56 protein-coding genes (2 of these 56 only partly in view) are annotated in these 56316 nt (G+C 56.3%); 23 read left to right on the top strand and 33 right to left on the bottom strand.

Annotated elements, in window-relative coordinates; all coding sequences use genetic code 11:
* From H0S68_RS15385 to H0S68_RS15370, 4 genes are all read right to left on the bottom strand, one after another.
* On the bottom strand, nt 1-599 hold the 5' portion of the coding sequence (locus H0S68_RS15385) for a hypothetical protein (protein WP_082144857.1). Its footprint begins 238 nt before the window's first position; the window shows 599 of its 837 coding nt (coding positions 1-599); the start codon lies at nt 597-599; its stop codon lies beyond the left edge, outside the window.
* A complete protein-coding gene (locus tag H0S68_RS15380; protein WP_046375017.1) occupies nt 596-1933 on the bottom strand; it encodes a lipopolysaccharide biosynthesis protein in 1338 nt (445 codons plus the stop codon). Before H0S68_RS15380 ends, H0S68_RS15385 begins: the two co-directional genes overlap by 4 nt.
* Nucleotides 1934-2379: 446 nt before the next feature.
* Nucleotides 2380-3135, bottom strand: coding sequence for a hypothetical protein (locus tag H0S68_RS15375; protein ID WP_020827636.1), 756 nt, complete (start codon nt 3133-3135; stop codon nt 2380-2382).
* Nucleotides 3136-3165: 30 nt separating this feature from the next.
* Nucleotides 3166-3876: a hypothetical protein gene (locus tag H0S68_RS15370; RefSeq protein WP_232807852.1), complete on the bottom strand. Its 711-nt coding sequence runs from the start codon at nt 3874-3876 to the stop codon at nt 3166-3168.
* A 373-nt stretch (nt 3877-4249) separates the two neighbouring features.
* Here H0S68_RS15370 and H0S68_RS15365 point away from each other — a divergent pair, with 373 nt between their 5' ends.
* The gene (locus H0S68_RS15365) at nt 4250-4981 is read left to right on the top strand and encodes a thymidylate kinase (protein ID WP_122079761.1); all 732 of its coding nucleotides are present in this window, start codon (nt 4250-4252) and stop codon (nt 4979-4981) included.
* Nucleotides 4982-5108: 127 nt separating this feature from the next.
* Here the strand turns inward: H0S68_RS15365 and spt are convergent, their stop codons facing one another.
* From spt to H0S68_RS15345, 4 genes are read right to left on the bottom strand one after another with little or no spacing between them, the layout of a single operon-like run.
* Nucleotides 5109-6281, bottom strand: a complete 1173-nt coding sequence (gene spt, locus H0S68_RS15360; protein ID WP_410528823.1) for a serine palmitoyltransferase — start codon at nt 6279-6281, stop codon at nt 5109-5111.
* Entirely contained in the window at nt 6268-6528 is a 261-nt protein-coding gene (locus H0S68_RS15355) for an acyl carrier protein (protein WP_020827632.1), read from the bottom strand. Before H0S68_RS15355 ends, spt begins: the two co-directional genes overlap by 14 nt.
* 32 nt (nt 6529-6560) lie before the next feature.
* The gene (locus H0S68_RS15350; RefSeq protein WP_410528822.1) at nt 6561-7475 is read right to left on the bottom strand and encodes an NAD-dependent epimerase/dehydratase family protein; all 915 of its coding nucleotides are present in this window, start codon (nt 7473-7475) and stop codon (nt 6561-6563) included.
* On the bottom strand, nt 7472-9211 hold the full coding sequence (locus H0S68_RS15345; protein WP_232103194.1) for a fatty acyl-AMP ligase: 1740 nt from the start codon (nt 9209-9211) through the stop codon (nt 7472-7474). The genes H0S68_RS15350 and H0S68_RS15345 overlap by 4 nt, the downstream gene beginning before the upstream one ends.
* 790 nt (nt 9212-10001) lie before the next feature.
* Here H0S68_RS15345 and H0S68_RS15340 point away from each other — a divergent pair.
* The 3 genes from H0S68_RS15340 to H0S68_RS15330 all read left to right on the top strand — a co-directional run bounded on the left by H0S68_RS15340 (nt 10002) and on the right by H0S68_RS15330 (nt 13326).
* Nucleotides 10002-11126, top strand: coding sequence for an N-acetyltransferase (locus H0S68_RS15340; RefSeq protein WP_410528821.1), 1125 nt, complete (start codon nt 10002-10004; stop codon nt 11124-11126).
* Between the two features lie 228 nt (nt 11127-11354).
* On the top strand, nt 11355-11717 hold the full coding sequence (locus H0S68_RS15335; RefSeq protein ID WP_020827628.1) for a diacylglycerol kinase: 363 nt from the start codon (nt 11355-11357) through the stop codon (nt 11715-11717).
* A 145-nt stretch (nt 11718-11862) separates the two neighbouring features.
* Nucleotides 11863-13326 (top strand): EmmdR/YeeO family multidrug/toxin efflux MATE transporter, encoded by a 1464-nt coding sequence (locus H0S68_RS15330; RefSeq protein WP_020827627.1) that lies wholly within the window; start codon nt 11863-11865, stop codon nt 13324-13326.
* 3 nt (nt 13327-13329) lie between these two features.
* On the opposite strand, the gene H0S68_RS15325 is transcribed toward H0S68_RS15330, so the two are convergent.
* Entirely contained in the window at nt 13330-14187 is an 858-nt protein-coding gene (locus H0S68_RS15325; protein WP_020827626.1) for an AraC family transcriptional regulator, read from the bottom strand.
* 200 nt (nt 14188-14387) lie between these two features.
* On the opposite strand from H0S68_RS15325, the gene H0S68_RS15320 reads away from it, so the two are divergent.
* Together H0S68_RS15320 and H0S68_RS15315 are read left to right on the top strand one after the other, a co-directional pair.
* Nucleotides 14388-15695: an alpha-glucosidase/alpha-galactosidase gene (locus H0S68_RS15320; RefSeq protein WP_020827625.1), complete on the top strand. Its 1308-nt coding sequence runs from the start codon at nt 14388-14390 to the stop codon at nt 15693-15695.
* Between the two features lie 81 nt (nt 15696-15776).
* Complete coding sequence (locus H0S68_RS15315) at nt 15777-17033, top strand: MFS transporter (RefSeq protein ID WP_198640076.1); 1257 nt, start codon at nt 15777-15779, stop codon at nt 17031-17033.
* 12 nt (nt 17034-17045) lie between these two features.
* Here the strand turns inward: H0S68_RS15315 and H0S68_RS15310 are convergent, their stop codons facing one another.
* Both H0S68_RS15310 and H0S68_RS15305 read right to left on the bottom strand, forming a co-directional pair.
* Nucleotides 17046-17240, bottom strand: a complete 195-nt coding sequence (locus H0S68_RS15310; protein ID WP_044552266.1) for a hypothetical protein — start codon at nt 17238-17240, stop codon at nt 17046-17048.
* 322 nt (nt 17241-17562) lie between these two features.
* On the bottom strand, nt 17563-19938 hold the full coding sequence (locus H0S68_RS15305) for a glucose/quinate/shikimate family membrane-bound PQQ-dependent dehydrogenase (protein WP_020827622.1): 2376 nt from the start codon (nt 19936-19938) through the stop codon (nt 17563-17565).
* Nucleotides 19939-20397: 459 nt separating this feature from the next.
* Between H0S68_RS15305 and H0S68_RS15300 the strand changes: the two genes are divergently transcribed.
* Both H0S68_RS15300 and H0S68_RS15295 read left to right on the top strand, forming a co-directional pair.
* Nucleotides 20398-21387, top strand: a complete 990-nt coding sequence (locus H0S68_RS15300) for an aldo/keto reductase (RefSeq protein WP_046373192.1) — start codon at nt 20398-20400, stop codon at nt 21385-21387.
* 120 nt (nt 21388-21507) lie between these two features.
* Nucleotides 21508-21918, top strand: coding sequence for a cupin domain-containing protein (locus H0S68_RS15295; protein WP_410528820.1), 411 nt, complete (start codon nt 21508-21510; stop codon nt 21916-21918).
* A 12-nt stretch (nt 21919-21930) separates the two neighbouring features.
* Here the strand turns inward: H0S68_RS15295 and H0S68_RS15290 are convergent, their stop codons facing one another.
* Both H0S68_RS15290 and gabD read right to left on the bottom strand, forming a co-directional pair.
* Nucleotides 21931-22299 carry a glyoxalase superfamily protein gene (locus H0S68_RS15290; RefSeq protein ID WP_020827619.1) on the bottom strand — a complete coding sequence of 123 codons (369 nt, stop codon included), beginning with the start codon at nt 22297-22299 and terminating at the stop codon, nt 21931-21933.
* A gap of 81 nt (nt 22300-22380) precedes the next feature.
* Nucleotides 22381-23856: an NADP-dependent succinate-semialdehyde dehydrogenase gene (gabD, locus tag H0S68_RS15285; protein WP_020827618.1), complete on the bottom strand. Its 1476-nt coding sequence runs from the start codon at nt 23854-23856 to the stop codon at nt 22381-22383.
* Between the two features lie 228 nt (nt 23857-24084).
* Here gabD and H0S68_RS15280 point away from each other — a divergent pair, with 228 nt between their 5' ends.
* Nucleotides 24085-24300 (top strand): glycogen synthase, encoded by a 216-nt coding sequence (locus H0S68_RS15280; RefSeq protein ID WP_020827617.1) that lies wholly within the window; start codon nt 24085-24087, stop codon nt 24298-24300.
* A gap of 30 nt (nt 24301-24330) precedes the next feature.
* Here H0S68_RS15280 and H0S68_RS15275 read toward each other — a convergent pair whose 3' ends face one another.
* Complete coding sequence (locus tag H0S68_RS15275; protein WP_130016374.1) at nt 24331-25251, bottom strand: pyridoxamine 5'-phosphate oxidase family protein; 921 nt, start codon at nt 25249-25251, stop codon at nt 24331-24333.
* A gap of 5 nt (nt 25252-25256) precedes the next feature.
* A complete protein-coding gene (locus H0S68_RS15270; protein ID WP_046373195.1) occupies nt 25257-25874 on the bottom strand; it encodes a glutathione S-transferase in 618 nt (205 codons plus the stop codon).
* A 98-nt stretch (nt 25875-25972) separates the two neighbouring features.
* Here H0S68_RS15270 and H0S68_RS15265 point away from each other — a divergent pair, with 98 nt between their 5' ends.
* From H0S68_RS15265 to H0S68_RS15240, 6 genes are all read left to right on the top strand, one after another.
* On the top strand, nt 25973-26872 hold the full coding sequence (locus H0S68_RS15265) for a LysR family transcriptional regulator (RefSeq protein WP_046373196.1): 900 nt from the start codon (nt 25973-25975) through the stop codon (nt 26870-26872).
* Between the two features lie 161 nt (nt 26873-27033).
* Nucleotides 27034-27828 (top strand): alpha/beta hydrolase, encoded by a 795-nt coding sequence (locus H0S68_RS15260; RefSeq protein WP_410528819.1) that lies wholly within the window; start codon nt 27034-27036, stop codon nt 27826-27828.
* Between the two features lie 3 nt (nt 27829-27831).
* The gene (locus H0S68_RS15255) at nt 27832-28203 is read left to right on the top strand and encodes a RidA family protein (protein ID WP_020827612.1); all 372 of its coding nucleotides are present in this window, start codon (nt 27832-27834) and stop codon (nt 28201-28203) included.
* A gap of 59 nt (nt 28204-28262) precedes the next feature.
* Entirely contained in the window at nt 28263-29450 is a 1188-nt protein-coding gene (locus H0S68_RS15250) for an aromatic amino acid transaminase (protein ID WP_410528818.1), read from the top strand.
* A 17-nt stretch (nt 29451-29467) separates the two neighbouring features.
* Entirely contained in the window at nt 29468-30868 is a 1401-nt protein-coding gene (locus tag H0S68_RS15245; protein WP_020827610.1) for an amino acid permease, read from the top strand.
* A 140-nt stretch (nt 30869-31008) separates the two neighbouring features.
* A complete protein-coding gene (locus H0S68_RS15240) occupies nt 31009-31881 on the top strand; it encodes a DMT family transporter (RefSeq protein ID WP_410529465.1) in 873 nt (290 codons plus the stop codon).
* 25 nt (nt 31882-31906) lie between these two features.
* Here the strand turns inward: H0S68_RS15240 and H0S68_RS15235 are convergent, their stop codons facing one another.
* The 14 genes from H0S68_RS15235 to paaA all read right to left on the bottom strand — a co-directional run bounded on the left by H0S68_RS15235 (nt 31907) and on the right by paaA (nt 44748).
* The gene (locus tag H0S68_RS15235) at nt 31907-33388 is read right to left on the bottom strand and encodes a PLP-dependent aminotransferase family protein (RefSeq protein WP_410528817.1); all 1482 of its coding nucleotides are present in this window, start codon (nt 33386-33388) and stop codon (nt 31907-31909) included.
* Between the two features lie 81 nt (nt 33389-33469).
* On the bottom strand, nt 33470-34066 hold the full coding sequence (gene paaY / locus H0S68_RS15230; protein WP_129940812.1) for a phenylacetic acid degradation protein PaaY: 597 nt from the start codon (nt 34064-34066) through the stop codon (nt 33470-33472).
* Nucleotides 34067-34078: 12 nt separating this feature from the next.
* Nucleotides 34079-35017, bottom strand: coding sequence for a phenylacetic acid degradation operon negative regulatory protein PaaX (gene paaX, locus H0S68_RS15225; protein ID WP_410528816.1), 939 nt, complete (start codon nt 35015-35017; stop codon nt 34079-34081).
* Between the two features lie 78 nt (nt 35018-35095).
* Complete coding sequence (paaK, locus tag H0S68_RS15220) at nt 35096-36403, bottom strand: phenylacetate--CoA ligase PaaK (protein ID WP_041414726.1); 1308 nt, start codon at nt 36401-36403, stop codon at nt 35096-35098.
* A 15-nt stretch (nt 36404-36418) separates the two neighbouring features.
* Nucleotides 36419-37624, bottom strand: coding sequence for a 3-oxoadipyl-CoA thiolase (gene pcaF / locus H0S68_RS15215; protein WP_149572719.1), 1206 nt, complete (start codon nt 37622-37624; stop codon nt 36419-36421).
* Nucleotides 37621-38061: a hydroxyphenylacetyl-CoA thioesterase PaaI gene (gene paaI, locus H0S68_RS15210; protein ID WP_020827603.1), complete on the bottom strand. Its 441-nt coding sequence runs from the start codon at nt 38059-38061 to the stop codon at nt 37621-37623. The genes pcaF and paaI overlap by 4 nt, the downstream gene beginning before the upstream one ends.
* Nucleotides 38061-39581 (bottom strand): 3-hydroxyacyl-CoA dehydrogenase, encoded by a 1521-nt coding sequence (locus tag H0S68_RS15205; RefSeq protein ID WP_410528815.1) that lies wholly within the window; start codon nt 39579-39581, stop codon nt 38061-38063. Before H0S68_RS15205 ends, paaI begins: the two co-directional genes overlap by 1 nt.
* A 2-nt stretch (nt 39582-39583) precedes the next feature.
* Nucleotides 39584-40375, bottom strand: a complete 792-nt coding sequence (paaG, locus tag H0S68_RS15200) for a 2-(1,2-epoxy-1,2-dihydrophenyl)acetyl-CoA isomerase PaaG (protein ID WP_020827601.1) — start codon at nt 40373-40375, stop codon at nt 39584-39586.
* A 3-nt stretch (nt 40376-40378) separates the two neighbouring features.
* Entirely contained in the window at nt 40379-41152 is a 774-nt protein-coding gene (gene paaF, locus H0S68_RS15195; RefSeq protein WP_410528814.1) for a 2,3-dehydroadipyl-CoA hydratase PaaF, read from the bottom strand.
* 9 nt (nt 41153-41161) lie between these two features.
* A complete protein-coding gene (gene paaE / locus H0S68_RS15190) occupies nt 41162-42220 on the bottom strand; it encodes a 1,2-phenylacetyl-CoA epoxidase subunit PaaE (RefSeq protein WP_410528813.1) in 1059 nt (352 codons plus the stop codon).
* Between the two features lie 14 nt (nt 42221-42234).
* Nucleotides 42235-42732, bottom strand: coding sequence for a 1,2-phenylacetyl-CoA epoxidase subunit PaaD (gene paaD, locus H0S68_RS15185; RefSeq protein ID WP_149572721.1), 498 nt, complete (start codon nt 42730-42732; stop codon nt 42235-42237).
* A 9-nt stretch (nt 42733-42741) separates the two neighbouring features.
* Nucleotides 42742-43503: a 1,2-phenylacetyl-CoA epoxidase subunit PaaC gene (paaC, locus tag H0S68_RS15180; protein ID WP_410528812.1), complete on the bottom strand. Its 762-nt coding sequence runs from the start codon at nt 43501-43503 to the stop codon at nt 42742-42744.
* An 8-nt stretch (nt 43504-43511) separates the two neighbouring features.
* A complete protein-coding gene (gene paaB / locus H0S68_RS15175) occupies nt 43512-43799 on the bottom strand; it encodes a 1,2-phenylacetyl-CoA epoxidase subunit PaaB (protein ID WP_020827596.1) in 288 nt (95 codons plus the stop codon).
* A gap of 10 nt (nt 43800-43809) precedes the next feature.
* Nucleotides 43810-44748, bottom strand: coding sequence for a 1,2-phenylacetyl-CoA epoxidase subunit PaaA (gene paaA / locus H0S68_RS15170; protein WP_206186789.1), 939 nt, complete (start codon nt 44746-44748; stop codon nt 43810-43812).
* A gap of 318 nt (nt 44749-45066) precedes the next feature.
* Here paaA and paaZ point away from each other — a divergent pair, with 318 nt between their 5' ends.
* Nucleotides 45067-47139 carry a phenylacetic acid degradation bifunctional protein PaaZ gene (gene paaZ / locus H0S68_RS15165; RefSeq protein ID WP_020827594.1) on the top strand — a complete coding sequence of 691 codons (2073 nt, stop codon included), beginning with the start codon at nt 45067-45069 and terminating at the stop codon, nt 47137-47139.
* Nucleotides 47140-47201: 62 nt separating this feature from the next.
* Nucleotides 47202-48296, top strand: a complete 1095-nt coding sequence (locus H0S68_RS15160) for an AAA family ATPase (protein WP_115058558.1) — start codon at nt 47202-47204, stop codon at nt 48294-48296.
* Here the strand turns inward: H0S68_RS15160 and H0S68_RS15155 are convergent.
* Both H0S68_RS15155 and H0S68_RS15150 read right to left on the bottom strand, forming a co-directional pair.
* On the bottom strand, nt 48293-49195 hold the full coding sequence (locus H0S68_RS15155; protein WP_046373210.1) for a Kdo hydroxylase family protein: 903 nt from the start codon (nt 49193-49195) through the stop codon (nt 48293-48295). The genes H0S68_RS15160 and H0S68_RS15155 overlap by 4 nt on opposite strands.
* Nucleotides 49196-49536: 341 nt before the next feature.
* Nucleotides 49537-51087: a GGDEF domain-containing protein gene (locus tag H0S68_RS15150; protein WP_020827591.1), complete on the bottom strand. Its 1551-nt coding sequence runs from the start codon at nt 51085-51087 to the stop codon at nt 49537-49539.
* Nucleotides 51088-51252: 165 nt separating this feature from the next.
* Between H0S68_RS15150 and H0S68_RS15145 the strand changes: the two genes are divergently transcribed.
* Nucleotides 51253-51447: a hypothetical protein gene (locus tag H0S68_RS15145; protein ID WP_020827590.1), complete on the top strand. Its 195-nt coding sequence runs from the start codon at nt 51253-51255 to the stop codon at nt 51445-51447.
* Between the two features lie 54 nt (nt 51448-51501).
* Here the strand turns inward: H0S68_RS15145 and yjdN are convergent, their stop codons facing one another.
* Nucleotides 51502-51918 carry a VOC family metalloprotein YjdN gene (gene yjdN / locus H0S68_RS15140; protein WP_020827589.1) on the bottom strand — a complete coding sequence of 139 codons (417 nt, stop codon included), beginning with the start codon at nt 51916-51918 and terminating at the stop codon, nt 51502-51504.
* Between the two features lie 267 nt (nt 51919-52185).
* On the opposite strand from yjdN, the gene H0S68_RS15135 reads away from it, so the two are divergent.
* The 4 genes from H0S68_RS15135 (at nt 52186) to H0S68_RS15120 (ending at nt 55167) form a co-directional block, all read left to right on the top strand.
* The gene (locus H0S68_RS15135; protein ID WP_410528811.1) at nt 52186-52959 is read left to right on the top strand and encodes an SDR family oxidoreductase; all 774 of its coding nucleotides are present in this window, start codon (nt 52186-52188) and stop codon (nt 52957-52959) included.
* A 53-nt stretch (nt 52960-53012) separates the two neighbouring features.
* Nucleotides 53013-53915: a LysR family transcriptional regulator gene (locus H0S68_RS15130; protein WP_410528810.1), complete on the top strand. Its 903-nt coding sequence runs from the start codon at nt 53013-53015 to the stop codon at nt 53913-53915.
* Between the two features lie 524 nt (nt 53916-54439).
* A complete protein-coding gene (locus H0S68_RS15125; RefSeq protein WP_017893301.1) occupies nt 54440-54688 on the top strand; it encodes a GlsB/YeaQ/YmgE family stress response membrane protein in 249 nt (82 codons plus the stop codon).
* Nucleotides 54689-54780: 92 nt separating this feature from the next.
* Nucleotides 54781-55167, top strand: a complete 387-nt coding sequence (locus H0S68_RS15120) for a YidB family protein (RefSeq protein ID WP_020827585.1) — start codon at nt 54781-54783, stop codon at nt 55165-55167.
* A gap of 3 nt (nt 55168-55170) precedes the next feature.
* Here the strand turns inward: H0S68_RS15120 and H0S68_RS15115 are convergent, their stop codons facing one another.
* Nucleotides 55171-56103: a LysR family transcriptional regulator gene (locus tag H0S68_RS15115; protein ID WP_046373212.1), complete on the bottom strand. Its 933-nt coding sequence runs from the start codon at nt 56101-56103 to the stop codon at nt 55171-55173.
* A 113-nt stretch (nt 56104-56216) separates the two neighbouring features.
* On the opposite strand from H0S68_RS15115, the gene H0S68_RS15110 reads away from it, so the two are divergent.
* Nucleotides 56217-56316, top strand: the 5' portion of a protein-coding gene (locus H0S68_RS15110) for an SDR family oxidoreductase (protein WP_410528809.1). The gene runs 953 nt beyond the window's last position; only the first 100 of its 1053 coding nucleotides appear in the window; its start codon is at nt 56217-56219; its stop codon lies beyond the right edge, outside the window.

Below are 56316 nucleotides of genomic sequence, written 5' to 3'. Positions count from 1 at the left end.
CGCACGTCGTGGAACTGCTTTCCCGTGAGCTCTGGGTTGACAATGAGCTCCTGGAGCGCGCGCATTTGTTCCTGCCGGTAGGCAATAAAATCACTCTCGGTTTCTAACTGAATATGCCGCAAAGCATAATTCACCAGCGACCAGACCGGCCTGCTGAGCAGCAGCCGAAGAAGATTGCCGTAGAATTTCAGGTTCTGTTGGTTGCCATTGCGAAACGCGTCCTGAAAATGGCCGAGCACCACGGTGGTGGTGTGAAAAAGGCGGCCGGCACTGTGCTTTTTGCTGTAAAGACGCTGGGCAAAGCGTAAATGTTTATAGCGCGCGCGAATATATTTGTAGCGCATGCGCGTCGCGGCGGGTAAGTCTGAATCCTTAAGAAAATCATTCACTAAGCCCAGGAGTTCTCGTCGGGTGAAACCGTCCTCCCAAAATTGCAGGCACAGGGCGTAATTATCCTGAATGCTCTCATAGGAACATTGCAAATCAATATGTTGTGGCAAACTGATATTTGCATCAACAATGTCATCCGTCTCTACGGCAATAAACAGTAACTGCGTAGTTTCAGCAGAGAATTTTTTCCCGTTGCTGCTATTCATCATTGATTACTCTCTCTGGATACATTGAATCCCAGTAAATAGCGATTACGGTAAGCGCCTATCGTCGGTATGAGCGTCAATAAAACGTCCAAACATTGGCCTGCCAGATAAGCGAAGGCCGCACCCTGCACACCAAACAGATGAGACATGCCCACCAGCAGCGCTATATAGGCGATCGCAGAAAAAGTCTGCACAATCAAGAAGGCCCGCTGTTTGCCCGCCATGAACAATAAGGATTCCTGCGGGAAGCCCAGCATGGAAACGATAATGGCGCCCAGCATGATTTGGATTAAATCATAGGCTTGCAAATACTGCTGGCCGAACACAAAGGAAATTAATGGCTTACCTACAACGATGACCAGCAGCGCCACGGCGAGACCTATGCCTCCAGCCAACAACGCCGATCTGAGGCCCAGCATCCAGGGTTTGCTGGTTCGGGGATCCAGACGCATGATCTCAGGGTAGAAGCTTTTTTCCAGCAGCTTGGCCGGGGTCCCCGTGGCGTCAAAGAAGGTCATCGCGATTTTGAACAGCCCGGCGGCTGCCGGCCCCAAAACGACGCCGACTAACACCGTGCTGCACGAGTTACGGGTAGCCCAAATAGTATGGGCAAAATTGGTGGTCCAGACGAAATTCCAGGCGCCTTCGATACGACGTGCGGTTTTGAATAGGCGTGGTTTCAATGCGTTATGGATATCTCTGCGGTGCAGTTCACGCGCGGCGAACCACCAAAATAGCGTGCCGCCGATCAAGTTGGAGGCATACCATGTGACGATGAACCCTGGAAATCCCCAATCAAAATAATAGGACAGCACGCTGCCGACGGCCTGCAGGAAGGGCTTGATGGCCTGCTGAACGGCAATCAGGTCGAAGCGATCAAACGCGCGTAAAATTCCCGTAGGGGTGGACGACGTCATCGACGGAATTAAGGTGCAGTAAAGGATCGCGAGCCAGAAACTTTCGGTATCCAACCCTAAGGCGTGCGAAAGGAAAGGGAGCAGCAACATGCCGCCCAGTACCGCAATGGTGCCGCTGGCAATATCCAGACCGAACGAAAATGAAATGACGTCACGAAAGCGTTGAATGTTTTGGCGTTCCAGCGCCGGAGTCCCAAATTGGACAACGAATTGCCACGTCTGAAACTTGATAAAGTCGCTGACTGCTTTGGTATAGGCTTGAATAACAACCAGAACACCGAACATTTCAGGCGACATGCCTTTGCCGGCGCAAGAAAGCGCAAGCAGCCCGAGCAGGGCGCTGGCTACACTGCCGGAACCTAAATAAGCGGCGTTACGTAAGATGGAACGAAAAGCCCCATCGGAAAACCAATGCTTCATGGTAAAACCAGCCATACTGACCACTTCAGGTTATCAATAGCTCAGCGGACATAAGCTGGCCTTGCATACATATCCGGTACGATGAAACTCAGAGATATGTATCCGTTCATGGAGTGAAAAGTAAAGAATCGCCCGTTTTGCTTGGCGACACTCTCACCAGGATTGATAGCGGCTCAATCCCTATTTTACATTGCGAGCGACAGGCTCGGGTAAAACTTTCACACCTGAAATATAATCATGAAAATCTCTCCGATAATACTTTTCCAGGCTGATAAAATTTTACCATTCAATGCTGTTTAGTCATCCTTCCGGTACTGGCATTCATTTTAAAACATGATCAAAAAGTGCGTTTTCCTGATTTTTTTGGTAATAAACATTAGCGTTGTTTACCCCTGAATCTTAATAGTGAACGATATTATCGACATGTCTGTAGATGAATGAATTCGCTATCCGAGAGAAGCCTGGGGACGCGAAGGGATCATTGCGACGGAGGATATTGCATTCAGCGCTTTTTCCAGTACTTCATCGTAAGGCGCTTTAGCATCCAACTCTATAATTCTGGAACCATTATATTGCAGCCGAACCATGGCAGAGATTTTGTCCTTCAGTTCTTCGTAGCTGTGATCGGGCTTACGTGAAAAGGCGGTATCGACATCAATATCGAGGCGAATGATAAGTTCGGGGCGGCATAAGGCCATTGATTGATATAAACGTTTTTCGCGTGCGGCTAAGCGAGTCATTAACCAGCCTTTTGCCCGCTCTACGCCAATGCCCGGCCCGTCATAATAAAAACCGGAAATCTCGGCCTGCGGAAAACGGTCGCTAATCACCAGCACGCCGCTCTCTGCCAGACGCTGTACTTTGCGTAAATTAGCCGCACGCCACACTGAAAAACCATACATAATCAGGGCTGCCCAGAGTGCCGGCGGTTTATTGCTCATGCGCTGAGTCTTGTCGGACTTCGCGGCCAGGCGGCGTTCAAGCCAGACACCAATAACCGGCAGGCGCTTAATTTTGTCGCCATCTTCACCGGAGATCAGCCCTAAATAACGCCGTTCCGTTGTCCGGTATTTTTGCAGGTTTTTGACCAAATCGGCGGTAAGCGTGGATTTCCCCGTACCGTCACTGCCCACGACCGCAATCAGGCCGGTAATCACGGTCGATGAAGCATCGCTGGCGGTATTTGATTTATCTGTTTGCATTTTTTTCAGTATTAATAAGTTATCGGCAGACTAAACCTTGGGTGTCGCCAGGGAGGTTCGAATGGCACGCAGCGATTCATCAAGAATTTTACCCGCCGGCTCTCGCCCATCTAAATCCAGTATGTTCGCGCCGTTAAAAGTAAGATGCGGAATGACGGCAATCTTTTCGCGCAGCGCAGAAAGTTTATGATCGGGTTTGCGCGAGAATGCGGTTTCTTCATCAATATCCAGACGAATCAATAAGAAAGGCGGATATGATGCCATCCACTGATACAGCCTTTGCTCATGTTTTCTCAACCAGCGTACCCAGCGATTACCGCCATCCGTTTTTGCCAGCTGCGGCCCATCGAAACGAAAACCCGCCACTTCCGCTTGCGGATAGCGATCGGTGACCAGTAATTGCCCTCTGCGGCTTTTTGCCAGCATGCGGCGAAACTTATAAACGCGCCAATATGACAACAAAAAGATCACCAGCGTGGTCAGATTACCCGGCGGCGTTGAAGGATGTTCATGAACGCGATCGGACTTCGCCAGTAAATAACGACCGAAGGGTGCGCCAATAATCGGCAAGTTGCTGATCCATTCCCCAATACGTCCCGAAGACTGGCCGAGATAAAGTAATTCTGTCGGTTCTTGCGATGAGAGATGATTGACCAGACTGGCAGCCAAGGTCGATTTTCCCGAGCCATCACAACCCGTTATTGCAATTACGCGCACGGGGGGATGATTAGCAATGGGCATTGTCTGTTGACTCACAATAATTGGTCCAACTCAAAGAAACTATTGTATTATAACCAGCCTTGGGTTCAAGATATTTATTGAGTATTATCTCAGTGCCATTCAAATTTCTTTATTATTTGTGATTATGTTTTGGTGAGTCCGTCTTGTTTTTTTGTGCTAACCACAGCTGGGATTGTTCTTATAGCTCTTAATGCTAATTAGGCGTTGCCGCACCGGGTAATGGAACAGGTTTCTTCATTGTTTTCTTAATCTTTTGTGTGCTTTGGTCTGGGGTTGGCAATATTTATTCCCCATGGCTTTGATAACGTCATTAAGCGACTTTTCGTTTTCGAAGTGGTACATTTTTACAGGTGTCTTAGAAGAGAATCTTATTATGAATTCAAAATCCCCGCCGCTTATTGCGGTAATTGGCAGCGATGGCTCGGGTAAGTCTACCGTTTGTGAATATCTCATTGAGTATGTGAAAAAATACGGTCCTGCAGTGAAGGTGCATCTGGGTAAGCAGGCAGGAAATGTCGGGCGTGCGGTTTCGCAACTCCCGCTGATGGGAAATTCTGTTGGCAAGGCCATCGAACGCAACACTAAAAAAGTGAAATCCAAAAAATCCAGGGTGGGGCTGTTGCCGGGTTTGGTCATTATCACTTTCGTTTTGCGTCGGCTGCTGCGTTTTCGCCGGATGTTGGCTTTTCGTCGACAAGGTCTGATCGTATTAACCGACCGTTTCCCGCAGGTACAAATCCCCGGCGCCTACGATGGCACCGTATTTCCCGAAAATACTCAAGGCAGCCATTTTGTCAGATGGTTGGCGGGGCGCGAACGCAAAGCTTTTCAATGGATGGCGGATAATAAGCCAGACCTGGTGATCAAGTTGAATGTGGATCTGGACGTCGCTTGCGCACGTAAACCCGATCATCGCAAAGAAGCATTAGCCAAAAAGATTGCCGTTACGCCACTGCTCACTTTTGAAGGTGCGGAAATTGCGGATGTCGATGCCAATAAACCGCTCGATGAAGTGTTATCCGCCGCTGAAAAAGCCGTCGCGGAATTTATGCAAGCGCAGGGATATAGCTTTGTAGTCGAAGGCGAATCGGTAGCGACCCACTGATTATTTCAGTTCTCGCAATCAGAAAGTTTGATTCCAGTGCCGATAACTTTTTCGGCACTGGCAGGCAAGGTGAAGAGTGTTTTTGATGGGAACACTACCCATGAGTTTTATGAGCAGCGGGACGTCATTATTTTTTTAGCGCGGCAAAAGCCCCAATGATCTTATCAATCTCTTCATCACTGTGCGCGGCGTTAACGCTGCATCGCAGCAGCGTTATGCCGGCCGGTGCTGCCGGAGGTAACACCAGATTGACATAAACACCTTTGGCGATCAGGTCGCGCCAGAATTGCAAACCCTCTTCTTTCGAGCCAATCATCACCGGCACCACCGGGCTGATGCGTGGCCCCAGCTCGTAGCCCAGCTTGGCCAGTCCCTGATAGAGCCGATGCGCGTTGCTCCAGAGTTTTTTTCGCAGTTCAGGATGTTGCGCGATCTTTTTCAAAGAAGCGCGCACCGAAGCGATACTGGATGGCGAAGGCGAAGCGGTAAAAATATAAGGACGGCTGCTGTAGCGCAGCACTTCCATATCTTTGCCGCCCACGGCAAAGCCGCCGATAGAGGCCAGGCTTTTACTGAACGTGCCCAGAATAATATCAACATCTTGCTCAACGCCTAGTTCTTCAGCCAGACCCCGTCCGTGAGTCCCCATCACGCCGAATGAATGCGCTTCGTCTACCAGCAAATAACCGCCGAGCCGCCGTTTGATGTCGACGATTTCAACCAGCGGAGCAACGTCGCCCAGCATGCTGTAAATGCCTTCGACGATGATGATCGCGTCTCGGGCACGTTCGCCAAGGCGCACCATGCGACGTTCCAGATCTTTGGCATCGTTGTGGCGGAAGCGAATGATTTCAGCGCCGCCCAGGGCGCAGGCATCATAAATACTGGCGTGGCTGTCCGCGTCGATCAGCACGACCGAGCCGGGGGTTGCCAGAGTACTGATGACCGCCAGGTTCGCGGTATAGCCGGTGGAAAAGACGATGGCGGTAGGGCGATCAAAGAACGCCATCAGCTCTTGCTCTAACTGCAAGTGAGAGCCATAGCTGCCGTTCGCCATGCGTGAGCCGGTTGTGCCGGTGCCCTGAGCGGCTAATGCCGCCTGACCCTCGGCAATAGCCTGCGCATCGAAGGTCAGGCCCAGGTAGTTATTGGTCCCCGCCAGAACAATTTTCTGATTGCCAATGCGCCCTTCGGTTGCCGAATAAACCTCATCGATACAGGTGCCAAAGGGGTTCAGGCCATCGGCCTGGAATTGCTTACGATCCTGGGTAAGCCGCGAAAATTTATCATAAAGACCCATTGGTTTTCTCCAGGCGAGGGAGTAGAGCGTCAAGCAGCTGCTCTGGCGTTCTGACATCAAGCAATATATTGATAGGAATAGAAATATCGAATTCGTCTTCTAACATCATCAGCAGATCCAGGACTCTGATGGACTCCAGGCCAAGATCGTTGACGAGATCGCTATCAGGTTTGATTTCTAATCCGCCTTCGACCAGACCTTGCAGGCAAGTCAGAATATAATTCATAACAGCGTCGCGATTTCGCATAAAAATTTTTGGCAAACCTCTAATTTAGATAATTAAAATAAACCTTCACGCAGTGCGCGCTTCAAACTGACCTTGGGGACCCAATGAGTATCCTCGGACAGGCTTCGATTGTTTGCAGACCAGTCCGGATAGGTTAATTCCCGTATTTTGTTGTGGGTCAGCATCGGTTCTTTGTTGGTCAACCGGCTCAGCAACATGCTGCCATCGGCCAAAATTTTCAGCAGGGGCAGCGGGATCCCCACCAGCCTCACCGGGCCATTGCGTACGGTGGTCCCTATTTCCCGTAATCGCTGCCAGCTATAACCGCCGGCAACCCCGTCGCAAAGTTCATACGTTTGCGTCTGCGGGCCAGGGGCCAATAGCCACTGGCTTACGGCTTCGGCTAAATCGCTCACGTGAAGGAACGTCAGCTTTGCTTCCGCTGCGCCCAGCCGTGGAAGCACGCCGCGCAGAAGCCAGCTGAATATCGGCTTAAGCTCTTTATCGCCGGGCCCGTAAACCGCGGTGGGGCGAAAAATGCCCAGTGAAATATCCGCAGCCATAGCGGTTAGCCGTTGTTCAGCAACGTGTTTTGAATTGGCATACCAGGACAGCTCCGGATGGCGAGCGGCAAGAGAAGAGATAAACAGGAAGCGCTTGCAACTGCCGCTTTGTCTGGCCGCCTGCATCAGGTGTTGGCTGCCGCTGACATTACACCGGGTGAAGGTTTCTTCCGTGCCTCCCCGCACCTGGCCCGCACAATGCACCACGAATTCAGCTCCGCGAACCAGCTCGATGAGCGAGTCCTGATCCTCCAGCGCCCCCTGGATCCAGGTCAGATTAGGGGGGGCGGTTTGACCTGCGCGCCGGGTGAGGGCGCGCACGGTAAAACCACGGGAAAGCAGATTCTGAACGATATGCCGGCCAATAAAGCCGGTTACGCCAGTGACTGCCACGGTGCCTGTCATTGCGCAAAGCCTGCCAGTTGCTGCATCGACGGGCAGATGGAGGTGGTCAGCCAGCGCTTCTTGGCCTCCGCACGGGCAGGTTTCCCCGAAGAGGTGCGGGGAATGCTGTGGGGCGGCAACAGCTCAATATCCACCGCAATGCCGAACTCGCTTTGAATTCGGGCGCTCAGCGTGTGGACGATTTGCTCCCGACGATCTTCAGAGCTCACTCGACACTGGATTTGCAGAATGATTCTGGCGCCGTCACCGTGCTCTTCGGTCACGAAGGCAATGGCGTCGCCAGAGCGGATTTCCGGCTCGGATTCCGCAACATATTCAATATCCTGCGGCCAAATGTTACGACCACGAATGATGATCAAATCTTTCTTGCGGCCGGTGACGTACAGGTAGCCGTCCAGCAGATAGCCCAGGTCACCGGTATCCATCCAGCCGCTTGTCTGGATTTGCTGTTGAGACGCATCGTCGCGGAAATAGCCATTCATCAGACTGGGGCCGGAGATACAAATACGCCCGACCTGCCGCTCTGGCAGCGGGAGCCCGGTTTCGCTGCGAATTTCGATACGGTGACCGGGCAGTGGCTTGCCGCAATTGACAAAGGTCGATGTGACCCGCGTTTTTTTGCCGGGGGCTACCGCCTTACCTTCGTATTCCAAAATGTCGCGGTCGACCTGGTTGATGGGCGCACCGGAAGCTTCGTCATAGAAACTGACCGCCAGGGTGTTCTCGGCCAAACCATAGCAGGGCATCAGCGCCTTGCGGTCAAAGTTAAGATGGCCGAAGTGCTCAGCGAACTGAGAGAGTAAATCTGACGGAATAGGTTCAGCCCCTACGCCGGCCACGCGCCAACTGGAGAGATCCAACTCGGTGATCTCTTTGTTGTTGCTGTAGCGCAGGCATAAATCGTAGCCAAACGGCGGAGCGACCGACACGGTGCCGCGATTTTTGGCGATCAGTTTTAACCATTGCATTGGACGCATGGCAAAATCTTGCGTACGCAAATAGTCGACGGACAGCTGAGTCGCCACTGGGGTAAGCAGGAAACCGACCAGGCCCATATCGTGATAGAAGGGCAGCCAGGAAACACAGCGATCGCCCGCACGCAGTTTGATCCCATCATGGCTAATCACGCGCAGGTTAGACATCACCGCACGCTGGGTAATGATCACCCCGCGTGGAAAGCGAGTGCTGCCCGATGTGTATTGGAGATAGGCAATATCGTTGGGCGACGGTGTCTGCAGCTCCACATCCCGCTCAGGCAGAGCGTTAAAATCTGCGTCGCTGAGAATATGGGTTGGCGGTGCATCCAGGGTCGCAGAGCTGATCAGCGGTACCCATTCTTCGCTGCTGATAATGGCGGCAGGTTTACAGCTGTTGATCAGGCCCTGAAGCTTGATGGTATAAGAGTCCCGTTGCCCGACCCCCATAGGAATGGCCAGGGGCACGGCAACCAAACCGGCATATTGGCAGGCAAAAAAAGCCTCGACGAAACCCGCGCTGGTTTCCGCGATAAGTGCAACCCGATCGCCTTTATTGAGGTTCAGGGATAACAGGCGCCGCGCACCCACTATCGCGCGCTGTTTCAGCGTGCGATATTCCAGTACGGCCACGAGCTGATTACGACGATCGTAAAAGTTCATTCCTGTACTGCCCTGCGCTGCATAATCTAATGCCTCCACCAGAGTGGGGAAATCTGCATAACGCATTGGAAGAGAATGAGTGGAGCTTGTTTCAGACATATACAAATTAGCCATAGAGTAAAAATCACCAAAAGAGATAAACGACTATTGGCGAGAGAGTTAATGTTTTTACAATGAAAATGTTTTGAATATATTTGTTATTCAATCATTTTCTTTCATTCCACAAACAGATCACCCTGGAATTAATAACCAGCATGTCTACTTAGAACTAAAGGCGAGGGATTAGCCGTGGATATTACCTGGTCTTTTTCATGTGAGGACCATGACAGAAGAACGGCGGATATAGGTGCTGTCACAGCCAGCTCCTGATATCTCCATCCTTTGCCCGACAGCCTTGACCGGGTGCCTGTTATCGACACATTTCCGGAAGGCAATAATCGGCGATTCATATGATCTGATCTTGCGCATGGCTATCTCCGTACTTAAACATATCCTAAACAGTATCCGGAAGACGGACAAAAGTGAAAGCCTCATTTAACCCCAGGGATAGAAAAAGCATTTAATGTTAAAATATGCCAATGCGTCTCCAGACCAGAATTAGTAAACTAAAAAACGATTGGTTTTTCTTTGCTGGAAATAGCACGAAATAATAAAAAGCATAATTTGCTCAGATCACTCACGCCTCTGTCTGGCATCACTTTTGATAAAGAACAGCACGTGTCAGTGGAAACTCTGCTCGGGTAACATCCTGCAGGATAATAGGTATTAATTGATTTTTCTTATCTCTTAAAGCGATAAGTCATAACCGAGAGCGGATCTCATTTCAGAAAATATCACTGGCGTTATAACGTTCTTTTTTTGAGCATGTCACTAAATTGTAAGGTTATTTATGATTCATATTGAGCAAGTCCTCGATAAGCGTGATCTTAAGGCATTTATCGCTTTTCCTTCCTCCCTGTTTCGTGACGATCCTAATTGGATTGACCCTTTGTATTTAGAGCGCGAAGAACATCTCTCTAAGAAGAATCCTGGGACTGACCATATAGAATGGCAGGCATGGGTAGCCAAAAAAGAGGGCAAGGTGGTCGGGCGGATAACCGCTCAAATTGACGCTTTGCACCGCGAACGCTACGGCGAGGATACCGGTCACTTTGGCATGATCGATGCCATCGAGGATCCGGCGGTTTTTAGCGCGTTATTTGCCGCGGCAGAAGCTTGGCTGAGGTCTAAGGGCGCATTAAAAATCACCGGTCCCTTCAGTCTTAATATCAATCAGGAAAGTGGCCTGTTGGTCGAAGGGTTTGATACGCCGCCGTCGGCGCTGATGACGCATGCCAAACCCTACTACGCAGCCAATCTGGAGCGCCAGGGATATACGCAGGGCATAGATTTGTTGGCTTATTGGATGAAGCGCACGGACCTGCATTTTTCGCCTTCCCTGGCCAAAATGATGAGTCAGGTGCGTAAAAAAGTGACCCTGCGCCGCCTCAATCGCAAAAGGTTTAGCGAGGAAATGCAGGTGCTGCGCGAAATTTTCAATTCCGGTTGGCAGGATAACTGGGGATTTGTGCCTTTCACCGAGCATGAGTTTGCCACCATGGGCGATCAGCTGAAGTTCCTGGTGCCTGATGACATGATTTATATTGCCGAGGTCGATTCAGTACCCTGCGCTTTCATCGTCGGTTTGCCCAATATCAACGAGGCAATTGCCGATCTCAACGGCAGTTTATTTCCCTTTGGCTGGGCGAAGCTGTTGTGGCGTTTGAAAGTGAGCGGGGTGCGTACCGCGAGGGTGCCGCTGATGGGCGTTCGCCAGGAATATCAATTCAGCCGAATAGGGCCGATTATTGCACTATTGCTGATCGAAGCGTTACATGACCCCTTCGAGAAACGCGCTATTGATGCGCTGGAGATGTCCTGGATATTAGAGTCGAATACCGGCATGCGCACCATCCTGGAGCGAATTGGCGCGGTGCCTTACAAGCGTTATCGCTTATATGAAAAACAACTCTAACCCCTCGGCAAGACGCTGATTTTATCGGCCCTTCACAGGATGTAAAACGCACTGCGCTCAGAGAATACCTATGGCCAAAATTGCCTTTTGGTTGTTGGCGATTCAACGTTGCCGGAAAAACAATGTCACACGGGTGATTATTTAATTTCATTAACCAATTTCGTTATAAGTTACTGTGCGTTATTGATTGGTATTAAAAATCACCCGGTTTTTATAAGAGTAAGATGCATGTCCTTTGAAAAGAAAAAAGGAATAAATCGCTTAATAAGTAGCATAAAAAACTCACTGGCGGGCCTTGTTGATGCCGTTTTTACCGAAGATGCTTTCCGTCAATTGCTGGTGATTAACGTAATATTACTGGTTGTTACATTTACTTTAGATATTACAAAAGTAGAAAGGATGTTATTGATTGCCAGCAGCTTCATTTTACTGGTTGTTGAGTTGCTTAATACTGCCATTGAGAGCGTTGTCGATCGCATTTCTCTGGAGATACATCCCTTATCCAAGCGGGCCAAGGATTTGGGCGGTGCTGCGCAGTTGGTTGCGGTGGTGATGACGATAATGCTTTGGCTGGTGGTCTTGTTGGGCTGATTAATACCCTCGGGGCACCCGGGTTTTCCGGAAGAAACGCCAGCTTTCGGCTGCCTTCATCAAGGAAGCAAAATATTCTTTGCAGGATAACGTTCTGTCGCTCATTATTTGAAATGTTGTTTCACTTTTATCTCATGAGCCGATCTTGAACTTATACGCCGCCCTGCGCCAGCGCGTGGAAAATACGCCCTGGTATCCTAAACGCAAAAGCTATCGCGTGCTGTTTTGGCGTGAGATCACGCCGCTGGCGGTGCCGATCTTTATGGAGAACGCCTGCGTCTTGCTGATGGGGGTGCTGAGCACCTTTTTGGTGAGCTGGATCGGCAAAGAGGCGATGGCCGGGGTGGGGCTGGCGGACAGCTTCAACATGGTAATCATCTCGTTCTTCGCCGCGGTGGATCTGGGCACCACGGTGGTGGTGGCCTTTAGCCTCGGCAAGCGGGACAGAAAAAGAGCGCGAGCGGCTGCACGCCAGTCGCTGGTGCTAATGACCCTGGTGGCCTTTGCCTTGGCGATCGGCATTCATTTGGCGGGCGAACAGATTATTGATGTGATCGCCGGTGCCGCCACGCCGGAGGTAAAGGCGTTGGCGCTGTCTTATCTGCAAACCACGGTGTGGAGCTACCCGGCCGCCGCCATTGCGTTGATTGGCAGCGGGGCGTTGCGCGGTGCAGGCAACACCAAAATCCCGCTGTTGATCAACGGCGGCATGAATATTCTGAATATCATCATCAGCAGCATACTGATTTACGGCATGCTGGGCTGGCACGGGCTGGGGTTTGTCGGGGCCGGGCTGGGGTTAACCATTTCCCGCTATATTGGCGCCATCGCGATCGTTTATGTCCTGATGATCGGCTTTAATCCGGCGCTGCACATCACGCTGAAAAGTTACTTTACCCCGTTGAAGCTGACCATCCTGTGGGAAGTGCTGGGGATAGGTATTCCTGCCAGCATCGAATCGGTGTTGTTCAACGGCGGCAAGTTATTGACCCAAATGTTTGTTGCCGGCATGGGCACCAACGTTATCGCCGGCAATTTCATCGCTTTTTCTGTCGCGTCGTTGATTAACCTTCCGGGCAACGCTCTGGGGTCGGCATCGACCATTATTGTGGGAAAACGGCTGGGCAAAGGGCAAATAGCTCAGGCGGAGCGCCAATTGCGCCACATTTTCTGGCTGGCAACGATAGGGCTGACGGTGATTGCCTGGGGCACGGCGCCCCTGGCGGGGGTATTCGCCTCGTTTTATACCCAACAAGACGACGTGAAGGAGGTGGTAAAGGTGTTGCTCTGGCTCAATGCCGCCTTTATGCCTATCTGGGCGGCGTCATGGGTGTTGCCCGCCGGTTTGAAGGGCGCGCGCGACGCCCGTTTTGCGATGTGGGTGTCGATGCTGGGCATGTGGGGTTGCCGCGTGGTTGCCGGTTATACGCTGGGCATCATGCTGGGCATGGGCGTGGTTGGCGTCTGGCTGGGGATGTTTATGGATTGGGCGGTACGCGGTGTCTTGTTCTACTGGCGTATGGTCAGCGGACGGTGGCTGTGGAAATACCCGCGCATAAAATCGAACTCGCTGGCGGAAAATATCCGCGCAGAGAAAAGCGGCGAGTAAGGATCAGGCGTTCGCTGTTACTTCGCCCGGCACCGATGATGCCTGACTATTCTCCAGACGCCATTTGGCCGGCGAGAGGCCGTGGACCTGTTTAAAGGCCTTGGAGAAGTGCAGTTGGTTTTCATACCCCACCGAAATTCCCACCACCTTGATTGACGTCTGGCTATTGCACAGCAGGCTGGCGGCGATGTTCATGCGGAAGTTCAGCAGATATTCCTTTGGCCCAATGCCGTAAGTGCCTTTAAACAGCCGACACAGGTAACTGCGGTTGATGTTGCAGTAGGCGGCCAGGCGTTCAATGGTGAGGGGTTCATGGTAGCGGTTTTCAATGAGTTTTACCGCCTTGCGCAGATGCTGCGCCTTGTCGCTTGGCGGCTCGGCGATGCTTTGCAAAGCGTTATCAATCAGCGAAGAAAAAAACAGATAGCTCAGGCCCAGCGTTTTTAACCGATGTTCATCACCATGGCTAATGAGTTGCCGCAGATAGCGCAGCGCCAGAGGGGCGTCTTCGTTCTGGCGGGGACGATAAATCGGCAACTGGCGGCTCAGGCGGCACTCTTCAAAAATCTTGCCGGCCACCAGCCCGTCGACTTCCAGCCACATATAATGCCAGGGATCTTTAGAGTCGGCGCGATAGGTGGTCACGTCGTGCGGGTGGATCAAAAAACCTTCTCCGGCCACCACCGGAAAAGAGCCATATTCGCTGCTCAGTACCCCGGTACCGCTTATCACATAATGAAATAAATAGTGTTGGCGTACCGCCGGTCCAAAGCTGTGCCCCTTGTCACAGTTCTCCTCGCCATACTGGTACAGGTTCAGCTCGATATTGTCGGTACGACTCAGAGTAAAACTCTTATGCATCAGTCATGGCCCCTGTGTTTTCGCTTACTGTAGCAGTGTAGTCGTGGCACGGCGGTGGGGCGATCTTCAGATCCAGACCTGGCTCACAGTTTTCATGCTGCGTCATTTTTCGCCATAACAAGGTCACATTTATCCCTATATTGCGAATGCGTTGCCGCGTAGTTTCAGCTTATCGAAAACCACAGCAGCGGAGAAATACGATGATTAAAGTGACTTTTATGGGGGCAGGCAGCACCATTTTCGCCAAGAACGTTCTCGGCGACATCATGGCAACGCCGGCCCTGAAAGAGGTGGATATTGCGCTGTACGACATTGACAGCGCTCGTCTCAATGAATCTTTCGCCATGCTGAGCAATATCAACCGCAATATTAATGCGGGCAGGGCGAAGATCACCCCTTATCTCGGGGTAGAAAACCGCCGGGCGGCACTGAAAAACGCTAATTACGTGGTAAATGCCATTCAGGTCGGCGGCTACGATCCCTGCACCATCACCGATTTCACCATCGCCAGAAAGTACGGCCTGCAGCAGACCATTGCCGATACCCTGGGCATCGGCGGCATCTTCCGCGCGCTGCGTACCATTCCGGTGCTGTTTGATTTTGCCCGGGACATTGAGGCGGTCTGTCCGGATGCCTGGTTGCTGAACTACACCAACCCAATGGCGGCCTTAACCGGAGCCATGCTGCGCCATACCGGGGTGAAAACGGTGGGGTTATGTCACAGCGTTCAGGTGTGTGCGGAGACCTTGCTGAAAAGCGTCGATATGCCTACCGACGACGTACAGTTTCACATTGCCGGCATCAACCACATGGCCTGGCTGCTGGACGTTCGCCGTCACGGCGAGGATCTGTACCCGGAAATCAAACGTCGCGCCAACGCGCTGCAGGGCAAGCATGACGACATGGTACGCCATGAAATCATGAAAACCTTTGGTTATTACGTCACTGAATCTTCCGAGCATAATGCCGAATACATGCCGTATTGGATTAAACGTCATTATCCGGAACTGATTGAGCGCTTCAATATTCCTCTCGACGAGTATCCGCGCCGTTGTATCGAGCAAATCGACCAGTGGCAGCAACGCAAGCTGGCGTTGACCCACGACGCTAACCTGACGCATTCCCGTACCCACGAATATGCCTCATACATTATCGAAGCGATGGAGACCGACCGGCCGTACAAGATTGGCGGCAACGTGCTCAACACCGGTCTCATCACCAACTTGCCGGCAGAGGCCTGCGTAGAAGTGCCTTGTCTGGTGGATGGGCAGGGGATCAGCCCTTGTTACGTTGGCCATTTACCCGAGCAACTGGCGGCGCTGAACCGCACCAATATCAATACCCAGCTATTGACCATTGAAGCGGCGGTGACCGGCAAACGCGACGCGATTTACCATGCGGCGCTGTTGGACCCACATACCTCCGCCGAGCTTTCCATTGATGATATACGTAAGCTGTGCGACGAGCTGATTGAGGCTCACGGCAGTTGGCTCCCTGCCTATCACTGATCGTCGAATTTAACCGTATCTCCTCCTCAAAACGCACAAGGCGCGGGGCTTCCTGCGCCATCAAAAATAGGGTGGTGAGCCATGTTTTATTTGAGAAACAAGAATTTTTGGATCTTTGGGGCCTTCTGTTTTTTCTACTTTTTCATCATGGGGGCGGTGCTGCCGTTCTTTCCTATCTGGCTGCATGACGTCAACCAGCTTGACCAGCAGCAAACCGGGTTGGTGTTTGCCTGTATGGCGCTGTTTGCCCTGGTGTTTCAGCCGATTTTCGGTTTTGTCACCGACAAATTTGGCCTGAAGAAACACCTGCTGTGGATGATCATCTTCCTGCTGCTGTTTCTGGCGCCGCTGTTTATTTATGTGTTTTCGCCGCTGCTGCAAAGCCATTTTGTTTGGGGGGCCTTGCTGTGCGGGGTTTACCTGGGGCTGGTGTGCAGCGGCGGTTCACCGGCCATTGAAGCTTATATCGAAAAAGTGAGCCGACGCAGTCAGTTCGAGTATGGCCGCGCCCGGTTGTTCGGCTGTATCGGCTGGGCCATATGCGCCTCGATCGTCGGCTATATGTTTACCATCAACAACCAGTTCGCGTTTTGGTTAGCCTCCAGCTTTGCGCTGATCCTGGCCGGTTTGCTGTATTTGTTTAAACCCGATCGGAGCAGCACGCTGGCGGTGGCGGACGGCTTGGCGTTAAACCACAAACCCATCAAGTTAAAGTCGGCGTTGAACCTGCTGAAAATGCGCAAATTCTGGTGTCTGGTGATGTATATCGTGGGCGTAGCCTGCGTGTATGACGTCTTTGATCAGCAGTTCGCCAACTTCTTTACGTCGTTTTTCAGCGACCGACATGCGGGAACGCAGGCGTTTGGTTATGTAACGACGCTGGGCGAGTTTCTTAACGCTTTCATCATGTTCTTTGCGCCGTTGATCATTAATCGCATTGGCGGCAAGAACGCGCTGTTGATAGCTGGGGTGATTATGTCGGTGCGGATTATTGGTTCATCGCAGGCGGATTCGGTCGCCGCGGTCATTATCCTCAAAACCCTGCATATGTTTGAGGTGCCGTTCCTGTTGGTGGGCATTTTCAAATACATCACCACCCAGTTTAACGTTAACCTTTCGGCCTCGATATACCTGTGGGGCTTTTGCTTCTTCAAGCAGCTCTCGGCCATCGGTATGTCCTATGCGGCAGGCCTGATGTACGTCAATTACGGTTTCAAAACCTCTTACCTGATCCTCGGCTGCATTGCGTTGCTGTTCACGTTGATTTCAGCCTTTGCCCTTAGCGGTAAGGTCGCGGTAGTCAAGCAGGAGGGCACACTGCCGGTTGCGGCGAATTAGTGCCGGCTCAACTCAATACAGCAGCGTCATAAGGCTAAAAAACAGCAGCGTCAGGACAATGATAAACCCGGTTTGCAGCGTCTTGCGCATCAGGCGACTGTGGCCCCAGCGGGTGGCGCTCAGACGACTATCGATGGCGAACAGTGCCGGAACCATCAGCAGCACGTAAATCAACATCAGCATGGCGGTTAACGGCTGTTGGCTCATTCTGGCGTCTCCGTGCTGAGGTAGACCGGGGGTGCCCGCAGGGGGGCGATGCTGCTTTCTTGCCGGTGTTTGTGCTCGACCATGTGCCTCCAAATAGGGCCGCCCGAAGGCGGCCGCCGGTTACTGCTTGCGATATGAAGATGATTGTCGGCCACTGCCGGGGCCAACGCAGATATAATATTGCGAATGATAATCATTATCAATACTTGGCGTGAAATTTTATTGCAGGACGAGGATGGGCGGTGGGAAAGCTTTTTACTGTGGTTTTAAAATGACAGAGCACGCCATCCGGCGTGCTCTGTGACAAGACTATCCTCTGCGATTATTTCTCGTCTGGCAAGGCGTAAGCGACAATATAGTCACCCAGCTTGGTGCCGAACGAACCATGACCGCCGGCGGAAATCACCACGTACTGCTTGCCGTTGACCTCATAGGTCATTGGCGTTGCCTGGCCACCGGCCGGCAGCCGCGCTTCCCACAGTTTTTCACCGTTGGTCACGCTGAAGGCGCGCAGATAGTTGTCCGCGGTTGCGCCAATGAAGAAGACGTTACCGGCGGTGGACACCGGCCCGCCCAACATCGGCATGCCCATTTTGAACGGTAACGGCAGCGGAGAACTGTCGCGTACGGTACCGATACGTTTTTTCCACACGATGTCGTTGGTTTTCAAGTCCACGGCGGAAATATAGCCCCAGGCCGGCTGTTTGCACGGCAGGCCAAACGGCGACAGGAACGGATTCAGCGTTACGCCGAACGGTACGCCATACTGCGGTTGAACGCCGGACTCGGTGCCGGATCCGCCTTTGTCATTTTCGTCAGGCTCGATCGGGTTGCCCGGACCGCGTGGGATCAGTTTGGAAACAAACGGCAAGGCGATAGGGTTGGCGATAGCCACCTGACGGTCGGTATCTACAGACAGACCACCCCATTCGAACATGCCCAGGTTACCCGGGAACACCAGCGTGCCCTGCTCGGAAGGCGGCGTGAAGGTGCCTTCGTAACGCAGGCTGTGGAACATCACCCGGCAAACCAGTTGGTCATAAATGGTGGCACCCCACATGTCCGCGCCGGTCAGTTTTTTCTCTGGACGGAAAGTCAGCTCAGAGAAAGGCTGGGTCGGTGACAGACGGTCGCCCTTGGCTGGCCCCTGAGGAACCGGTTTTTCCGGAGCCGGGACCACCAACTCGCCATTGGTGCGGTTCAGAACGAAAATGTTACCGGTTTTGGTCGGCACATAAATCACCGGCACCTTGTTACCGTTTTTATCGGTAATGTCCGCCAGCGTCGGTTGTGCCGGTACGTCCATATCCCACAGGTCATGGTGCACCGTCTGATAGAACCAGACCAGTTTGCCGGTGGTGGCGTTCAGTGCCAGCAGGCCGCTGGCATAACGCTCCATTTCCGGCGTGCGATCGCCACCCCAGATGTCCGGCGTGGTGACGCCCATCGGCAGGTAAACGATATCCAGCTTGGCATCGTAGGCTGAAGGGGCCCAGGAGTTAGGGGAGTTCGGGGTGAAGTGGTGCTCGTCCGCCGGAATGGCGTTCGGATCTTTCGCGCCCGGATCGAAGGCCCACAGCAGCTTGCCGCTGTTGACGTCAAAACCGCGGATCACGCCCGAAGGCTCGCGGTTGGAGTAGTTGTCGGTCACTGCACCGGCTATCACAATCACCTTGTCGGTGATCACCGGCGGCGACGTTGGCTCATAATGGCCTGGCGTCGCATACGGCATATTGCTTTGCAGGTTGAGCTCGCCGTTATTGGCGAAGTCGGCGCAAGGCTTGCCGCTATCGGCATCCAGAGCGAACAAACGACCGTCATTTACCGGCAGGATAATGCGTCGTGCACACAGCGCCGGGGAGGCATCTGCGGCTGCACCTGTGGCGGCAGGCGTTTCATGATACGAGACGCCACGGCAGGTGATGTGCTGGAAGGTCGGGTTAAATTTCAACTGAGGATCGAACTGCCACTTTTGCTTGCCGGTGGCGGCGTCCAGTGCGAACAGCTTCTGGTGCGGGGTGCACAGATAGAGCGTGTCGCGGATTTTAATCGGGGTCACTTCGTTGGTGATTTCCCCCGGATCGTTGGCGGTTTTCAGGTCGCCGGTCTGGAAAGTCCAGGCTTCCTTGAGTTTGCCGACGTTTTTATCATTGATTTGGCTCAGTGGAGAGTAACGCGTGCCTTCCTGGGTGCGTCCATAGGCCGGCCAGTCGGCGTCTGACGCCTGAGGTTCGACTTTTACCTGCGCAGGTTCGAGGGTGCCGTTGATCTCTTGTGGATCATTAAACACCGCATAGGCCAGCGCCACCACGGTGACGACCAGCGCCAGGCTCAGCGCGCTGTAGGCCAGTTTGCCCCTGGCGTGCAGCTTGCGATAGATAAAAGGCAGTACCAGCCACAGGCCGAAGAAGAAGGTGACGTCCAGACGCGGCGTCAGTGCCCAGAAGTCGGGCCCCACTTCCCACAGCGCCCAAATTGTGGTGCCGAGTAAAAAGATCGCGTACAGCAACAGAGCGGTTGCACGACGGCGGACCAGTAACCAGGCGGTGATTAGCAGTACCAGGCCGGCGATGATGTAGTACAGCGAACCGCCGAGCTTGGCCAGCCAGATGCCGCCTCCCAGCAGATAGAGCCCACTCAACGCGGCGAACAGTGCCGTGATGATGATGAGCGGCGATGATGACGCTTTATTTTGCATAGTATTATCCTTACCAAAATGAAAAGTCCCCGATTTAGAGATTAAGCCATATCCAAAAAAACACGCGGTTTCTCCCCAAAAATCCATCCCCGGTGTCTGGCATATCCCCCTGTTGCCAAGGCTAAAAGGCAGCGGCAATCAAAAATAAGGCGGACAGTTTTGGACGTTGAATAAACGCTCTCGTCAGAGATAAAGCCCAAACGGGCTGAATCAGGCGTAGCCGTTTCGATGATGTTGCACGGATGTGACGGCGCCGCCCAAAGCGCGGCTAGGTTACTCTAATTATTCTGCTTTTATTGAATACCTTGTGCTTTTTTTTTAGCGCCTTGCGGGTTTATGAATTGAGCTCATAAGCTCATGCATATTCAGCGCGTAGTTATTTGCCCGGTTGCCTCTTACAGTGATCGCACTTGGTCGCCCCGCACAAGCGGTGACCCATTCGTACACATCGGAGGAAAAATGCAAAAACGTAAGCTGGGTAACAGTGGGCTGGAGGTATCAGCGTTGGGACTGGGCTGCATGGGGCTTAGCTTTGGCTATGGCCCGGCCACCGACAAACAGCAGGCGATTGGCTTGATCCGAGCCGCTGTGGATCAGGGCGTGACCTTTTTCGATACCGCAGAAGTTTATGGCCCCTTCACCAATGAGTCACTGGTGGGCGAGGCGCTGGCGCCGGTACGTGATCGGGTGGTAATAGCCACCAAGTTTGGTTTCGAACTGCCGCAGCCGGATGGCAAACAGGTGCTCAACAGCCGGCCGGAACATATCCGCCAGGCGGTGGAAGGGTCGTTAAAGCGTCTTAACGTCGAAACGATCGATCTGCTTTATCAGCACCGGGTGGATCCCAATGTGCCGATTGAAGACGTCGCCGGTACGGTGAAGGCGCTGATCCAGGAAGGGAAGGTGAAGCACTTTGGCCTGTCCGAGGCGGGGGCACAGACGCTGCGCCGTGCCCATGCGGTGCAGCCGGTGACGGCGTTGCAAAGTGAATATTCGCTGTGGTGGCGGGAGCCCGAGCAGGAAATCTTGCCGACGCTGCAAGAGTTAGGCATTGGATTTGTTCCTTTCAGCCCTTTGGGGAAAGGTTTTCTCACCGGGGCGATCAACGAAAATACCACCTTCGACAGCAGCGATTTCCGCAATGTGGTGCCGCGTTTCAGCGAGCAGGCGCGCAGGGCCAACCAGGGGCTGGTGGACGTGCTGGGTCAGATAGCTCAGCAAAAAGGGGTCACCCCGGCACAGATAGCGCTGGCCTGGCTGCTGGCACAGCAACCCTGGATTGTGCCGATCCCGGGGACCACCAAACAGCATCGCCTGCAGGAAAATCTCGGGGCCGCGTCGCTGTCATTGTCGTCGGAAGAACTGCGCAGCATTGAAGCGGCACTCGCGGTTATTGAGGTTCAGGGCGATCGCTATCCGGCGCATTTGCAACAAAACGTCGGACGTTGATGCGGCCGTTGCCCGCGGTAGCTTTTGAACCGCCGTCACTGACCGGCGAAAAGGCGCGCACGCTCTACAATTATCCTGTCAATGTTAACGTCGGCAGCCTCTGCCGAACTGGAGAAACAAGTGAAAATTCAACGCAGCGGTTCCCAACCTTCTCGTCCGGGGCCAGAAGAGTACTTTACCGGCAAAGTTCGCATCGATGCGCCTTTTGCCGGTAGCGAACCGGCCCGCGTGGGCGGCGCCACCGTGACCTTTGAGCCCGGAGCCCGTACCGCCTGGCACACCCATCCGCTCGGCCAGACGCTGATCGTGACTCAGGGGCGCGGTTGGATCCAGCTGTGGGGTGAAGAGATCCAGGAAATGAACCAGGGCGATATTGTGCGGATCCCGGAAGACGTCAAACACTGGCACGGTGCGACGCCGGACACCGCCATGACCCACATCGCCATCGCCGAATCGTTAAACGGCAGCCCGGTAGACTGGATGGAGAAGGTCAGCGACGCGCAGTACCACAAGCCAGCCCTGAACGGCTAGCCGCCAAAAGGGTCAGGCGTCGCCGATTTGCTGGCAAAAACGCAGCCGGTTGCCAAAGGGGTCGGTGAGGTTCAGCTCTTTCCCCCAGTCGAGGGTTTCAACGCCTGGCCGGGCATAGCGGTACTGCCTGGCTGATAGCTCCTGGTGCAGCGCGTCGATATCCTCGGTGGGAATAAACACCGCGGAACCCGGCGTGCTGTCACCATAGTGCTCACTGAGATGCAATCTCAGACCGGAACGCGTGATCTGCATGTACAGCGGCAGATCTTCACTGAAACGGTGCTCCCAATCCAACGTGAAACCGAGAAAATCCAGATAAAACTCCCGGGCCTTTTCAACCGAAAAGATGCGAAGAATGGGAACGGCAGGGGATAACTCCATTGTTGACCTCGTTTGATCGGCTGCTAAAGGTAATCGGGCTTTACCGGCCCGCGTGAGCGGGCCGCATAAAAGCGTCGGGGGCTAGATCCCTAATCCGCCCAGGCACAGATACTTTATCTCGAGATAATCTTCGATACCGTACTTCGATCCTTCACGCCCCAGTCCGGAGTTTTTAACCCCGCCGAAGGGGGCCACTTCGGTGGAAATCAGCCCTTCATTGATGCCTACTATGCCGTATTCCAGCGCTTCGGCAACCCGCATTACCCGGCCAATGTCGCGACTGTAGAAATAAGAAGCCAGACCGAAAGGAGTATCGTTGGCCAACTCAATGGCTTCGGCTTCGCTGTCGAAGCGGATCAGCGGCGCTACCGGGCCAAAGGTTTCTTCATGGAAGATTTTGGCCTGCCGCGGCACGTTGGTCAGAATGGTCGGCGTAAAGAAGTTATTGCCCAGCTCATGGGGCTTGCCGCCCAGCAGTATCGAGGCGCCGTGCTGCACCGCGTCTGCGATATGCTCGCTGACTTTTTCCACGGCGGCCGGATTAATCAACGGGCCGATGGTGACGCCATCATCCATGCCATTACCGACTTTCAGCTTGGCCACTGCCACCTTCAGCTTTTCGGCAAAGGCGTCGTAAATACCGTCCTGTACCAGGAAGCGGTTGGTGCAAACGCAGGTCTGGCCGGCGTTGCGATATTTGGACGCGACGGCACCGGCGACGGCGGCGTCCAGATCGGCATCGTCAAACACGATAAACGGCGCATTGCCGCCCAGTTCCATACTGGTTTTTTTGATGGTCGGGGCACACTGCGCCAGCAGTTGCGCACCCACTTCGGTGCTGCCGGTAAAGGAGAGTTTGCGTACGTCCGGGTTGGCGGTCAGTTCGCCACCGATAGCCTGGCTTGGACCGGTGATCACATTGCACACGCCGGCCGGTAAACCTGCACGTTCGGCCAGCACGGCGAGCGCCAACGCCGAGAAGGGGGTCTGACTGGCGGGACGGATCACCCCGGTACAGCCCGCCGCCCAGCCGGGACCGGCCTTGCGGGTGATCATTGCCGCCGGGAAATTCCACGGCGTAATGGCGGCGAAAACGCCAATCGGCTCTTTCTGCACGATAATGCGGCGACCGGACAGATTCTGCGGGATGGTGTCGCCGTAAACCCGCTTGCCTTCTTCGGCGAACCACTCGATGAAGGAGGCGGCGTAGGCAATTTCGCCCCGGCTTTCTGCCAACGGCTTGCCTTGCTCGGCGGTCATGATAATGGCCAGATCCTCCTGGTTTTCCATCATCAGTTCGAACAGTTTGCGCAGCTTGCCGGCACGCTCTTTGGCCGTCAGCGCCCGCCAACCAGGCTGGGCTTTTTTGGCGGCGGCGATCGCCTGCGCGGTTTCTTTGGCACCCAAAGCCGGCACCTGACCGACCAGCTCGCCGGTGGCGGGGTTGTGGATCTTGATAGTTTGGTCGCCTTTGGCCGCCAACCACTGTCCATCGATGTAGTTGGCTTCGCGGAACAGCGTGGGATCTTTCAGGCGGGCGGAGAAGTTAGTGCTCATCGGTTATCTTCCTTTTTCAGAATTCAACACGGGTTGACCTACCCCAAACGGCTACCCTTTACCCTAGCAAATTTTTCCGCCTTCATTTGCCCGATCCTTGGCAACCGATCAATTTATCGCCATTCGCACCTTCTGTACAAAAAACGCCCGCGCTCAGGCCGATACTGAAATCAGCAGGCATATGACCCTTTTTGAAATGACCCTAAGACCCTGAAAGGAGCGTGCAGCATGATGACTTCAGTGAGTCGGCACCTTGCGGCCTACAGCAGCAACATGGATTTTTTGGCTTCCAGCATTGCGCTGATGGAGTGGCAGGGGCGTGAGATCGACGCCGGCAAGGTGGCGGGCAACATGTCCGAAGCGCAAAGCCGCTTGTTCTTTGAACGCCTGAGCTATTTCCGCCAGCTTTATCAGGCCGCCGCGACGGCGGAACACAGCGTATAAATTTACCTAACCCCGCCTCTGCGGGGTTTTTTATGCCGGCTGTGACCACACGCCGGTGCTCAGCGTGGCCGGCGAATACGTCAGATTGCGCTCGCGCCACGGCAGGGCCTGTGAAAAACGCCACGCGCTGCGGATATCGAAGCGCCAGTAACGTTCCGCCCCCGTGACTCCCTGGCCGATTTGCGCCTGCCAGAGTATCTGCGTTTCTCCCTGCAAGTGCAGAACATCACCGCGCTCAAAATCGATAAACAGCAGCGCAGCCCTGGGTTCCGCCAGCAGGTTCCCCAGCGTGTTCATATAGCGGTTGCCGCGAAAATCCGGTATCCACAGGCTGCGATCCTGAAGATGGATAAATCCCGGTTTGCCACCCCGGTGTGAGATATCCACGCCACCTTGTTCCAGTGAGCTGTGGGCGCAGCTGGCGACGAAGCAGGTATCCGCCTGGCGAATCAATGCCTGGGCCGCCGCGTCCAGCGTCGCGAGATGCTCAATCGGCGCGGGATGGGTGGCTACCGGATACAGCTCGCGTTGCTGGATATACTGCGGACAATTGCCGAAGCTCTGACTGACGGCAATTTCCAGGCGGTTTTTATCGGTCCGCGTAATGTGCCCGTTGGCTCGGTTGCGTCGGCGGTTGCTGAAGTCCAGCCCTAACGCTCCCACCAGACTCCCGGTTTGCAAGGCCGCCTGCGCCGGGTCGTCCTGGCGACGCGGGGCGCTGATGCGCAGGTGGTTGCTGTCCGGCGTGCGTAAAAATCCAGGGGGGCCGTTGAACAGCGTGGCCACCGGCCAGCCCTGCTCGTCCAGGGTGGCGACGAACAGGTAAGGCAGCGCGGCGAAAAATTCGCGGTGCTGCTCGGGCATGCTGGTGTAAATGTTGCCGCCGACGCGGTCAAAACCGGCCAATGCCTGGGCGCGCAGTTCGTCAGGGTGAAACATCGGCTGGGTCATAGGATTTACCTTTGCGCAGGGTGCGGCAATGCGGGCATCGCAAAGAAACCGGGCAGTGCGGCGATGCGCGCCACCCAGCGCCGGATGGCCGGATAGGGCGCCAGGGAGATACCGCCCTCCGGTGCCACCGCCACATAGCTGTAGCAGGCCAGATCGGCGATGGTGGGCTGCTCTGTCGCCAGGTAATCACGGTCGCTCAGATGCTGCTCCATCTGCGGCAAGAAGCGCGCGCTAATCGCCAACGCAACCCTGTCGTCCTCCGGTGCGGAAAATTGGGCGATCAGGCGGCAGGACGCCGGACCGTAGCGTACTTCTCCGGCCGCTTTGGACAACCACGCCTGCACCTGCGCCGCCGCCAGTGGCGTCTCCGGCAGCCAGTGGCTGCCCGGCGCGTAGTTTTTCGCCAGATAAACCAGAATGGCATTGCTGTCGGCCAGCGTTAAATCGCCGTCCACCAGTACCGGGATCTGGCCGAGAGGATTAAGTCGGCGAAACGCTTCGCTTTGGCGAACCTCGGCCGGGGATTCAATAAATTCGTAGGGCAGCTCCAGCATGCTTAGCAGTAATGCCACGCGGTGGACGTGGCCGGAAAGCGGGGTGCCGTACAGTTTGAGCTTGTGCATGGTCAGACTCCTGAAGAATTTTTACCAGCATACTCTTGCAGTCAGCGAGCGGAATCCGGCAATGTAGAAATTGATAATTTCACTTTTTGGAACAGTCTATGGATCGCCTGGACGAATTGGCTATTTTTGTGGCGGTAGTCCAGCACGGCAGCCTGGCGGCGGCGGGGCGCAAGCTGCGACGCTCCGCACCTGCCGTCACCCGGGCTATCGCTTCGCTGGAACAGCGCTTTGGTGCCCGATTGGTCGAACGCACCACCCGAAGGTTAGCGCCGACAGAGGCAGGGTTGCGGTTGGCGGAGCGTGCGCACTTGCTGCTTACTGACTATCAGGCCGCGGTGCTGGACACGGCGGACACTCAGCTCACCGGATTATTGCGTATTACCTCGCCGGTGCAGTTCGGGCGTAAGCATGTGGCACCGGTGGTGATGGCGTTTCTTGACCGGTATCCGCAGATGCAGATTGAAATGGTCCTCAACGATCGCAACCTGGACTTGATTGACGAGGGGCTGGACGTCGCGGTGCGCATTGGTCATTTGCAGGATTCTTCGCGGGTGGCGCGCCGGTTGGGGCAGGTGTCCCGGGTGACCGTCGCCAGCCCGGACTATCTGGCGCGGCGCGGCGAACCGCAGGAGCCGGCGCAACTGGCGGAGCATGACACCATCGTGGGTACCCAGCGGGCATCGCTGCGCGAATGGCGCTTTGGCCCGCAGGAGAATGGCGAGCGGGTGAGGCTAACGCCACGTTTGTTGCTCAATGACGTCGAAACGCAGTTACTGGCGGTGCGAGCGGGCAAGGGCATCGCCCGGCTATTGTCGTATCAGGTGGCAGACGATTTGGCCGCGGGGACGTTGGTACGCCTGTTACCGGCGTTTGAACCTTTGCCGATGCCGGTGCAGTTGGTGGCGCAAAACATGCAGCGCATGCCGCTCAAGGTACGCACCTTCTGGGATTATGCCTGGCAGGAATTAAGCCAATTAGCGCAAATTCAGGCGCGATAAAAATAGGTATTGACGCCAAATAAGTTTCACTGGTTAAACTTATTTGGCGCGAAAAAAGATTTATATTACCGGGCGCGCATTGCTGTAACGCCTCTCTTGACAATATTTTGACGACTGCTAATAGTTAACGCATATCTTAAATAATAAACGAAGTTTAATATATGAAACTTGTTGCGGGAAGTTACGACAACGGTAGCACGGTGGATAATGAAGATGAGATCCTCAACTCATTTCAAATCCGCAGTCAGGCGGTTTATCAAAAAACTCGCAATGAGTGCAATATTGCCTATGGAAATTCACCGCGAGAAGTTTTTGACTGGTTATATTCCGACAAGCCGGGTAAAGGGACCTTAATATTTATTCATGGTGGCTATTGGCAGTTTTGTCGTAAGGATGATTTTGCTTTTATTGCGCAGGTGCCGTTGTCGTTAGGTTTTGACGTCGTGCTGGTGGAATATACGTTGGCGCCCGAGGCCCGGCTTGACGATATTTGCCGGCAAACCGGTGCGGCGCTGGACGCCATTCAACAACGGCTTTCCGTCTGTCAGCCGGCGCCAGTGTATCTGTGCGGACACTCTGCCGGCGGGCATCTGGCCAGCGTCTGGCAGCATCACCCGGTGGTCGACGCGACCTTACCGATCAGCGGCATTTTCGAACTGGAGCCGCTATTAAACAGCTACGTTAACCGACGACTGCAGTTGACCAAGCAACAAATTAGCCAACTGAGTCCGGTGCGGCATATTCCGCAGCGTATCAAGCCGATGACGCTGTTTTACGGTGCCAATGAGCTGCCGGAATTGATTGGTCAGTCAAGGCACTATTACGCTGCGCTGAAGGAAAAAGGCCAGCCTGTCACCCTGGTCACCGTCGCCGGCGCCAACCATTATAACGTGCTGGATGCCTTGTTCGCCTGGGATGGCGCCCTGACTCACCTGCTAACCACTACGGGGAAATAAACCATGCGCACCATCATTGACACCGGCCTGCCGGAAATCGGTCAACCTTTTTCCTGGGCCACCCAGGGCGGCGGCATGTTGTTCACCGCCCATGGCCCGGTCAGAGCCGACGGCAGTATTGAAACCGGCGCGCCGGAAAAGCAGATCGCCCTGACATTCGATAATTTGGCTCAAACCCTGAAAGCGGCAAATAGCCACAGCGATAAGGTATTACAGGTCATTATTTATCTGACCGATGTCAATGATGTTAAATTACTCGATGAAATTTACAAAAAATACTTTAACTTCCCTTACCCCAATCGTTCAACGGTGATAGTCGATAAACTGGTGGTGCCAGGAATGAAAATAGAAATAACCGTTAGCGCCACCGTCTGATTTATCTATTACTTAATTCCCACCTGCTCATTCATTCAATAATGAATAAAGGAATCGCTATGTTTAATCACATTGGCCGTTCGGCGGCCGATCCTATTATGTCGTTGATGGAAGCTTATTTACAGGATGGAAATAGCCAGAAAGTGAATCTGGGCATTGGTCTTTATTACGATCGGCAGGGCAGGATCCCGCTGATGCAGGCGGTGGAGGCGGCGGAGCAGCGCCTGCTTGAGCGGCGCAGCCCGCACGGCTATCCGCCAATCGAAGGTTCAGCGCTGTTTGCCCAACAGGTGCAGGCATTGTTGTTTGGCGAGGCGCCAACAGCGTCGATAGCTACGGTACAAACCGTCGGCGGCTCCGGTGCACTGAAGCTGGCGGCGGATTTTATTCATCACTTTCTGTCGCGCCGTGACATCTGGGTCTCTGATCCCACCTGGGCCAATCACTGGGCCATCTTTGAGGGGGCCGGGCTGACGGTGCACACCTATCCGTACTTCGATGAGGCCAACGGCGGGCTGCGCTTTGACGCGATGCTGGATACGTTAGGCAGTCTGCCGGAAGGCAGCGTGGTGCTGCTGCACCCCTGCTGCCATAACCCGACCGGCACCGATCTCAGCCAGGCACAGTGGCGTTCCACCCTCGAAGTGCTGCAGCGCCGTCGCCTGCTGCCGTTGTTCGATATTGCCTACCAAGGGTTTGGCGAGGGGCTGGATGAAGACTGCTTTGCCCTGCGTGAGGCGCTGAAAACGGATCTGGAATTTATGGTCGCCAACTCATTTTCGAAAAATGTCGCCCTCTATGGTCAACGGCTGGGTGGGCTTTCGGTTCGTTGCGCCGGCCCAGAGAGTGCGGAGAACGTCAAAGGCGCATTAAAAACGCTGATCCGCCGCAGTTACTCCTGCCCGCCGACCCATGGCAGCCAGATTGTGGAAACCCTGCTGACGGACCCCGATTTGCGTCAACAGTGGGAGAGCGAACTGGCAGGCATGCGTCAACGCATTCAACAGATGCGTCAAATTCTTTCCGCCGGCTTGGAGCAGGGGGGATCGCAACTGGACTACCGTCGCATCCGTGACCAAAAAGGGATGTTCAGCTACACCGGCCTGAACCCCCAGCAGCTTGAACGACTGCGGCAACATTACGCCATCTATCTGGTGGCGCCTGGCCGCATGTGCCTGCCGGGCCTGAACCAAAACAATGTCGACTACGTTACTGCCGCCATTCTGGACGTCACCCGCACTGCATGAAAAGGTAGGAGACTGCTATGAAACAGATAAAAGGTTTTGACGAAATCGCCCGGCGGCAAGGCGGGTTGCAGAAACAGCTCACCGCCGGGCAGATGTCGATGCTGGCGATCGGCGGCGCTATCGGTACCGGGCTGTTTCTCGGCAGCGCCTATGCCATTCAGATGGCCGGGCCCAGCGTATTGCTGAGCTATTTTATCGGCGGCATCGTGGCGTTATTACTGATGGGATGCCTGGCGGAAATGACCTCAGAACACCCGACGCCGGGCTCGTTTGGCGACTATGCCGAATTTTACATCAGCCCGCTGTTTGGTTTTCTGGTGCGTTATTCTTACTGGTCCTGCGTGGTATTGGCGGTGGGGACCGAGGTGACAGCCATCGGCATGTATATGCAGTTCTGGTTCCCGACCACGCCAATCTGGCCCTGGGTGCTGTTGTTCTCTGCGGCGGTGATCCTGATTAACGTGATTGGCGTTAAATCGTTCGGTCAGGTGGAATATGCGCTGTCGACCATCAAGGTGGTGGCCATTGCCGCCTTTATCGCCATCGGCATCGGTATTCTGATGTTTTCTGCCAACCCGGCCTTTGGTCTGCAAAACTTTACTGCCAACGGTGGCTTCTTCCCGTTTGGCGTGAAAGGCATGTGGTTTGCGGTGATCGTGTCGATTTTCAGCTACCTGAGCATTGAGATGATCGCCGTCGCCGCCGGTGAGGCCAAGAACCCGGTAATTGCGGTAAAAACCGCGTTCAAGGGCACCATTTTACGACTGTTCATTTTCTACATGCTGTCGATTGCGCTGATGCTGGCGATCGTTCCCTGGCGGCAGTCCGGTACCGGCGAAAGCCCGTTCCTGGTGGCGATGAACGTCATCCACCTGCCTGCCGCCGCCGGTATCTTCAACTTTATCGTTCTGGTGGCCGCGCTGTCGGCGATGAACAGTCAACTGTATATCACCACCCGCATGATGTTCTCGCTGTCACGCGCTGGGCAAGCTCCGGCTGCGCTGGGCCGGGTCAGTAAACGCGGCATCCCGGTAAGCGCGCTGGCGATGTCCTGCATCGGCATCGTGGTGTCGATCGTGTTGAGTCTGGTCTACCCGCAAAAATCCTTTGCCGCCATGATGTCTATTTCGGTGTACGGTGCCTGCTTTACCTGGCTGATGATTTTTGTCACGCACCTGTTTTTCCGCCGTCAGCACCGGCAAACCCACCTTAAATTTCGCATGTGGGGCTTTCCTTACACCACGCTGGCCGGTGCCGGTTTGATGGCCGCGTTGCTGATCTCGACGGCGTTCACCGAATTTTTCAGGATGACGCTGTGGTTTGGCATTCCGTTTACCCTGCTGTTGGTGGCTATCTACTTCTTCTACAGCCGTCATCAGCCCGTACCCGCGGTAATGGAAACACCGAGCGTGGAGTAAACCGGTTCACTGAAAATGTGAATATGTGGCTCTGGCGATAAACCACTTTATCCGGAGAATAAGCCTTTTCTGGGGTTATGGAGTGGTTTGCAATGAGCAGTGGGACAGAAAAACGGCGCCTTATTGGCTGTAGCAACAGTATGCCGGTGGCCAGGCATTCGGCGCAGGGATGGATCAACGGCTTTCTGGGCATGTTGATTTTCAGCGGTTCTTTGCCTGCCACTCGCGTGGCGGTGCAAGAGTTTGATCCCATGTTTCTCACCGCGATGCGCGCGGTGCTAGCGGCCTTGCTGGCTCTGAGTGCATTGACGCTGATGCGCCAGCGTTGGCCTCAGCGCCGCGATCTGGCGCCGTTGGTACTCACCGCGCTCGGGGTGGTGATCGGTTTTCCTTTGCTCACGGCGCTAGCCTTGCAGCACACCACCTCGGCGCATGCGCTGGTGTATATCGGGCTGTTACCGCTGGCTACCGCCTGCTTCGGTGTACTGCGGGGCGGTGAGCGGCCCAAAGCCGCTTTCTGGCTGTTTTCGGTGTTGGGGAGCCTGCTGGTTGGCGCTTTTGCGTTAAGCCAGGGGGCGACTGGCTCCTGGCTTGGCGATCTGCTGATGGTGGTCGCAGTGCTGCTTTGTGGCCTGGGCTATGCGGAAGGCGCCGTGCTGACGCGCAAGCTTGGCGGCTGGCAGGTGATCTCCTGGGCGCTGGTGGTGGCTTTGCCGTTGACGGCAGCGGCGGCCGTGGTGACGGCCCCGCCAGCCTGGCCACAGGTCAGCGTCGGCGCCTGGTGTTCTCTGGGCTACATTTCGCTGTTCAGCATGTGGATTGGCTTTATCTTTTGGTATCGCGGTTTGGCGCAGGGGGGCATCGCCGCCGTGGGACAGCTGCAATTGCTGCAGCCGTTTTTTGGTCTGGCGCTGGCCGGGCTGGTGCTGCATGAAAGCATTCAACCTTCAATGATTGCGGTAATGGTCGGCGTATTGGTTTGCGTATACGGCGCGAAGCGTTTTTCGCGGTAAGTAATAAGACGGGGTAAGGCCTGCCTTACCCCGTCGCCAAGGCCGCCAGCACCCGGTTCAGCTTTTGGGCCGCCTGGTGGATCTGCTGTTCCGTGTAGCCTCCCAGCCCGAGTATCAATCCGTTTTTCCCGCTGCCGGGGCTATACATCGGCGAAAGTGCACCGACGGCTATCCCGGCCTCGGCGGCTTTGCGGGCAACCTGCCGATCGTCCAAATCCGCTTTTAACCACAGCAGCATATGCATGCCTTGATCGCTGGGGTGCAGAGTGGCCAGCTCGGCAGAAACCTGCGCGTTGATGGCGTCGGTCAGCACTCGCCTTTTTTCCGCATACACGCCGCGCATTTTACGAATGTGGCGATCCAGATGCCCCTGCGCCATAAAACTGGCCAGAACGTATTGATCGGCACTGGGGGGATGGCGATCCATCAGCACTCGCGCACCGCAGAAGGCATTCACCAGGGGCTGAGGAACGATGGCGTAGCCCAGGCGCAGCGAAGGGAACAGCACCTTGCTGAAGGTTCCCAGGTAGATAACCCTGGCCGGATCCAACCCCTGCAACGAAGGAAACGGGTGGCCGGAATAACGCATTTCACTGTCGTAATCGTCTTCGACGATCCAGGCCTGCTGCGCTTTGGCCCATGCCAGCAGCTCAAGCCGGCGCGACATGCTCATGGGCATACACAAGGGGTACTGATGCGAGGGAGTGACAAAGGCGGCTCTGGCCTGTGGCGCGATTTTCCTGCCTGCGGCGACCGCTATGCCTTCGCTGTCCACCGGCACTCTGGCCATTTTCCGGTCTCTGAAGACGGTGTTAAAAATGGCGGTAATGCCGTGATAAGCGGGATCTTCAACCCAGGCGGTCTCACCGGCATCCAGCAGAATCTGCGTGGCGAGATAGAGCCCCTGCTGTGTGCCGGAGGTGATGATCACCTGTTCCGGCGTGCAGTGCACCGAACGGGACTTGCGAACGTATTCGCATATCGCCTCACGCAGCGGCAATGCGCCCTGCGGTTCGCCATAACCGGCGGGAGCGCCGGGGCCTCTGGCGCGGATACGGTTGCCTAGCCTGCGCCAAACGTCGTCGGGCGCGGTATCGTTGATCGGTACCGAGACGGTGAAGGGGACCGGTGGCAGAGGGCGCAACTGGGCGGCAAAGTGTTCCAGGGCCAGCGCCTGATCGGAAAGCGGCATATCGCCGGCGTCCAGGTGTTTGACCGGCGCGAGGGCCGGGCGGGTGAGCGACAACGCCACCCGAGTGCCCGAACCGGGCTGCGCTTCGAGAAATCCTTCCGCCGTCAGTTGCTCGAAGGCGGCCAGCACCGTTCCTCTGGCAAGCTGTAATGCGCCCGCCAGTACGCGGGTTGAGGGCAGCAGATCGCCCGGTTTAAGTTCGCCTTTGCCTATGGCAGCGCGCAGCGCCTGGGCAAGTTGCAGGCTAAGCTGCCCCGCATGGCGATCAAGCTCGCCGATAGCGGGGACTTCAACCGTTTTGGCCGTTCTGGGCATCTATTCCGGTCCAGATAAAAGTGGGTTAACAGGGAGTTTACTGTAAACCACTTTTGGCCTGAATAGCGGTTTTCGACAGGATTAAAGCTGGCTTTTCGGGATCAGGTGGTCGCCAAAGCTCAGGCGTTGACGGCCCGGTTCAATGGCGGTCAGTGGCGTAACCTCCTGCAGCGAGGATTTACAGCGTTCAACCAGATCGTGGTATTCGCGCGTACCGGCGACTTTCCACGCCAACTCCTGTTCGGTCAGGTCACGCAATACCCGCGCCGGGCTGCCGACCACCAGCTTATTGGCCTCGATCACCGCGGCGGCCTTGACGAATGCCATGGCACCGACGATGGTGTTTTCGCCGATCTCTGCACCGTCCATGATCACCGCGTTCATGCCGACCATGGCGTTACGCCGGATGCGGCAACCGTGCAAGATGGCGCCGTGGCCGATGTGCCCGTCCTGCTCCACCACGGTGTCCTGCTGCGGAAAACCGTGCATCACGCAGTTGTCCTGAATATTGGCGCCATCGCTAATCACCAGCCGGCCAAAATCGCCGCGCAGGCTGGCGTTGGGGCCGATATAAACCCGTTTGCCGACGATCACATCGCCAATCAGTACGGCGGTAGGGTGTACGTAACTGCTGGGATCGATCACTGGCGTCAGGCCGTCAATCTGATACACGGGCATAGCAAAGTTTCCTTATACTGTAGGGTCGCGCGGCAGGCCGCCGAAACGTCGATAATAGCCGGCTGCCGGGGCAGGCAGAGCACCGATAGTGGTCTCGGCCATGGCGCTGACATACTCGGTCGCTGCGCGGTCTACCCGCTGATAAATATTGATGCACAGGTTACGGGCAATCTGTCCTTCCCACTGCGCCGGCAGCAGGGCGTCCGGCAGCAGAGGATCTTTGAGCACCACGCGCCGGAAGAAGTGGATCAATAATAGCTTAATCTGGAAACAGCGCTGGGGCGTCAGCAGCGCTTCATCGGCTTCGCGCAGCAGCGCCATCAGCGGGCGGAAAGAGACGATAAATTCGTGATAATCGGCAGCGACGTCAGCCAGCGCCCAGCAGTTGGCCACCAGCTGTTGCAGGGTTTTCTCCGAGCGGTTATAGGGATAGTCGGCGCGGAAGTAGATCACCTGTTCGCTGGCGTTAAGTTCGCCGAGCAGGGCGGTGACGTCGGTTTGCGCGTGGGTGGGGGCCGCCATCAGATTGCTGGCTATTTGGCCGAAGCCCAGCCAACACAGCTCTTTTTTCAACCGTGCCCGCTCCTCCTTTTCCGCGCTTTCCAGCAACAGCAAATCCCATTTCCCGTCCCAGGCGGGCGGTTCGCTGAGATAGATTTTCGACTCGGCATGGCGGAACTGACGCATACCCTGATCGGTCACCCGATAGAAGCTGCGACGGCCGATTTTTTCAACCTCCAGCCAGCCCTCTTTCTGCAGGCGAAATACCGAGGTACGCACGAAGCGGTCACCAAAACCCAGGGCCTCCAGCAGCGCGCTCAGGCTGCCAAGCCAGACTTCGCCGCCCCGGTGGCTCAGCGCATCGCCGTAGAGGGAGATAATCAGCGAGGTGCCGCTGATCGGCTGAGCCTCTATAGCATGGCGGATAAACTCATCCAGTTTATGTTCCATATTTTTCCATGGGTTAGCCGACGGTGAAGCACAACATTACCACAAATCATTCGGGCGTCATCCGTGACGCCGGGGCAATCAGCGAGGCCGCAGATCGACCACGCGCTGGGCCTTGCCTTCTGAACGCGGGATATCGCCGCAGTTGGCGATGCTGACATCGGTGCTGACGCCGATAATCGACTTGATATGGTGGCGTAACTGGTGGCAAATCTCACAGCGTTGCTGGTGGCTGAGGCTGAGCGCCGCTTCCTTCAATTCAACGCGCACCGCCAGGGTATCCAGGTGCCCGCTGCGGCTGACCTGTAGCTGATAGTGTGGCGACAGCTGTTCGAACTGCATGATTTGCTCTTCCACCTGCGACGGGAACACGTTGACGCCGCGGATGATCAGCATGTCGTCGGAACGGCCGGTAATTTTCCCCATGCGACGCATCTGGCGTGCGTCGCCCGGCAGCAGGCGGGTGAGGTCGCGGGTACGGTAGCGGATCACCGGCAGCGCTTCTTTGGTCAGCGTGGTAAACACCAGCTCGCCGTGTTGGCCGTCCTGCAGCGTCACGCCGGTTTCCGGACAGATGATTTCCGGCAGGAAATGGTCTTCCCAGATGGTCGGGCCGCCGCCGCTTTCGGCGCATTCCATCGCTACGCCCGGCCCCATCACTTCGGACAGGCCGTAAATATCCAGCGCCTTGATGCCCATGCGGCTTTCAATTTCATGCCGCAGCGCTTCGGTCCAGGGTTCGGCACCAAAGACGCCGAGGCGCAGCGAGCAGCCACGGGCGTCGCCGCCCATTTTGCGTTCCAGCTCGTCGATCAGCGTCAGGCAGTAGGACGGTGTCACCATGATCACATCGGGTTTGAAATCCAGGATCAGCTGCGCCTGCCTTTCGGTTTGTCCACCGGACATCGGGATCACCGTCGCCCCGAGTCGCTCCGCGCCGTAATGAGCCCCCAGCCCGCCGGTGAACAGGCCATAGCCGTATGCCACGTGCACCTTGTCTTTGGCGGTAGCGCCGGCGGCACGCAGGCTGCGCGCGACGATATCGGCCCAATTATCGATATCCCGCTGGGTGTAGCCGACCACCGTCGGTCGGCCGGTGGTTCCTGACGAGGCATGAATACGCACCACCTGTTCCATCGGCACGGCGAAGGTGTCGAACGGGTAGTTGTCGCGCAGGTCCTGCTTGGTGGTATAAGGGAAACGAGCCAGATCGCTCAGCTGTTTGAGATCGTCGGGATGGACGCCCGCCTGATCGAACTTGCGTCGGTACATCGGCACATTGTTGTAGGCGTGGTGCAGCGTCCATTTAAGGCGCTCCAGTTGCAGCGCCTCAATCTCATCGCGCGAGGCGAACTCAATGGCGTCGAGTGGCTGTGGATTCATTGTCATAGTTAGCCTCGGGGGTCAGACTCGCTCAATAATCATGGCGATGCCCTGGCCGACGCCGATGCACATGGTGCAAAGCGCGTAGCGGCCGGAACGCCGTTCCAGTTCGAACAGGGCAGCTAACGCCAGACGCGCGCCGCTCATGCCCAGCGGATGGCCAAGGGCGATCGCGCCGCCGTTGGGGTTCACCTGCGGGGCGTCGTCAGGCAACCCAAGCTGGCGCAATACTGCCAGCGCCTGGGCGGCAAAAGCCTCGTTCAGTTCAATGACATCCATTTGCGCCAGGCTCAGCCCGGCCAGTTCCAGCACTTTACGGGTGGCCGGTAGCGGACCTATGCCCATTAAACCGGGTTCGACGCCGCAGGTTGCCGTCGCGACGATGCGCGCACGCGGTGTTAACCCCTGACTCACTGCCATTGCCTCCGAGGCGACGATCAGCGCCGCTGCGCCGTCGTTCAGGCCAGAGGCGTTGCCGGCGGTCACCGTACCGGGTTGGCGGAACGGGGTTTTCAGCGCCTGCAGCTGTTCCAGCCGCGTATCTGCACGCGGGTGTTCGTCCTGGTCAAACAGGGTGACCGCGCCTTTCTTGCCGCTGAGGCTGACCGGCACGATCTCCTGCGCGAATATCCCCAACGCTTGCGCTCGCGCGGCCCGTTGCTGGCTGCGCAGAGCGAAGGCGTCCTGATCGGCGCGGCTGACGTTAAATTTTTCCGCTACGTTTTCGGCGGTTTCGGGCATGGATTCGGTGCCGTATTGCGCCTGCATCAGCGGGTTGATAAACCGCCAGCCGAGCGTGGTGTCATACAGCTGCGTCTGACGGCTGAAGGCGCTGTCGGCCTTACCCATCACCAACGGGGCCCGGGTCATCGATTCTGCGCCGCCGGCCAATACCAAACCGGCTTCACCGGCCTTGATGCTGCGGGCCGCCGTCGCCAGCGCGTCCAATCCCGAGCCGCACAGGCGGTTGAGGGTGGTGCCGGAAACGTTAACCGGCAGGCCCGCCAGCAATGCTGCCATACGGGCCAAATTGCGGTTGTCTTCCCCGGCCTGATTGGCGCAGCCGAGGATCACGTCGTCAACCCTCGACCAGTCCACCTGCGAGTGGCGGGCCAACAGGGCACGCAGCGGCAGTGCGGCCAAGTCATCGGCGCGGACGTTGGCCAGGGCGCCGCCGTAACGGCCAATCGGCGTGCGGACGCCGTCGCAGATAAAAGCCTGGTTCATGCTTGCTCCCCTAAAATGGCGTGACCGAGCCGATGTGCGCGGCCGCGGAACCAGGCGACGGTCTTGCCCAGTTGATTGACAATCTCCACGTCATACAGACCGGTGGTTTTGCCCTGATGGCGCACCTCAGCGCTGGCCGTCAGGCGATCGCCTGCCAGCGCCGGGCGGATAAAGTCTATGCTGCAGCCGGACGCTACCGCCGCCAGCCCCTGGCTGTTGCAGGCGTAGGCGAAAGCGGTGTCCGCCAGGCTGAACAGTTGCCCGCCGTGGCAGGTCTGGTGGCCGTTGAGCATCTGCGGCCCGACGGTCATGCTGACTTTTGCGAACCCGGCGTCGACGGCATCCACCCGCATGCCCATCGCCTGGGCGCAGGTGTCCTGCTGAAACATCTGTTCGGCGCAGCGTTGCGCCAGCGCGTGGGGCGTATTGGCATTCATCATTGGGCTCCTGAAGAAAGGGATGCGTAGTGGCGCAGCAACGGCATCGGGCGATAGCGGGGTTCGCCGTAGAAGCGTTGCAGATTTTCCAGCGTGGTCAGGATGTGTCGCCAGCCTAATGACGCACCCCATTCCAGCGGGCCGCGCGGGTAGTTAACCCCGCAGCGCATGGCGTGGTCGGTATCGGCGGCGCTGGCGACGCCCTTGTTCACCACGTCGAGCGCTTCATTCGCCAACATGGCGAGGGTGCGCATCACCAGCAGGCCCGGGTAGTCCGGCAACAGGATCACTTTTTTGCCAAGGGATTGCAGCAGACGTACCACAGTGGCGTTGTGTCGGGCATCGTTTTGCGCCGCGCAGCTGATGGCGACGGTGGAGGCCTGGGCATACTGGGCAGACAGATCAAACAGCACCACGGGGGTTCCGGTTTCATCGGCGACCTGGCTGGCTGTTTTACCATTTGTTAACATAAATGTAACTTCATCGATCTGGGCAAAAGCACTGGTCTGGCCGGGTTGTATGATCGCCTCCGCATTTCCTGCCAGTAACTCGGCCAGCAGAGTGACGCCTGCCGCGTCGCCGTGCAGCTTAATGCTGTGCGGCAATTCAGCTGAGGATGCAGGTAACCCGGCGACAATTTGAGGTGGCGCTTGTTTGTCATAGCGATAAAAGCCGCACCCGCTTTTGCGGCCCAGACGCCCGGCGGCCACCCGTTCCTGCTGCACCAAAGACGGCGTGAAGCGCGGATCCTGGAAGAAGGCCTGAAACACTGATTCAGTGACGGCGTAATTGATGTCCTGACCAATCATATCGGTCAGTTGCAGTGGCCCCATGGCGAAGCCGCCTGCGTCGCGAATTACCGCATCCAGCGTGGCGGCGTCGGCAACTTGTTCTTCGAGCGCGCGCAGGGTTTCGGCGTAAAAAGGTCGTGCCACGCGGTTAACGATAAAGCCGGGCGTGGAACGGCACAGCACGCTTTGTTTGCCCCATTGCCGGGTCAGCGCCTGCAGTTCGGCAACGGTTTCGGCGCTGGTGTCCAACCCGCTGACGATCTCGACCAGCTTCATTACCGGGGCCGGGTTGAAGAAGTGCAAACCGGCCAGGCGCTGCGGATGGTGCAGTGCACCGCCGATGGCAGTAATCGACAGCGATGAAGTGTTGCTGGCGAACAGTGCGGCGGGGGAACACAGCGCTTCCAGCTCACGAAACAGGCTCTGTTTGATCGCCAGTTTTTCCGCCACTGCTTCTATCACCAGTGCGCTGTCGGCCAACTGGTCAAGCGACTCGACCGGCTGAATACGGCCCAGCAGGGCCTCGGTGGCATCGGCGTCGGCCTTGTCGGACTGGACCCTTTGGCGCAGGCGTTGGCCTAACGCATCGAGTGCCTGCCGGGCGGCGGCGGCATCGATATCAAACAGCCACACCGGATGCCCGGCCCCGGCCGCCACCTGGGCGATACCGATGCCCATGGTGCCGGCACCAATCACGGCGACCCTTGCGTTGACGTTCGGCAGGTTCATGATTATTTCCCACTGAAATTAGGGGGGCGTTTGGCGAAGAAGGCGCTGACGCCTTCGCGGTAGTCGTCGCTGCGGCCGCCGAGGCGCTGCAGGTCGCGTTCCAGATCGAGCTGCTGATCGAGGGTATTGTTCGCCGAGCTGTAGAGGGCTTTTTTAATCAGCCCCAGCCCGTAAGTGGGTTGGGTGGCCAGGTGTTGTGCCAGCGTTTGGCTGGTGGCGGCCAGTTGGTCCGCCGCTACCACCTGCCAGATCATGCCCCATGCCAGCGCCTGTTGTGCGCTGACTTTATCTCCAAGCAGCGCCATGCCCATGGCGCGGGCGTGGCCTGCCAAACGGGGCAGGAACCAGCTGCCGCCGGAGTCCGGCACCAGCCCCAGGCGGCAGAAAGACTGAATAAAATTGGCGTTATCGGCGGCGATCACGATATCGCAGGCCAGCGCCAGCGCTGCGCCGGCCCCTGCAGCGACACCGTTGACGGCGCACACCACCGGCTTTGGCAGGGCGGTCAGACGACGGATCAGCGGATTGTAAAAACGCTCTACCGACAGGCCGAGATCCGGCGCCTGCTGTTCGACGCTGACGTTGCGATCGTTCAGATCCTGCCCGGCGCAAAAGCCACGTCCCGCACCGGTGATCAGCAGGCAGCGTACGGTTTCGTCCCGCTCGGCGAGGGTCAAGGCTTCGCTCAGTTGGCGGTGCATCTCGTCGTTGAAGCTATTGAGCCGGTCTGGCCGATTGAGGGTCAGCGTCAGCACCCCGGCTTCAAGGTGGGTGAGAATCAATGCGTTTTCCATAAATCAGCGCCCCTGATAGTTTGGCGTACGTTTTTCGAAGAAGGCGGCGATGCCCTCGCGGCGATCGTCGGTGGCGGCCAGGGTGGCAAACTGCTGGCGTTCGATGAGCAGCCCTTGGCTAAGGCCGGTTTCCTCAGCCTGTTTCAGCGCCTGTTTGGCGGCGCGCAGTGCCAGCGGTGCCTGCCTGCTGATGTGCTCGGCGATCTGCTGTGTGCGTTCCAGCGTCAGGGCGTCGACGCACACTTCACTGACCAACCCGCACTGCAATGCGCGCGAGGCGTTAATGGCTTCGCCACTCAGCACCATCTGACTGGCGAAGGACTTGCCGACGCAGCGAATCAAGCGCTGAGTGCCGCCGGCCCCTGGCATCAGGCCGAGGGTGATTTCCGGCAGGCCAAAACGGGCGCTTTCGCCGCAAATGACAATGTCGCAGGCCAGCGCCAGCTCGCAGCCGGCACCGAGTGCATAGCCGTTCACTGCCGCCAGCAGCGGTTTACTGAACTGCGCCAGCCGTTGCCACAACAGCGGGCGGCGATCCGTCAGCGTAGCGGGCAGGTCCTGCCGTTGCAGTTCGTGCAGATCGGCACCGGCGGCAAAGAAACGCGTTGTGCCGGTGATCACTACTGCGCCAATGGCGGTATCGGCATCGGCCTGTTCCAGTAAATAAACCAGCTGCTCCAGGCAGGGTGTGTTCAGGGCATTGCGCGCTTGTGGACGGTGCAGTTCCAGCGTCAGCACGCGCGCCTGGCGATGTTGCAGGATCAAAGGGGTTTCCATTGGCGGCTCCTATACGTCAAAGTCCAGCACCACACCGTCACCGCGTGGCCACGACTGGCAGCTCAATACGTAGCCTGCCGCGAGTTGATCCGGCTCCAGGCTGTAGTTGACGGCCATATCCACCTGACCGGCCTTTAACCGGCACTTGCAGGTGGCGCACACGCCGCCTTTGCAGGCATAGGGAAGATCGGCACCCTGACGCAGCGCCGCGTCCAGAATGCTGTCGTCCTGCGAACCGACCTCGATATCCAACCGGCGGCCGTCGAGCAAAATCGCCACTCGCGTGGCGTTGCGGGGGGGGGCGTTGACCGGGCGGGCGATCACGCCGCTGGTGTTAAAGCGCTCGCTGTGGATACGCTCGGCGGCTACGCCAGCCTGTTCCAGCACGCTTTGGGCGTCGTCCATCATGGTTTGCGGGCCGCAGATAAAGGCATGGTCATAGTCGCGGTAATCCAGCAGCGCGCCGCCGATCGCCAACAGACGCTCGCGGTCGATGCGCCCACTGAGCAGCGGGCTGTCGAGGCTCTCCTGGCTGAACAGATACAGCGGCTGAAAACGTTGTGGATAGCGGTTTTTCAGATCGGACAGCGTCTCCTTGAACATCACCGAACGGCTGCTGCGGTTGCCGTAAATCAGCGTGAAGCTGCTGTTTGGTTCAAGTTGCAGGGTGGCTTTGATGATCGACAGCATCGGCGTGATGCCGGAACCGGCGGCAATCGCCAGATAGTTGCCGCTGTTTTCCGCCTGTGGCTGGTAGCCGAAACGGCCCTGCGGCACCATCACCTCCAGCGCGTCGCCGACTTTCAGTAGCCGATTAACGAACGAGGAAAAGCGGCCCTGATGGATGGCTTTAACGCCGATCTGCAGCAGCCCTTCCTGAGGAGCGCTGCAGATGGAGTAGCAGCGGCGCAGCTCTTCGCCATCCACCTGCGCCTTTAGCGTCAGATGTTGGCCGGGGGTGTAGCAGTAATGACTTTTCAGCTCTTCGGGCACGCGCAGAGTGATAGCTACGGCGTCCGGCGTTTCGCGCTCGATGGCGGCGACGTTCAGGCGATGGAAGACCGTCATGGTTTTCTGCGCTCCTAAATGCATTTGAAATAGTCGAAGGGTTCGCGGCAATCGCAGCAGCGATACAGCGCTTTGCAGGCGGTGGAGCCGAATTCGCTGATTTTCTCGCTGTGGGTGCTGCCGCAGCGCGGGCAGGGCACCGGGCCTACAGCCTGCGGTTTGTCGCAGGTATGGCCCTGTGGTGGTGCGACGCCGTATTCACGCAGCCGTTCACGCGCCGAGGCGTTCATCCAGTCGGTGGTCCACGCCGGGCTGAGGCGAATGTCCACTTTGACCGGGGCAAAGCCGGCCTCGGCCAGCCGCTGCTCGATGGCTTCGAGCAGGAACTCGGTGGCGGGGCAGCCGGAGTAGGTTGGCGTAAAGGTAATGCGCCAGCCGTCGCCGTCGGCTTCAACGTCGCGAACCATGCCCAGATCGGTAATCGACAGCACCGGCAGTTCCGGATCGCTGATCTGTTGCAGGCAGTGCCAGATTTGCGGAATTTCCGCGGCCTGCAGCCGGGTAATGTTCATAGCGGCCCCTTACCAGTTTGCGTTGGGATAGGCGCGTTGCAGGAACTGCATCTCGGCCAGCAGCGGACCGAGATGTTCGCTGTGCCGACCCTGTTTACCGCCGTGGCGGAACGCCTGCTCTGCCGGCAGCGTCAGGGTGGCCTGTTGCAGCGTTTCTTCAACCAGCGCCAGCCACGGAGCCTCAAGCTGGCGCGGATCGGCGGCGATACCCTGTTCTGCCAACTGAAGTTCAAGCTCGTCGGCATGGAACAGCTCGGCGGTAAAACGCCACAGGCCATCCAGCGACTGCTGCATTTTTTGGTGGCTGACGGGACTGCCGTCACCCAGACGGATCATCCAGCCACGGCTGAAACGCAGGTGGTAATGCGCCTCTTTCAGTGACTTGGCGGCGATGGCGGCGAGTTGCGCATCGCGACTTTGGCTCAAGGCCAGATGCAACTGCACGTGGTAGGCGTCCATCAGGAACTGCCGCACCAGAGTGTCGTTGAAGCCGCCGTTGGGCTGTTCCGCCAGCAGCAGGTTATGGAACTCACGTTCGTCACGGCCGAAGGCCAGTCGGTCTTCGCTAAATTGCGGCCCGGCCAGTTCGGCGGCATAACCGAGAGAGTTGCGTGCCTGGCCGAGTAGGTCCAGGCCGATATTGGCCAGCGCCAGATCGATCTCCAGTTCCGGCGCGTGGCCGCACCAGGCGCACAAGCGCTGGGCGAGGATCAGTGGCGTATCGCCCTGACGCAGGACATAGGTGACGAGTGGATCGTTATTGAAGGTCATGGTCGCCCCTACATGTTCTTGATGCCGTCGGGAATGGTGTAGAACGTCGGATGACGGTAGATCTTGTCATCGGACGGATCGAAAAAGGCTTCGCGATCTTCCGGCTGCGAGGCGATCAGGTGGCTGGATTGCACCACCCAGATTGAGCAGCCTTCGTTGCGGCGGGTATAGGCATCGCGGGCGTTTTCCAGCGCCATCTGGTCGTCGGCGGCGTGCAGGCTGCCGACGTGACGGTGCGCCAGCCCTTGTTTGCTGCGGATAAACACTTCATACAGTGGCCATTGGGCATGTGTCATCATCGGTTCCTTATGCGGCGGTTGAGGTGTTTTTTGACGCGTGGGCCAGAGCGCCATCGCGTACCCAGGCACCGTCCTCCCAGGCGCGGCGTTTGGTTTGCAGCCGTTCGTGGTTACATTGGCCGCGCCCCTTGATCACCTCATGCAGTTCACTCCAGTCGATTTCGCCAAAGCGGTAGTGACCGGTGGCTTCGTCCCAGGCCAAGTCGGCGTCCGGTGCGACCATGCCCAGGGCTTCCAACTGGGGGACGGTGTTGTCGACAAATTTCTGCCGTAACTCATCGTTGCTGTGGCGTTTGATTTTCCAGGCCATGCTCTGCGCGCTGTGCGGTGAATCGGTGTCGCTGGGGCCAAACATCATCAGTACCGGCCACCAGAAGCGGTTAATCGCATCTTGCAGCATGGCTTTCTGTTGTTCGCTGCCGTTTGCCATCGCCATGACCGCTTCGTAACCCTGGCGCTGGTGGAAGCTCTCTTCCTTGCAAATTTTCACCATTGCTCGCGCATAGGGGCCGTAGGACGCACGACACAGCGCCACCTGGTTAACGATGGCCGCGCCGTCCACCAACCAGCCGATCACCCCGATATCCGCCCAGTTGAGCGTCGGGTAATTGAAGATCGAGGAGTATTTCATCTTGCCGTCGAGCATCTTCTGGTAGATATCCTGACGAGAGCAGCCCAGGGTTTCCGCGGCGCTGTACAGGTACAGGCCGTGCCCCGCTTCGTCCTGCACCTTGGCCAACAACACCGCTTTGCGGCGCAGGGTAGGGGCGCGCGTCAACCAGTTGGCTTCCGGTAACATGCCGACCACTTCGGAATGGGCATGCTGGCCAATCTGGCGGATCAGGTTTTGGCGGTAGGCGTCCGGCATCCAGTCTTTGGCCTCAATCGAGGTATCCGCCGCAATTTTGTCGTCGAAGTGCTGCTGATGTTGCGCGTCAGTTGTCATGCGTGCCTCTTGGTGATTCGTATTTTTCACATTAAATATAAAAATGTGAATCACGTTAACTAACCATAAGGCTACAAACTGATAACAAAAAGATCAAACGGCATTTGTGTGGTTTTGCGAGGGTGCTCACAAGGAGTGTTATTATAATGTTGTTTTTAAATGAGATTAAAAATTAATTCATGAGGGTAAAACGCCTGTCTGAGCGCTTTCAATGCCTGGTTGTTTTTATTTTGTTAAATTTCATTCTGGTGGAAACTGGACAATATGTGATACGTAATTAATCCTTGTGGTGTAAATTTATGAATTCCGGAGGAGCAAATGCAGCAGCTACACAGTTATCTTTCTGGCGCCTGGGTGTACGGCCAGGGCAAAGCCCGTGAAATCCACCATGCCGTCACCGGCCAACCGCTGTATCAGGTTTGTTCCGACGGTCTACCGCTGGCCGCCAGTCTGGAGTATGCGCGCAGCAAGGGCGGCAAGGCGCTGGCACAGATGACCTTCCAGCAGCGCGCACAAATGATGAAAGCGGTGGCTAAGCACCTGCTGGCCAACAAAGAAACGCTGTATGAGATTTCGTACCAGACCGGCGCGACTCGCAGTGACGGCTGGGTGGATATCGAAGGCGGTATCGCCACGCTGTTTGCCTATGCGGGGCTCGCAGGGCGCGAGCTGCCGGACGATACCCTGTGGCCGGAAGACGAACTGATCCCGCTGTCCAAACAGGCGCAGTTTGCCGCCCGACACGTGCTGACTTCACGCCCTGGCGTGGCGTTGCATATTAATGCTTTTAACTTTCCCTGCTGGGGGATGTTGGAAAAACTGGCGCCCACCTGGTTGGCCGGCATGCCGGCGATCATCAAACCGGCGACCGCCACGGCGCAGCTGACGCAGGCGATGGTCAGACTGATTATCGACAGCGGTCTGGTGCCAGAGGGCGCGTTGCAACTGGTATGCGGTGGCGTCGGCGATATGTTTGAACATCTGGATTATCAGGATGCGGTGACCTTTACCGGCTCGGCGCAGACCGGTCAGCAGCTGCGTGCGCACCCGCGCCTGTTGCAAAAGTCGATTGCTTTCACCATGGAGGCAGACTCGCTCAACTGCTGCGTGCTGGGCGAGGACGTTACGCCGCAGATGCCGGAGTTTGCGCTGTTTATCAAAGAAGTGTGCCGCGAGATGACCGCCAAGGCCGGGCAAAAATGTACCGCAATCCGGCGGATTATCGTGCCGGCGAAACGGGTGGCAGAGGTACAGCAGGCGCTGTTGCAGCGGCTGAGTGGCGTCACGGTGGGCGATCCTAAACTGGAACAGGTGCGGATGGGGGCCTTGGTCAGCCGCGAACAGCGCGACGATGTGCAACAGAAGGTGGATTACCTGCTGCATAACGGTTGCGAACCGTTGTGCGGCGCGAGAACGGATAACCTGGAGGTGAGCGGGGAAGGCGTGCAGCAGGGGGCTTTTTATCCGGCCACGCTGTTGTACTGTGCCGATCCCTTTAGCCATCAGGCGGTGCACGGCACAGAAGCATTCGGCCCGGTAGCGACGCTGATGCCCTATCAGCATACCGAACAGGCGATTGAGCTGGCGTTAATGGGCCAGGGGAGTCTGGCTGGCTCACTGGTGACCGCCGATGAGGCGCTGGCGACGCGCTTTATCCGCGCCACCGCCTGCGCGCATGGCCGAATGCTGATCCTGGATCAACAGGCGGCGGTGGAGTCCACCGGCCACGGTTCTCCGTTGCCGATGCTGGTGCACGGCGGGCCAGGGCGAGCCGGAGGCGGTGAAGAATTGGGGGGGCTACGCGCGGTAAAACACTATATGCAACGCACGGCCATTCAGGGCAGTCCGGCTATGCTGGCGGCAATCGGCCGTGAGTGGGTGCGCGGTGCGACGGTGATTGAAGAGCCGGTACATCCGTTCCGCAAATATTTCGAGCAACTGCGCCTTGGCGAAAGCCTGCTGACGGCGCGGCGTACCGTGACCGAGGCCGATATCGTCAATTTTGCCTGCCTGAGTGGCGACCACTTCTATGCCCATATGGACAAGATCGGCGCGGCCGAATCGCTGTTTGGCGAGCGGGTCGCGCACGGCTACTTTGTGGTTTCTGCTGCCGCCGGGCTGTTTGTTGATCCGGGCGTCGGACCGGTGATTGCCAACTACGGTATGGAAAACCTGCGCTTTATCGAGCCGGTGAAGATTGGCGATACCCTTCAGGTACGGCTGACCTGCAAAAAGAAAATCCGTAAGCCGCAGAAAACGGCGGAGGATCGTCCACACGGCGTGGTGGTATGGGATGTTCAGGTACTCAACCAACATCAGCAGGCGGTGGCGCTGTACAGTATCCTGACGTTGGTGGCGCGGCAGGAAGGGGACCTCGGTCCGACAAGCTAAAGGCCGGTGAGATGGTGCCATGGTAAGATGCACCATCTCCTGACACAGAGTTTGTGGCGACGATGATCCAACAACTCCAACTGAGCGGTTTTCGCTCTATACGTAATTTGCAGCTGCAATTGGGCCGTCTGAATGTGATCAGCGGCCCGAACGGTTGCGGAAAATCTAACCTGTATAAAGCGGTGCGATTGATCCACGAGGCCGCCTGTGGGCGGCTTTCTGCTGCGTTGGCTGAAGAGGGGGGCATTCAGAAGGCGATGTGGGCCGGCGGATTGCGACCGGGTGATCGCCGAGGCGATCCGAAACGGATGCTGTTGTCAGCCACCCTGGATGATTTCGACTATCAGCTGCAGCTAGGCTTCCCTGAGCCGACCGGCAGCCTGTTTCAACTCGACCCGCTGGTCAAAGAGGAGTCACTGTGGATCTCGGGCCACGGTCGTCGCCCCTCAACCCGGGTACTCGAAAGGCGCAACCAGAGTGCATTCCTGACGAATATCCAGGGCGATCGCGCCACTTATCCTGCCAGTCTCCATGCAGAGGAATCGGTATTTGGTCAGCTTGCCGATCCGCATCTGTATCCTGAAGTGTCCCAGGTACGAGAGAATCTGCGGCAGTGGCGTTTTTACCACGAGTTTGCCGTGTGGCCCGGTTCACCGTTGCGAGCGCCACAGGTGGGTATTCGCGCGCCGGTACTGGCGCATGACGGCAGTAATCTGGCGGCCGCTTTTGAAACCATCTGCGAGATCGGCAACGGCGAGTTGCTGCGCGACATTCTGGCGCAGGCGTTTCCCGACAGCGAATTTGAAATTCAGGCCCCTCAGGGACGCTTCCAGCTATTGATGCACCGTGCCGGCATTTTACGCCCCTTGGACAGTGCCGAACTTTCCGACGGCACGCTGCGTTTCCTCTGTTTGGCGGTAGCGATGCTCAGCCCGCGGCCGCCGGCATTTATGGCATTCAATGAACCTGAAAATAGTCTGCATCCGCAACTGTTGCCGGCATTGGCCATGCTGATCGCCGAAGCCAGCCGTTATAGCCAATTGTGGATCACCAGCCACTCACCGCAGCTTGCCGAACTGATTGGTCGCCATAGCGAGGTTACCCACTATCAACTGGCACAGCAGCAGGGTGAAACCCTGCTGGCGGAACCGGATTAGATCAAGGGCTGGTGTAGCAGGGTTTCCAGTACCTTGAGCGGTGATTGCTGTGGATTTTTCATTGCGGTGACGGGCAACAGGAAAGTTTGCTCCAGCATAAACTGACCCGCCATCGCCGCGTGTGGCGTCTGATCGGAGAAACAGATCCAACTGCTGCCCGGCGGCAAGTCGAGCGCCAGCTGCGGGCCCTGTTGCTGATAGTGCTGGTCGGCTTTCATGGCATCATGCAGTTGCAGCATCAGGTGGTCGTAATGACTGCGGCGCCGTTTGGTGATGCCGACCTTGTGCTGCAGCCAGCTGTTCAGCGGTGAATAGCGGCCCAGGCGCGGCATAAAGCGTTGCGCCAGTTGAGGAAAGGGTTCGCCGATGCGCCATTGGCGAAGTTCGCCATTGGGGTTGATGTTGGTGAAGATGCGCAGAATGCGCTCACCATAGTTCGGGCGCGACGGGAAGGCATCGACGTGCAGCCGGCTATCATCCTTGCGCCATGAGCTGGTCTTGCGCCAGGCCGCAACCGGATGCAGGCGCAGGGTGTTGACCGGCGAATGCAGGGCTTGTTGGTAGTGGGGGAGCAGGGTGGCAACCAGTTGCAGGCAGGTTTGATAATAGCGTGACAGCAACGTCTCGACCTGTGGCTGCTGCGCGGCTATTGCTACGCCGGATAATTTGCTCGTTTCTGGCCAGTAGCTGATGTTTTTACGTTTTGTATCGACCAACGCGGGATCCAGCAGCGCCATTTCACCGGCTAACATAGGAAACGCCAGTTCAGGCAAAAACACGATTTTACCTTGCTCGAGTGCCTCGACGGCAGAGGGGGAAAAGGGCACTGGGGCGCTATCCCACTGTTGCTGTGGCAACGTTATTAACACCTGTTCAGGCGTAAGATTATCCGCGCGCATAATATCTCCTTGCGATGGGGGGATACTTTAATTGTTTTTTATTTGAAAGGGATTTATAACCAGCGGGAATTATTGTTGAATTGAACTAGTTGATGCTAATGGCTGGATTAAATTATCCTAGCACTATTAAAATGCGCCCAAAAGTAAACAGATATTAAACGATGCGGCTAATGGCACGAATGGATAAAAATAGATTTAATGGGCATTAATTAATTTATCAGCGAAAGTAGATTAACGATTTAAATTAAATTTAGTTTTATGATCAGCGGGTTGATTTTGATTTTCCGAGCGAAAAAAAAACAAATTCAGGGGCCGCCTCCGGGGGAAGACGGCCCAATGGGTCAGGCGGGATAAATGCGGTTTTTCCCCTGGGCTTTGGCTTGATACAGGGCGCTGTCGGCCTGATTAATAAAGCCGATTGGCGTGTCGTTATACATATGCGGCACTTTGGCGAAGATGCCAATACTGATGGTGACAATACCGTGAGGGTTGCCCGTATGCGGTATTTTCAGCTCACGCACCGATTCAATCACCCGTTCGGCGAAAATCAGTGCGCCCTGAGTGTCGGTATCCGGCAGAATAATGGCCATTTCCTCACCGCCATAGCGGGCCATAATATCGTTGCTGCGGCACGCCAGCCCTTTCAACGTTTGTCCAATCTGTTGCAGACACTGATCGCCGGCTACGTGACCGTAGATGTCGTTATATTGTTTGAAACAGTCGATATCCAGCATCAGCAACGCCACGCTGCGGTAATTGCGCGAAGCGCGCATCAGTTCGTTCTTCATGGCGATATCAAACTGACGGCGGTTGGCCAGGCCGGTTAACCCGTCCAGCAACGCCAACTCTTCCAACGTTCGGTTGATGGTAGTGAGCTGATCGCGGGTGCGCATCAGTTCAGCTTCGGTGCGTACGCTGTGGTTAATCTGGCGCATCAGTACCAGACCCATCGCCAGTAAAATGATTAACAGTGTCGCGCCACCCAGGGCAAACACGCCAGTATCATTACGCCAGTCGGACAGCGCATCTTCCTTCGACAGTCCGGCAGCAATCACCAGCGGATAGCGATTAACCCGCGAATAACCGTAGATCCGTTCCACCTTGTCGTACCGCGAAGTGATGGTGGCATTGCCGAACTCAGAATGGGGTAGAATTTCGCGGAACAACACGCCTTCCGAAATATTTTTGCCAATCGCGGCAATGGAGTAGGGGCGGCGGTAGAGAATGGTGCCGTCCGCCAACAGCAGGTTGAGCGAGGCGTCACTGTTCAGTGCGAAGGTGTCGTAAAATTGGCGGAAATAATCGACATACAGCGTGGCCAGCACCACCCCATTAAAGCTGCCGTCCGGGTTGTTGATCCGGCGTGAGACCGGAATGATCAAATCACCGGTAGAGCGGCTGCGTACCACTTTGCCGATAAATATCGCGTTGCTGTTGTGGCTCAGGTGGAATTTGAAATACTCACGATCGGCATTGTTGGCATTTTGTATGAACCGGCCCGATGAGGTGACGATCCAATTCCCCTGAGCATCGTAAACAAACAGGCCATGCAACTGGGGCAGGTTGCCAACCTGCGTTTGCATCACTTTCTGTAGTCGCAGCTGTTGCGGTTGGCCCAGGCCGTCGGTCTGAATGCGTTCGGTCAGATCGGACAGCGTAGTGTCGGTCTGCATAAAGGTGTCATCGGCATGCTGTGCCAGAGAGCGGGCCAGGTTGGCCGATTCATTTTCGGCACTTTGCAAGTCGCGCTGGTGCGCATTCCAAATCTGCCAGCCGTTAAACAGAATCAGCGTGACGGCAACGATGACGACAAATACGCCGGCCTGAAAAAGTAACGGGGAATTTTTACCGTTGCGTGGCCGTTCGGCATCCTGCGGTTGCTGCTGTGTCATGTCACCCTTGTTATAAAGTCTTTAAATCGTGTTAAGAACAATCTTACATCTTATTCGTTAATCACGCCGACCACTACTCCCTTAACATCAAAAATGCATGAGCCACTCAAGCGGAGTGTTACAATTCGCCGCAAAACCGGCATAGAAAATACAGGGTTCACGCATATGTCTGACTACATCATTATTACTTTGCTGACGCTGGTGGTTTATTACCCGCTGACCTTGGGTGTGCTGGCGCTAATGATGATTTTTGCCTGGCGGCAGCGTAAATCGCCCTATTGGCGTTTGGGACTGGTGCTGTTGACGGTGCTGTTTGTGCTGTTCGCGATGGCGGCTTATGACTGGTATCACTACCGTTGATCTTGGCACCAGGGTATCCGCTGTCGGTGGCGGACACCCTGGCGGGATGACGGGTTATTCAACGTTAATCATCCAATTGACCCCGAACTGGTCGGTCAGCATGCCAAAACCCTTGGCCCAGAAGGTGGCCTGGTATGGCATGGTGACCTGGCCGCCCTGCGCCAGCTTCTCGAATAATGCTCGGCCTTGCTCCACGTCGCTCGGATCCAGCGACAGGGCAAATCCTTTATGCGAAGCTTCGCCGCCGTCCTGCGGACACCCATCGGAGGCCATCAGCGCCGTTTCGCCAATCAGTAAACGGGCATGCATGATGGACTCTGGATTGACGTCCTGAGGACCGCCTTGCTTGGCCTCCTCGGGCATATCTTTGTAGCGCATAATCATTTCGATTCTGGCGCCCAGCTGCTGCTGGTAGAAGTTGATCGCCTGTTCACAGTTACCGTTAAAAAAAAGATAGGGTTGAATCAACATGACATTGACCTCTGTTGTGGCCCGTCAGGCGTTTTGCATCCCACGGGCGAGGGACAATAGTTTCTGGTTGTGACTATTGCTGCCGGGAACTTACAAGTGTAGTGCGATTTACGCCGAATGCCCGGCGGGCGATCACGCTGTGGAAATTAACGGCCTGATCGTTGCTATTGACCGAAAAAGCGGGATGGTTCATCCCAATTTGGACAGATTATCTGAGCGGTCACAGTTTCTATACTCGTTGCAACCTTCACTAACGGAGTCACTGTAATGAGCAAGCAATCTTTGAATGGAAAAGTGGTGTTGATCGCCGGCGGCGCCAAGAACCTGGGTGGCCTGGTGGCGCGTGATTTGGCCGCCAACGGTGCGGCGGCCGTGGTGGTGCACTACAACAGCGATGCCACTCGTGCCGCCGCGGAGGAAACGTTGCGGGCGGTTAAGGCGGCAGGTGCCGAGGCGATTGCGGTGCAGGGCGATCTCACCCAGCCGGCTAACGTGGCGCTGCTGTTTGAGGAGGCCGTCAAGGCGTTTGGCAAGGTGGACATTGCCATCAATACCGCCGGTCTGGTGATTAAAAAACCGATTGCCGAAGTGACCGAAGCCGATTACGACAGCAGTTTCGACATCAATGCCAAAGCGGCATTTTTCTTTATCCAGCAGGCCGGTAAACATTTGGCCGATAACGGCCGAATTGTGACTATTGTCAGCTCGCTGTTGGCGGCCTATACGCCGTTTTATGCGGTCTATCCGGGCAGCAAGGCGCCGGTGGAGCACTTTACCCGCGCGGCTTCCAAGGAGTTTGGCGAACGCGGCATCAGCGTGAACGCCATTGGTCCGGGACCAATGGATACGCCGTTCTTCTATGGCCAGGAAAGCAAGGAGGCGGTGGCGTACCACAGCAGTGCCGCCGCGCTGAGCAAGTTCTCGAAAACCGGTCTGACCGATATCGAGGACATTGCGCCGATCGTTAAATTTTTGGTCACTGACGGCTGGTGGATCACCGGGCAGACGCTGTTCGCCAACGGTGGCTATACTACCCGTTAACCTTAATTCTGCTGCGGCCCGGGCCGCAGCCTGTTAATCAGGACGCACAGCCGGTGGATAAAATAGGGAGATTACGGGTTTTTATCCAGGTTGCTGAGGTGGGCAGTTTCATCCGCGCTTCGCAAATCTTGTTGATGCCAAAAACCACGGTTTCGGCGGCGATACAACAACTGGAACACGAAATGGGTGCCCGCCTGTTTCACCGCACCACTCGCCGGGTGCAATTGACCAGCGACGGTGAGCTGTTGCTCGAAAAAGCGCGCAGCCTGTTGTTCGACGTTCAAACACTGGAAGGCCTGTTTCATCGGCAAAACGGCCCGATCGACGGTCGTTTGACGGTCGATGTGCCCAGTCGTATAGCCCGGCGAATGATAGTGCCTGCGCTGCCGGACTTTTTTGTGCAGTACCCCGACATTCAACTGTTTCTCAGCGCCAGCGACCGTTCGATCGATTTGATCCAGGAAGGGATCGACTGCGTGGTGCGCGTCGGCAGTCTCAGCGACAGTAGCCTGGTCAGCCAGCCGCTGGGGCGATTAAGCATGATCAACTGCGCCAGCCCGGACTATTTGCAACGTTACGGCACGCCGGAGCATCCTGAGCAGTTGGCGGGGCATTGGGGTGTAGGCTACGCGCAGCCGACTTTGGCCGGGGCAGATACCTGGGTTTGGCAGCGGGGCGAGCAGCACATGGAAAAAATCTTGCGTAGCCGGGTCACGGTAAACAATGCGGAAAATTATATTGGGTGCTGTCTGGCAGGATTAGGGATGATTCAAATACCGCGCTTTGATGTTCAGCACTACCTGGAGGACGGGAGCTTATGCGAGGTTTTGCCGCAGGCCCGGCCACCGGCAATGGGCATTGCGTTGCTTTATCCTCACCGCCGCCAACGTTCGGCACGTTTAACCGCCTTTGCCGAGTGGTTCAGCCACCTTATCAAGCCCTTTTGCGAAAATTGAGGCCCGGTAGCCAATGGGATTTTTATTCAAACTGCTCGCTATTTGTCATTCGTTTTCAACTGATTAAATTTGCAGACAAAACAAGACACATTTAAAACCACTCGAAAAGTGACAAAGCGCGTGTAACATCACTGGAACAACAAGGCGGCAGAACCGTCCCAGGCGGCGGCCAGCGCATAGATTGCAGCCAGTATCAGCAGAAACGGTGTGTTGGTCATGGTCTGTCCCCCTGCAGCAATATTCACCTGTTGTTATAGCGCGGAGCAATGACAGTTTGATGAATGCGGTTGATTTTTGCACAGCTAAATTCAGACACACGGAAATGGGTAAACTGCTGATATTTGTCTATAGTAACAGTGTGAATATGCGTGTTTATCAAGATTCACCCTGCATCGCGCTGCCGTTAACGGTCAGCACAGGGCAACAGGATTGTGGTTGTGAAAGTATCGTCAGGGTTGGATCAGGCGCCGACGCGGGCCTGAAAACAGAGTTTCTTTGGGCAAAAAGTAATAGGGAGAGTAAAAATGGGCATCATTTCCTGGATCATTTTTGGGTTAATCGCCGGTATCTTGGCTAAATGGATTATGCCGGGCAAAGACGGCGGCGGCTTTATCGTGACCGTTATTCTGGGGATCATCGGTGCGGTTGTCGGCGGCTATATCAGTACCTTCTTCGGTATGGGCCGTGTTGATGGCTTCAACCTGGGCAGCTTTGTTGTCGCGGTCATCGGTGCCCTGGTGGTGCTTTTTGTCTACAGAAAGATCAGAAATTAATCAGTTGCTGATCAACAGGGTCGCTGCGGCGGCCCTTTTTCGTTAAATCACTGCGGTCGAGCGGCAGAGCCGACGATCGGAAGGGGAATACCATGGGTCTGTTTGATAGCGTATTGGGCAACATTCTGGGCGGTGCCAACGGTAAGGGCATTGATTACGTCGCCATTATGCAATGGGTTGAGCAGCAGGGTGGCCTGCAGGCGATTCTGGACAAGTTCCGCCAGGGTCAATTCGGCGATGTGGTCGGCTCGTGGCTGGGCAACGGTGAAAACCAGCAGATTAGCGGCGATCACGTGCAGCAAGCGCTGGGCAGCGATGCCATCAACCAACTGGCGGAAAAGCTGGGGATCGATCCGGCTCAGGCTTCAGCCACCATTGCACAGTTCCTGCCAACGGTCGCTGACGCGGCCTCGCCAAATGGCGAAGTGCAGTCGAACAGCAACGAACTGGGTGACATGGTCGGTAAACTGTTCAAATAATCTTTATGCCCCTGGCACCTTGTCGGGGGCTTTGTTCACCCTAATTCCCTCAATACTCCCCAACGCCGCCAGCAAATAATCTACCCAGGCCCGGACTTTACCGGGAATAAACCGCGCTGCGGGGTAAACCGCATGCAGCGCCATCGGCGGATAATGCCAGGCCGTTAACACCGGTACCAGGCTGCCGTTGGCCAGTTGCCGACCAATCAGCGGGCGCTGTGCTCCGCCAATACCCAATCCTGATTCGATGGCCGCCAGCAGCGAAAACGTATTGTTGGCGCGAAAGACCGGGCGCAGGTTCACTATCTCGGCACCCTGAGGGCCAAGTAAGGTCAGCGCATCGCCGTCGCTCAAGCCGCTATAGCGGATATGTGGATGTCTCGCCAGCTCTGCGGGAGTTTGCGGCTCGCCCTGGGCTGCCAGATAGGCCGGGGAAGCCACTAAAATACGCTGTAATTCCCCCAGCCGGCGCGCCACCGTGCCCGGCGTATTTATTTCGCCAAAGCGGATTGCCACGTCGATACCTTCACCGATCACGTCAGCCCGGCGATCGTCGAGCAACAGTTCGATATTCAATTCCGGATGCTGTTGCTGAAAAGCTATCGCCAGCGGCGTCAGGTGCTGTTGACCGAAGCCGGTCGGGGCATGGATGCGCAAGGGGCCCTGCAGCCGCAGATGCATGCCGTGCAGCGCTTCCTCTGCTTCACTCACCGCCGCCAGAATCGGTTTGATTTGCCGATAATAGCCGCCGCCAGCGTCGGTCAGCGTGACGGAGCGGGTGCTGCGAAACAGCAACTGCACGCCCAGTTGTTGTTCCAGACCGGTAATCTGCTGGCTGACCGCCGGCTGCGTCAGGCCCAAATCGCGGGCGGCTGCCGAGAGGCTGCCCAGTTCCGCGACCCGCATGAAAGTCTTCATGGCGTTCAGCTTGTCCATCAGCGCTCCAGTTATAGATTTTACTTATAAGTGTTAGTAACACTACGCCTCTACCGCAAGCTTTGCTAATCACTCACAGTGAGGGCCTCAAACAAAAGCGAGCGGGGTGACCTATGCAAAATGAAAAACTGGCGTTGGTAGTCGGGGCTAACGGCGTGATTGGCGGCAAGCTGATTGAAGAACTGGAACGGCAAGGTTGGCCGGTGGTTGGCC

It is taken from the genome of Serratia sp. AXJ-M (assembly GCF_046531865.1).
Classification (GTDB): Bacteria; Pseudomonadota; Gammaproteobacteria; order Enterobacterales; family Enterobacteriaceae; genus Serratia; species Serratia liquefaciens.
Note: the sequence above shows the minus strand (reverse complement) of the source record. Positions and strands in the feature narration are given on the sequence as shown.

Bases quoted from the DNA above. Each gene is read 5' to 3' on its own strand.
- H0S68_RS15380 (WP_046375017.1), bottom strand. From the start codon at position 1,933: ATGAAGCATTGGTTTTCCGATGGGGCTTTTCGTTCCATCTTACGTAAC.
- H0S68_RS15375 (WP_020827636.1), bottom strand. From the start codon at position 3,135: ATGCAAACAGATAAATCAAATACCGCCAGCGATGCTTCATCGACCGTG.
- H0S68_RS15370 (WP_232807852.1), bottom strand. From the start codon at position 3,876: ATGCCCATTGCTAATCATCCCCCCGTGCGCGTAATTGCAATAACGGGT.
- H0S68_RS15365 (WP_122079761.1), top strand. From the start codon at position 4,250: ATGAATTCAAAATCCCCGCCGCTTATTGCGGTAATTGGCAGCGATGGC.
- spt (WP_410528823.1), bottom strand. From the start codon at position 6,281: ATGGGTCTTTATGATAAATTTTCGCGGCTTACCCAGGATCGTAAGCAA.
- H0S68_RS15355 (WP_020827632.1), bottom strand. From the start codon at position 6,528: ATGCGAAATCGCGACGCTGTTATGAATTATATTCTGACTTGCCTGCAA.
- H0S68_RS15350 (WP_410528822.1), bottom strand. From the start codon at position 7,475: ATGACAGGCACCGTGGCAGTCACTGGCGTAACCGGCTTTATTGGCCGG.
- H0S68_RS15345 (WP_232103194.1), bottom strand. From the start codon at position 9,211: ATGTCTGAAACAAGCTCCACTCATTCTCTTCCAATGCGTTATGCAGAT.
- H0S68_RS15340 (WP_410528821.1), top strand. From the start codon at position 10,002: ATGATTCATATTGAGCAAGTCCTCGATAAGCGTGATCTTAAGGCATTT.
- H0S68_RS15335 (WP_020827628.1), top strand. From the start codon at position 11,355: ATGTCCTTTGAAAAGAAAAAAGGAATAAATCGCTTAATAAGTAGCATA.
- H0S68_RS15325 (WP_020827626.1), bottom strand. From the start codon at position 14,187: ATGCATAAGAGTTTTACTCTGAGTCGTACCGACAATATCGAGCTGAAC.
- H0S68_RS15320 (WP_020827625.1), top strand. From the start codon at position 14,388: ATGATTAAAGTGACTTTTATGGGGGCAGGCAGCACCATTTTCGCCAAG.
- H0S68_RS15315 (WP_198640076.1), top strand. From the start codon at position 15,777: ATGTTTTATTTGAGAAACAAGAATTTTTGGATCTTTGGGGCCTTCTGT.
- H0S68_RS15310 (WP_044552266.1), bottom strand. From the start codon at position 17,240: ATGAGCCAACAGCCGTTAACCGCCATGCTGATGTTGATTTACGTGCTG.
- H0S68_RS15305 (WP_020827622.1), bottom strand. From the start codon at position 19,938: ATGCAAAATAAAGCGTCATCATCGCCGCTCATCATCATCACGGCACTG.
- H0S68_RS15300 (WP_046373192.1), top strand. From the start codon at position 20,398: ATGCAAAAACGTAAGCTGGGTAACAGTGGGCTGGAGGTATCAGCGTTG.
- H0S68_RS15290 (WP_020827619.1), bottom strand. From the start codon at position 22,299: ATGGAGTTATCCCCTGCCGTTCCCATTCTTCGCATCTTTTCGGTTGAA.
- gabD (WP_020827618.1), bottom strand. From the start codon at position 23,856: ATGAGCACTAACTTCTCCGCCCGCCTGAAAGATCCCACGCTGTTCCGC.
- H0S68_RS15280 (WP_020827617.1), top strand. From the start codon at position 24,085: ATGATGACTTCAGTGAGTCGGCACCTTGCGGCCTACAGCAGCAACATG.
- H0S68_RS15275 (WP_130016374.1), bottom strand. From the start codon at position 25,251: ATGACCCAGCCGATGTTTCACCCTGACGAACTGCGCGCCCAGGCATTG.
- H0S68_RS15270 (WP_046373195.1), bottom strand. From the start codon at position 25,874: ATGCACAAGCTCAAACTGTACGGCACCCCGCTTTCCGGCCACGTCCAC.
- H0S68_RS15265 (WP_046373196.1), top strand. From the start codon at position 25,973: ATGGATCGCCTGGACGAATTGGCTATTTTTGTGGCGGTAGTCCAGCAC.
- H0S68_RS15260 (WP_410528819.1), top strand. From the start codon at position 27,034: ATGAAACTTGTTGCGGGAAGTTACGACAACGGTAGCACGGTGGATAAT.
- H0S68_RS15255 (WP_020827612.1), top strand. From the start codon at position 27,832: ATGCGCACCATCATTGACACCGGCCTGCCGGAAATCGGTCAACCTTTT.
- H0S68_RS15250 (WP_410528818.1), top strand. From the start codon at position 28,263: ATGTTTAATCACATTGGCCGTTCGGCGGCCGATCCTATTATGTCGTTG.
- H0S68_RS15245 (WP_020827610.1), top strand. From the start codon at position 29,468: ATGAAACAGATAAAAGGTTTTGACGAAATCGCCCGGCGGCAAGGCGGG.
- H0S68_RS15240 (WP_410529465.1), top strand. From the start codon at position 31,009: ATGCCGGTGGCCAGGCATTCGGCGCAGGGATGGATCAACGGCTTTCTG.
- H0S68_RS15235 (WP_410528817.1), bottom strand. From the start codon at position 33,388: ATGCCCAGAACGGCCAAAACGGTTGAAGTCCCCGCTATCGGCGAGCTT.
- paaY (WP_129940812.1), bottom strand. From the start codon at position 34,066: ATGCCCGTGTATCAGATTGACGGCCTGACGCCAGTGATCGATCCCAGC.
- paaX (WP_410528816.1), bottom strand. From the start codon at position 35,017: ATGGAACATAAACTGGATGAGTTTATCCGCCATGCTATAGAGGCTCAG.
- paaK (WP_041414726.1), bottom strand. From the start codon at position 36,403: ATGACAATGAATCCACAGCCACTCGACGCCATTGAGTTCGCCTCGCGC.
- pcaF (WP_149572719.1), bottom strand. From the start codon at position 37,624: ATGAACCAGGCTTTTATCTGCGACGGCGTCCGCACGCCGATTGGCCGT.
- paaI (WP_020827603.1), bottom strand. From the start codon at position 38,061: ATGAATGCCAATACGCCCCACGCGCTGGCGCAACGCTGCGCCGAACAG.
- H0S68_RS15205 (WP_410528815.1), bottom strand. From the start codon at position 39,581: ATGAACCTGCCGAACGTCAACGCAAGGGTCGCCGTGATTGGTGCCGGC.
- paaG (WP_020827601.1), bottom strand. From the start codon at position 40,375: ATGGAAAACGCATTGATTCTCACCCACCTTGAAGCCGGGGTGCTGACG.
- paaF (WP_410528814.1), bottom strand. From the start codon at position 41,152: ATGGAAACCCCTTTGATCCTGCAACATCGCCAGGCGCGCGTGCTGACG.
- paaE (WP_410528813.1), bottom strand. From the start codon at position 42,220: ATGACGGTCTTCCATCGCCTGAACGTCGCCGCCATCGAGCGCGAAACG.
- paaD (WP_149572721.1), bottom strand. From the start codon at position 42,732: ATGAACATTACCCGGCTGCAGGCCGCGGAAATTCCGCAAATCTGGCAC.
- paaC (WP_410528812.1), bottom strand. From the start codon at position 43,503: ATGACCTTCAATAACGATCCACTCGTCACCTATGTCCTGCGTCAGGGC.
- paaB (WP_020827596.1), bottom strand. From the start codon at position 43,799: ATGACACATGCCCAATGGCCACTGTATGAAGTGTTTATCCGCAGCAAA.
- paaA (WP_206186789.1), bottom strand. From the start codon at position 44,748: ATGACAACTGACGCGCAACATCAGCAGCACTTCGACGACAAAATTGCG.
- paaZ (WP_020827594.1), top strand. From the start codon at position 45,067: ATGCAGCAGCTACACAGTTATCTTTCTGGCGCCTGGGTGTACGGCCAG.
- H0S68_RS15160 (WP_115058558.1), top strand. From the start codon at position 47,202: ATGATCCAACAACTCCAACTGAGCGGTTTTCGCTCTATACGTAATTTG.
- H0S68_RS15155 (WP_046373210.1), bottom strand. From the start codon at position 49,195: ATGCGCGCGGATAATCTTACGCCTGAACAGGTGTTAATAACGTTGCCA.
- H0S68_RS15150 (WP_020827591.1), bottom strand. From the start codon at position 51,087: ATGACACAGCAGCAACCGCAGGATGCCGAACGGCCACGCAACGGTAAA.
- H0S68_RS15145 (WP_020827590.1), top strand. From the start codon at position 51,253: ATGTCTGACTACATCATTATTACTTTGCTGACGCTGGTGGTTTATTAC.
- yjdN (WP_020827589.1), bottom strand. From the start codon at position 51,918: ATGTTGATTCAACCCTATCTTTTTTTTAACGGTAACTGTGAACAGGCG.
- H0S68_RS15135 (WP_410528811.1), top strand. From the start codon at position 52,186: ATGAGCAAGCAATCTTTGAATGGAAAAGTGGTGTTGATCGCCGGCGGC.
- H0S68_RS15125 (WP_017893301.1), top strand. From the start codon at position 54,440: ATGGGCATCATTTCCTGGATCATTTTTGGGTTAATCGCCGGTATCTTG.
- H0S68_RS15120 (WP_020827585.1), top strand. From the start codon at position 54,781: ATGGGTCTGTTTGATAGCGTATTGGGCAACATTCTGGGCGGTGCCAAC.
- H0S68_RS15115 (WP_046373212.1), bottom strand. From the start codon at position 56,103: ATGGACAAGCTGAACGCCATGAAGACTTTCATGCGGGTCGCGGAACTG.